The following is a 41,116-nucleotide window of genomic DNA, read 5'->3' on the forward strand; positions in this document are numbered from 1 at the left end:
TGTTCACGGCGGACCTCCCCGCGATGGAGCCCGGCCTGTACGACGTCCTGGTCCGCGCCCGTGCCGTGCCGGGGGCGGGCGATCTCGCGGTCACCGAGACCGTGGCGGTGGTGGAGCCGTGAGTACCGCGACCGTGGCGGTGGCCCCGGCCGTGCTGGTGGCCCTGGCCGCGACCATGGTGGAGCCGTGAGCACCGAGGCGTGGCCCCCGTGGCGGCTCGCGGACCAGCCGTCCTGGCTGGCCCGTTACGTCCTCAGGGACGAGGTGGCCGATCTGGTCCGCCTGCCCGGAGCCGCCGGTGCCGCCCGCGTCGAGCAGCTGCGGTCGGTGTACGAGGCGATCCGTGGGGCGGGCATCACCTACGCCTACCCGGCATCGGGCGAGGACCCGGACGGCCAGGTGGTCAGACAGCCCGCCGAAGTCCTGTGGCACCCCCGCACCGGCACCTGTCTCGACCTGGCGCTGGTCCTCGCCGCGGCCTGTCTGCACGCGGGGCTCCGGCCGCTCGTGCTGATCCTGGACTCGCCGCATCCGGGGCGGCCGGCCCACGCGGTGGTCGCCGTCGTCGTCGACGACCACGACACCGGCGGCGCGGAACCGGAGCTGCCGGACACCCCGGTCTGGGAACAGCGCCCCGGCGACTGGGCCGACCTGGTCCAGGACGCACCCGACGGCCCGCCGTCCACGCTGATGGTCGTCGACCCGGTAGGGATGACCAGCCCGCTGCCGACGGCGCCCGTGCTGGGCACCGAGGCGGAGTTCGAGGACGCCGTACGGGAGGGAGCCCGCTACGCGGCCGAGTGGAACTGGCGCCTGGCGGTGGACCTCGGCCTGGCCTGGCGCGCCCAGGACGTCTTCCCCGGCGCCCGGCGCCCGCCCGATCTGCCGTTGCGCGACCCCTACCAGCCGTGGCGCGGCGACAGCGGGGGACTGCTGGGGTCCCTGCGCGCGGAGTACGGGGTGGTCCCCTTCCAGGCCCGCGACGAGATGACCGTGCTGACCTCCTGGTGCCGTGAGGTGGCACAGGGCACCGCGACAGGTGTCGTGGTCGTCCACGGCGTCGGCGGCGCCGGCAAGACCCGGCTCGCCCTCGAACTCGCCGACCGGCTGCGCACCCGCGACGGCTGGTGCACCGGCTATCTGCGCGAGCGGTCCTCCGCGAGCTGGGACTGGCTGGGCGAGGTGGTCACGCCGACCCTGGTCGTGCTCGACTACGCCGAGGCACGCAGCGGCGAGGCGGAGCGGTTGCTGTCCGTTCTCAGGCGCCGGCTCGATCGAGGCGCCGCGCCCGCGGTCGTGGTGATGACGGCGAGGTCGGCCGCGGGCCAGTGGCTGCCGGAACTGCGCGGGGCGTGGCAGCGCGACGGCCACGCCGTGCGCGAGCTGTCTCCGCTGGAGCTGCCTCCGGAGATACCGTCGGGAACGGATCTGTTCGGCCGGGCGCTGCGGGTCTTCGGCCATGACGGCGCGGGAATCGGGGGTACCGAGGGCACCACGACGGGTACTGGGGGCACCGGAGTCCTCGGCGTCCAGGCTCTGACGGCGGCCCTGCCGCGGGAGTGGACCACGCTCGACCACATCCTGCTCGCCGCGCTCGCCGCGCGCGGCACCGGACGCCTGCCGGCCACCCAGGACGAACTGTACGACCAGGTCCTGCAGCACGAGCGCACCCACTGGGCCAAGGTCTACCGCAGGATCAGCGGCCAACCGGAGGCGGCTGTTCTCGACGGTGTCCACGAGGAACTGGACCGCGCCGTCGTCAGCCTGACGGTGCGCTCCGCCGTCCACCGGACCGCGATCCGTGACGCCTTGGACGCCGCCGACGTGGAGCGGACCCTCCGCCCCCACGTCGTCGGCACGCTGCGCACCTGCCTGCAGCCGGGCCCCGGCGAACCCCTCGCCCTGCGACCGGACCCGGTGGCAGACCATCTGATCCGCCGCCAGTTCAGCCACGGGGAGCAGACCCTTGCGGAACTGGTCGCAGGTCTCGACCCCGACGGCCGCGAGCGAGCGCTGCAGCAGGTGAACCGGGCGGGCGGCACCCGCCCGGGGATCGCGGCGACCGCGATCCGGCAGTGGATGGCGGCCGACGAGGACGCCTGGGACACGGTCGTGTCCGTCGCGATCGTCGACGAGGGCGCGGCGCTGCTGGCCCTGGAAGAGGCGGTCGAGGCCAGCACCGACCCGGAGTGGCTGACCCGGCTGTCCGACGCCGTCCCGCTCACCGCGGCGGGTCTGCCGGGCCTGGGCATACGCACCGACTCCCGCAGACTGGCCCTCGCCCGGCACGGGGACGTACCCGAGGCCGAGCTCGCGGATCTGCTCGAACGTCTCACCGAGCGCCGACGCGCCAACGCGGAATCCCATGCGGCACTGACGGCGATCGAGGAAGCCGTGACCATCCGCCGGGCCCGGGTGTCCGCCTCCCCGGACGGCCCGTCGGATCTCGCCGACGCGCTCCTCACCCTGGCACGCTGTCACAACGAGGTGGGAGCCGAAAGCGCGGCCATGGCCGCGATCACCGAGGCGGTCGACCACTACCGAGCCCTGTCCCGGACCGCCCCCGAGGGCTGCCGCGAGGACCTGGCCCAGGCGCTCGTCACGCTGGCCGGCATCCAGTACGCGCTCCACGAGCCGTCGTCGGCGCTGGCCTCCGCCGGCGAAGCGGTGGCCCTCTCCCGCCTGCTGACCGAGACCGATCGCGAGGCATACCTGCCGGATCTGGCCCACGCGTTGCATCACTTCGGCTTCCTGCAGAGCGAGGTGGGAGACGCACCGACGGCACTGGCCACGGTCGCGGAGAGCGTGGAGCTCCACCGGATTCTCGCCCGGGGGCGCGAGGCGAGGTTCGGCCGCGACTTGGGCAATGCGCTGAACACCCTCGCGACCATCCAGCAGGAACTGGGAGACCGCCGTGGCGCACTGGCCACCGCCACGGAATCCCGCGACCAGGTCCGCGTCCTGTACGGAATCAATCCCTCCGCCTTCCGGGCCGACATGGTCACCTCGCTGCACACGTTGGCCCTGGCGACCGGGGCGGTCGGGAATCGGGCCGAGGCGGTGGAGGCGATGCAGGAGGCGGTCGGGCACTACCGGACCCTCGCCGAAGGCAATCCCGCGTACCTGGCCCCGAACCTGGCCGAGGCCCTCGCCGACCTCGCGGAGTTGCAGAGCCAGGCCGGGGACAGGGCCGGTGCCCTGGTGTCCGCCACCGAGGCCGTGCAGCGCTGGCGGGACCTGGCCGAGGACCGCCCCGACATCTTCGTGTCCCGTCTCGGCGTCGCTCTGACGACGCTCGCCAGTCAGCAGCGGGAGGCCGGAGACCGTGCCGCGGCGCTCGACAGCGCCCGGGAAGCCGTGCGGATCCTCCGGGCCCTCGCGGCCGAGAACCTCCCGGCACCCCGTGTCCTGCTGGCCGACGCACTCGTCACCCTCTCCACCATTCAGGGCGACGAGGACGACAACACCGACGCGCTCGCCTCCATCGGCGAGGCGGTCGAGATCCGCCGGGACCTGCTCGCGGAGTCGCCGGACCACATCCGCCCGGCGCTGGCCGGCGCGTTGGCCAACCTCGCGATGGAACAACGCGACGCGGGACACACCTCTGCCGCTCTGGCGTCCATCACCGAGGCGGTCGACCATTTCCGGAGCCTCTCCGAACAGGATCCCGACGCGTTTCTCGGCGACTACGCCCATGTGCTCGGTGTCCTGTCGAGCACCCGGAGCAGGCTGGGCGACGAGGCGGCCGCACTCGCCTCGATCAAGGAGTCCGTCGACGTCATGCGGGGGATCGCCCGACGTGACGACGGCCTGCTGCTGCGGTTCGCCCACGCGCTCAACAACCTCTCCACCGACCAACGCGACGCGGGCGACACGGCCGCCGCTCTGGCATCCGTCACGGAGGCCGTCGAGTGCTACCGCGCGCTGGCACGGCGCCAGCCGGAGGCCACCGCACCGCCCCTGGCCCGCGCCCTGCGGAACCTCGCCCTCACCCAGAGCGCCTCGGGCGACCCGTCCGCCGCATTGCCTCCCGCGACCGAATCCGTCGCCCTCTACCGGCCCCTCGCCCTGCGGGATTCCGACCTGTACCTGCTGAGGTTCGCCGACGCCCTCCAGACCCTGTCCGAGGCCCAGGCCGACACCGGTGACCCGGCCGGTGCCGTCGCCGCCCTGGCGGAGGCGGTCGACCAGATGCGCACCCTGGTCCGGCAGAACCGCGAAGCGTTCCTGCCGAGGCTGGCCGACGCGCTGGACTCCCTCGGTGTGCGACACACCGAAGCGGACGACCCCACGGCGGCACTCGCCGCCAGCACCGAATCCGCGGACCTGTACCGGACCCTGGACCGGCACGAACCCGGCACCTACGCGGCAGAACTGGCCAGAGCCCTCCACAACCTCGCCGTGGACCAGAGCGAGGACGGCGCCGCAACGCAAGCCACAACGCAAGCCATCGCGACCGCCACCGAGGCGGTCACCCTGTACGAGGATCTGGCCGCGGCCGAGCCGGAACGCTTCCTGCCCCGGCTGGCCCGCACCCAGACCCTGCTGTCCCGCCTGCTGCACACGAGCGGCGACCGGCCCTCGGCCGTACGGGCCGTCACCACGGCCGTGGCGCTGTGGACCTCCGCGGCCCGGACGGACCCCGACAACGTGCCGGCCCTGGTGAACGCGCTCAACCTCCTGACCTCCTACGACGGCGGCGTGACGGCGGCGCGATCCGCATGGCGCGCCGCGATCGACGCATCGGCCGCCGCCCCCCTGGAGCAGGCCCGGATCCAGGCGGCGTTCGCCAAGACCCTCATCGAGGAGGGCCGAACCGACGAGGCCCGTGACCACCTGGTCGAGGCCGCCCGCAACACCGGCGACGACCGGTCCTGGCCCACGGGGGAGACCCGTCAGGCGATCCGCGGGTCCGTCCTCGACGGCCGTATCGCGGACAGCCGGCTCCCGGCCTGGGCGACGCTGCCCCTGCACGACGAAACCTTCGAAGCGCTCACCGCCTGGCTGGCCGCCGACGACTGGCCCGGCCAGGAGACGGCCCTGACCGATCACGCGCGCACCGTACTGCGCCCGGACTTCACCGAGCAGCTGCAGGCGGTACGGCTGCTCTACCCGAGAACGGAGTTCGACCACCTGCGAACCGTCCTCCAGGAAGCACACGAACTCGGCCTGGACACCTACATCTCCGGACACCGGACCGCCCACGCCGTACGCGAGGCCGTCGACGGCTGGACCGCCACGGAGACCTGGAGCCGGTCCAAGGAGCACCTGCTCCGGCACGAGGCCGTGTTGCGCACACCCGAGGCCGAGGCACTCCTCTCCGAACGCGACGACCCGGTCGGAGAAGCCCACTTGGCGATCCTGCACCTGCTCGGGATGCTCACGGTGGACCAGACCTACCGGGTCGTCACCGAGCAGGAGGCGGCACTCAACGCCGCCCACGTGGCCTTGGACGCGGCGGACCTCAGCACCCTCGTCGACATCGTGTACGCGGCCCAGAACATCTCCGGGCATCCGGACACCCGGCTGTTCTCCCTGGTGATCGTAGGAATCGTGGCCGGCGCCGACGCCGCCCGCCCCCTCGCCGAGCAGATCCGCGACACCGGCACTCCCATCCAACGCCGAGCCGCCGCCACCCGACTCCGAGACCTGCACCGCAAGCTCCCGCACCTCACGGTCTACGCGGAGTCGGCGGACATCGTCGAGGAGGGACTGGCGTCCTGAACCCACGCAAGCAACAGGCATCCATACCGCTTGCCTTCTCACGATCCCTGCGCGTCAATACGGCCATGACCTGACACAACGTCAGGAACGGGACCCTCCGTAAGAGGAGCGAGCCATGAGACGTACGAAGCGGAAGTTACGCGCCACGGTGATCGCCACCGCCTCCGCCGCGCTGTTGGCGGGCACGGTGGCACTGGCCCCGGGAGCGGGCGCCGTGACACCGGACTCGGCCACGGTCCGGTACGACTGCGGAATCCTGGGCGGGTCCGACGCCACGCTCACGGCCGCTCAGAGCGGCACCGACGCGTGGATCACGGTCGACTTCCTCGGGCTCACCGCCCCCGTCACGACCGCGCCGAACAGCGTGACCACCACCCTGGTCCTCTCCGACGTCAACACCGGGGATCCGGTCACCTTCGCCGGAACCATCAACCCGCTCATCGTCCCGGGCGACGACCTCGTCCTCGGCCCGCTCCAGGGCACGGTCGCAACCGGAGAGTTCCTGGACACCATCGCCGGCGCCTACAGCCTGCGATTCGTGATGTACGGCATCACGATCTCCTGCCGGTCGCTCACCGCGTTGTACTCGGGCCCCTTCGTGTTCTGACCAGCTCTTTCCGAGTGCTCAGGCGTCGTCCGGCGCGTGGGTTCAGAACTTGGGCTCTACCGGGAACGGCAGCTTGTCGGCCCAACTGGAGAGGGCCGCCGCGGCGATCTCACGGGACTCGCCGCCGACCGGGGTCTCCGTGAGAAGGGTCCGCTGCGCGTTGGGGAGGGAGAGTTCGCGGTAGTACTGGAGGTCCTCGAAGCCGTTGGCCGCCACGTCGTGGCTTGTGGCGGCGTAGACGAGACGCGAGACCCGCGCCCAGTAGCAGGCGACCAGGCACATGGGGCAAGGCTCGCTGCTGGAGTACATCACGGCGCCCTCCATGAGGTGACGGCCGAGCTTGCTGCCCGCGGCACGAAGTGCCATCACCTCGGCGTGCGCGGTCGGATCCCGGAGCTCGACGACCGAGCTGGTACCGGTCGCCACCACCTCCCCGTCGATGACGACCAGGGCGCCGAACGGGGTCTTGCCCTCGTCCTCCAGGGCATGGCGGGACAGCTCGATCGCCTGGGCGAGAAAGACGTGGTCCTCGGGGGTCTCGGGGGAGAAGGGCACCTGGTCTCCAAGTCTCTGGTGGGACGCTCACGGCCCCGCTCACATGAAGATGGCTCACATGCAGACGGCTCACATGTAGATGGAGGGGTCGGCATCGCCGAAAGGTCCGTCCAGGTCCATGTCGTAGCCGGTGAGGGGCGTGGTGGCGCCGACCGTATGGATGATGTCCAGCGCCAGCCCGGCCTGCCGGTGGTCGGTCCAGTCGCCGTTGTCCAGCACTTCGACCATATCCGGGATGGGCGCGGACGGCCGGTCGCCACCGAGGATGAGCCGGTGGATCCTGGGCGCCGCCCGTCCGTCCGCGCAGAGCAGCAGAGCGGCGGCCGACATCCGGAGCTGCCATTCCTCGAACGCCCGGACGGCGGGCGCGGAGTCGACGGGCAGACTGTGCAGGACCACGCGGTCGACCGTGAGGCGGTCGCCGCGCCGCAACTGGGCCTTCATGACGGCCAGGTCGATCTCGTTGCGGAGGCCGAGGAGACCGGGCCGCAGCCACATCGGATCGCACTGCACGACGACGGCGGCCGTCACCGCGTCCGACTCCAGCGCGGCCATACGCTCGCGCCAGACGCTCACGTCCAAGACCGGATCCGTCATGAACCCTCCCCACTGTGCGTCCCGACCAGCGTCAGCACTCTCAGCCCTACGACGACGGCCTCGGCCGGATCCGTCTCCGCGACCGCGGCCGCACCGGGCAGGACACGGGCGGCCAGACCGGCGGTGACCTTCAGACTGACCGAGGGAAGCGCGGCGAGGAAGCCACGCAGTTCCGTGTCGTCCCCGCCGGGCGCGAGCGGAGCCAGCCGGCACGCGACGGCCAGGATCATGGCGGCGGGCCGGAGTTGGGGCTCCACATGCGGGGCGGGCACACGGTACGCACGGCCGACCCGCCCATGATGCACCCGCTCACTCGCCGACCCGCCCGCGGCCGTACGGGAGAGCAGTCCGAGCAGGGCCGTACGCGCCTCCTCGGCGGTGCCGAAGTAGCGGTGGGTGGCGAACGTCCGCAGATACGCGCCCAGCAGCTGATGGTCCGGGGTGAACTCGGGGCGTACGAGCTCCGGAGGGTGACCGACCCGGCAGTCCCGCAGCGTGGCGAGCGCGGTCACCGAGGTCAGGGCCCAGAAGTGGTCGTACTCCTCGACGCTCCCGAAGGCCGCACGCGCCGCGGCCGCCGCCGACGTGGTCACGGCGTCGTCGCCCCCGAACAGCGACCGGCGCAGCCGGGTGAGTATGGACGCGCCGTCCCAGTAGTTCCCCATGAACTTCGTGCCGGTGAGTATCTCGTACACGCCGTACAGGGCACCGGCCTGATGCGCACCGTGGAACTCCGCGAAGTCCGCGCTCCACATCAGGGCTTGGAGCGGCTCCGGGAGCAGGGTGCCGATCTCGTCCGGGCCGCTCGCCGACTTCGGGTCCGGGTCCACACACCGCAGAATCCTCGACCGGGCGTCCGTGCTCAGCGCCACCAGCTCCCGAGCCGACCGGTTGGAGGCCACGCCCCGGACCGACATCAGCAGCGCGGTGTCGGCCAGCCAGGCCAGATACCGGCTGAGCGCGCCGAGCGGCGAGGCCGGTTCGGGCAGCCGCCGGCACAGCCGGACGACGGAATCGACCAGGGTATGAGCACATGCGGTCACCTGGATCGGATCGGCCCCGCTGACGAGGGCGGCGCGGGCGAGCCGGTGCAGGACGTCGATGTGCAGGACGATCGCGCTGTCGGCCGCCTCCACGGCTACCTCGGCCTCGACCAGCTGGTCCACGAGATGGCGGACAGCGGTCGGATCGTTGCTGGTCACTGCCTGACTGATGGCACTGAGGTAGGCGTTGACAACCGAACTGTTCTCGAAGTCGTGAGCCGACGCCCCGACACCCACGCCCACCTGCCCGAGCGCCTCGGCGAGCGTGCGGCACAGCAGCCGGTTACGACCGCCGACACTGGCAAGACCGAAGAGCTGAATGAACGAGAAGATCCCGAAGATATTCGCCAACAGGAACAGCAACGCACCGTAGGTCGCGCTGATCCGGCTGTCGCCGAGCAGCCCGCACCCGGTGAACAGCGCCCCGAACCATCCGATCAGCACCCACTCCCGGAAGGCGATGTGCCCGTCAATCGCCTGTAAGGAAGGCCACGAACTCGCCGCGGAGAAGGTGAGCGCGAAGATCACGGCTTCGCCGGTGAGCAGCGTGGCGAAGAAGGCGACACTGAACTGGGTGGCGGCGACGACGTCATCGGCGCTGCGCGGCCAACCGACGGCGAGGACGGCGAGTACGACAGCACACACGCACAGCACGACCTGCCGACGCCTCTGCATCACGGCCCGCCCGTTTCCCCTGCGCCTCAGCTGACGCGCTCAACTCTTGCAGGGAGTAGGAGAGTTGCCAACAGAGCCTGATGCCCGGTGGCGGGGACAACGGATACAGGTGACGGGTCAGGCATGTATCGGCGCAGGCGCATCGGGTTCACAGGCAGTCGCTTCGTGCATTGCTGCTGTCTCCGTGCCACTGGTCGTTGACCTGAGCCACCCACCTTGCTGAGGAACCGGATAGGCCGATGCGGAGCCGAGAACTTCTCTATGATTCTCGAAAACCCTCCAGGATTTCCTTCGCATGCGTCGTCCACGGATGGTTCGGTCCGAGTATCCTGGCCCGGGCTTCTACGACATCTTCCAGATGCTCAATTGCTTCGGTCTTTTCGCCGAGAGCATGCAGAATCACACCCAATGTTTGGCGAGCGTTGAGGGTGATGGGGTAATCAGTACCGAATCGGTGTGAGAATTTTGCGGAAGCGGAGCGAACGTACGGTAGCGCCTCTGCCGGCCGCCCGGCGCGATTGAGTGTAAAAGCACAGTTGAGTTCCGCTCCGAGCGTGATGGTGTGGTCTTCTCCGAGCTCGTGACGACATTCCATGACCAAGTCCGGTCCTGCGTCTACGTCTTGCGGCTGCGGGGATACTTCCAGGAGGGCCGATCGCGCCTCAAGCGTGAGGGGATGCATGGCGCCGAGTACTTGACGGTACCCCTCTGCCGCTCGCCGGAACAGCGAGACGCCATCCGGCCTTCGGCCAAGAACGACGAGTGGACTGGCTAGCCTTCCGCAAGCCGCCAGTGTGTCTGGTGCTGCTGGTCCCAGCGTTCGTTCGCAGTCCTCCAGGCCTTTCTGGAAAATGGCCTCGGATTCTTCGAACCGTCCAAGTCGATAGAGGGATCGCCCCACACGTTGACGCAACCTGATAAGCCAGATATTGCTTTCGGTCAAGCGGGATTCCAGTAGCTCAACAGCGTCTCTGCCCAGGCTGAGTGCTGAGGTATAGTCGCCAGATCTATGGATTGCGGTGACAAGTCGATGAGCGCATTCTGCTGCAGCTTCGACTGTTGGTTGGCTGGTTGCCCAACTCGTTGTTCTCTGCGAAAGTGCGATCACGTGCGGCGCGAGCAGGTTCACGAGGGGAGTCTGCGTCCCTCTGTCAGGCACCTCTGGCAATAGAGAGAGGCACAGGCGGGCCGCAGTGGAGGCGAGTTGCTCCTGCTGGTCGGCGGGTGTGGCTCGGGCCACGCTGTTGAGGAGTACGCCGTGGGTGCGTAGGCAGCGCACTTCCCCGGGCACCAGCTCGGAGAGAGAGTGATCGATGAGCCCGCGCAGAGCCGATTCGACGTGAGATGCCGGGAATGTCGAGCCGAGTTCGGCCCCGTGCAAGGCGGACAGCGGCAACGGATCGCTGGACCAGCAGGCGAGTAGGCGCAGAAGGTGGCCTGCTTCGGGCAGGCCTTGTGCGGCGAGGGCGTCGAGGGAGAGTTGCCAGGTGCGGCTGGGCAGGTGTCGAGAATCGCCGCCCATGGCTGTGGCGCCTTGTTCGATGAGGTCGATGGGGTCGAGCCCCGTGCTGCCGTCGAGTCGGCGGCCGTAGTCGGCAAGGCTCCATGGTTCGATCACCTGGTGGGCGAGGAATCCGCCGGCGAGGGTCAGCGCCAGCGGTAGTCGTCCGAGGCGGTCGGCGACCTCCGCGGCATCGTCGATCGATCCGGCGTGCGGTGCGAGGTCGCGCAGAACGAGGGCGGCATCCTCACGTGGAAGCACACCGAATTGCAGCAGTTCTGCACCGGGCCACCAGTGGGTCGCTGCTTGCCGGGTCGTGACGACCACCGTGCCGGTGGGGCTGGTACGCAGCCAGCCGCCGTCGCGGAGGATGGCGGGATTGTCGGCGTTGTCCAGGACCAGGAGCCAGGGGCGGTCGGAGCGGTCGAGGTAGTGCCATACGAGATCGGCGGCGGGACGCAGACCGCTGCGCGCTCCCACCAGTTCACCGTCCGTGGCTCCGCGATCGGCTGCAACAGCCAGCATGGCGGCACGCAAAGAGGCCGGGTCGGAAGCGTTGACCCATAACCCAAGCCGGCCCGCCTGGTCGGTGGCGTAGTGAAAGAGCGCGTAGGCGACGGCGGTTTTGCCACAGCCTCCCAGACCGTGAAGGACGTAGACACGGTTGCCGACGCCCGGTTCGACGGCGGCGCGCAGACGGTCCATCTCTCCGACTCGGTCGCGGAGCACCAGGGGGGTGTGGCCGACCGCCGGGCGGCGCACGGAGTCCGGTCCGGACCAGTCGGGGGCGTGGTGATGGTGCTCGGTGATGTACTGGTCGCCGGTGGCTTGGTAGACGCGGCCCTGGCCATCGGCCCGGGCATCGTTGTGGCCGTTCACCGATGGCCGAAGTTCTGGTCACGGCCGGCCTGGTAGACGCGAGCGTGACCGGAGGCGGTGGCGTGCTGCGTCACCGACGAGCCTGCGGGCGTGTACGGAGCCAGTTCGTTCAGCAGCGTCCGCAGCGCTTCTGTTTCCTCAGGGTGTGCGGCGAGCAGTCGTCGTATGCGGCCCTGCCACTCCGCACCGAGTTCGCGGCGGGATTCGAGGTCACCGCCGGCTTGTGCGGCCAGCAGGTCTCGTCGGGTCACGGCGAGTTCGGCGGAGATCGCCTCGGCCCGCTCAGGCTCGGTACGGCGCCACAAAGAGGCGATGCCGTCCCTGGCACGTTCCCACACTTCGGTCGTCAACAAGGTCACCAAGGTTGTCCCTGCTGTACCCGCCAGCACGGCCATCTCTGGATCCATGAACCTGTCCCTCCAGTCCGTCGCGACCTGTTGTCAGAGAGTAACCAACGGACTTGATGGCTGCACGGTCCATGCGTCCACTGAACGCCCTGCGAGCGGCCAACTCGACCGCGCTTCGCTATGGCCCGTACAAGTCGGAACTTCACCTCAACAGGTGGTCCGCCTTGCCGGCCTTGATGTCGAGGATCATGCTCCGGAGGGCCTCCCGGCTGTCGGTGATGAAACGGTCCTCCTGGCCACGCACGGCTATGTACGCGTTGCCGGAGTCGTCCACCCCCATCCGGAAGCACGAGTTGCCTTCTCCGCAGAACGGCTCTTCCCACTGGATCTCGGGCATGCCTTCTCCTAGAGCTCGCGAGCGATGGCGTGGATGAAGGCTCTTGAGTCGCCGGGGGACAGCGCCAGCTTCTCCATCCGGTCCAAGTGAGCACGGTACTTGGTCAATTCTGCCTCTCCGTAGAGGAAATCCGGGCCGTGGGAGTTGTCGATCTGCACGGTGTCCAGTTGTTCCGTCGGTCCTTCCGCGTACAGAACGGTCTGTCCCGCACCCGGAAAGGCTCCATGGGCGAAGGGGACGACCAGGACTGTTCGTCCGTGCGCCTCGGACTGGTCCAGCAGGTGTCGGAGCTGCGCACGGGCGACCTCGGGTCCACCGAACTGCATCCGGAGTGCGGCTTCGTGCACGATGCCGGTGAAGGACGGGGCTGCCTCGGAAGTGAGCACTTCTTGACGGTGGTTGCGGTGAGCGGTCCTCAACATCACCTCATGCTCGGGAAGATGAGGAAGGACGGCGCGGAAGACCGCGAGGGCATAGTCGGTCGTCTGGAACAGGCCAGGGATGTGCACCGTGCATGCGGTGCGCATGCGAACGGCCTGCCACTCCAACTCGGCAATGTCCAGAAGGCCTTGAGGGAGAGTGCCGCGGTACTGCTCCCACCAGCCCGAGGTGCGTGAGGCCATGTCGGCCAGCGCGCCCACGTACTTCTCGTCGTCGCAGTGACAGTGGTGAGCCAGGGTGCGCAGACGCTCCTCGCTGATGCTCCGGACCCCGGACTCCATGTTGGAGATCTTCCCGCGGTCCACGCCGAGGAGGTTCGCGGCCCGCTCTGCGGACATACCTGCGGCCAACCGCATCCTGCGCAACTCGTGACCGAGGCGCCTCTGGCGTTGAGTCGGTACTGCCCTCGGGGTCATGTCGATCCATACCTTCCGTGTCGGACTCAATCCGCAGTCTGCCGTGCCGGGTCACCGGCGAGCCACGATCGAGCTAATTTGCCGAAGGTGATGGCAAATTTACCAACTCATCTTCTAGCTTGGACATCGCGCTGCTCACACACAGCAAGCAGAAGCGCATTGCGCATGTCCCCCTGTTCTCTCCTGCCCTGGGAGTGGTGGCCTGCGCCAGGGCGACGGGCCACTGCTTCACGAGCAGCGCAATCAGTCAGCCGGACAAAGGAGTTGGGACATGGATTGCGGTGGATGTACACCGAGACGGCCCTGGGATCTGTCTTTCTCCGCCCAGCCGGCGGAAGTCGCGGCGCTGCGGCGCTTGCTACGGATTCACCTGGGCCTCTGGGGCCTGGCAGAACTGACGGACGCGGCCCAGCTCTGCCTGAGCGAACTCGTCTCCAACGTGATCACCCATGTGGGCTCCGGTACCCCGACGACGCTCGCTGTCTCCATGAGCGGTACGTACCTGCGTATCGAAGTCCATGATCCCGACACGCGAGCCTTACCGTGTCTGATCGACTCGACCGACGACGCCGAGTCGGGTCGCGGAATGGCCATCGTCTCCGCGATGTCCGAACGCTGGGGCGTCCAACTCCTGCCCGACCGCAAGATCACGTGGGTCGAACTCGCATCGGGCCTGACGGCGGCCAACGGCCACGGCAAGGACGTCCGTGTCTCCAGAGCCACGAGTTGCCTGCACCTCTACAATGCGGGATTGCTGACTCACCTGCCGGGATCGACCAGGCTGAGTGCCGTCGCCGCGGAGGAGGTGGCGATCGATGTCATCGCCGATCTTCTGCACTGGCTTCGAGCCCATGGTCATGACGCCGATGAGGCTCTGGACCGCGCCCAGATGCAGTTCGAGGCGGACACAGGACGACCTGCACGGTGACGGATGGCTCCCGGACTTGCGAAGCACGGCGAAGGCGCCGATCAGTGTCGGCGCCTTCGCCAAGGCAGGGCGGATGTCAGGGATTCAAGATGCCGGCGAAGAAGCCCACCTCGGGGTCGTCAGGGGTCCCGACGAGCAGCGCGCGGTCCAGGAGGACGTTGTTGTGCTCGCAACTCGTCTCCGGGAGCATCACACAGGCGTGGCAGGCCGCCAGGTTGATTCCGCCGGCACCGGACGCCTCGGTCTCCATGCAGAGCGGGTCCGAGGAACACCATTCGGCACGGCGGACGGCCGAACGGACCGTGCGAGCGAGAATCGACGGTTCACCTTGAGCGACCAGACCACCCAGGCTGCCCGCAGAGTCGCTCGTCGCCGTGTAGACGAGGGCTCCGGCCATGTCGTCGGCGGCGTACAGGCGCTCACGCAGGGCTGCTGCCGGATAGCCCGCCTCCAGACTCCACTCGTTGATGAGCACGTGGGTCAGCGTGTGCAGCAGCACCATGCGCGGGGTGGCAGGGGAAGAGACGACCCGGCTCGGGTCATCGGCCCGCTGGTCCAGCACCCGTTGGTGCGCGGTAAGCATCCGCTCGACCCGGGCTGCCACAGCCACGTTTTTCTCCCAGGCGCCGAGTCGGTCCTCGTCCAGGCGGAGGAAGACTCCCTCACCCCGCACCTCCATGGCCGGAAGCCAACGCAGGGGGCGTTCGGCCAGTGGCATCTCCTTGGGGTCGGTCGTCGACTCGGCGTCGACGAGCCGGGTGAACGCCTTCAGAGCGCGTACCTCGCGGAGCTTCTTGACCAACATCGGGCCGGTGACGCCGAGTGGGTCGAGCACGCTCTGGTCGCCCAACGGGGTCTCGCAGACGAACTCCTCGTCACGAGAGTGCTCGCTCTCGTCGTTGCCCGAGCGGAGACGCTCGTACTCCTTGTTGCGCAGGGCGCGATAGCGATGGTCGAAGGAGGGGGTCTCGTCGCCGGCGGGGTCTTCCTCTCGCTCGGCGTCGAGGAAAGCCATGACTTCGTCGATCGCAACCGGGCTCTCACCTTTGAAGACGAACTTGAGGCACATCTCGACCTCTGCACGGCTGTTCAGCTCGCGCAGTTGCTCCCAGTGTTCGGCGAGCGGATCCGCGCGGCCATTGCTCCACGGCGGGATGGAGAGCGCCGACTTCAACACCGGCTGCCACACCGCGGACGAACCGCGCTGCAACGTGCGCAGGGGGAGTCCGCACCCACCCGCGACGGCGGACGCACCGAGCCACGGACGGGACCCTCGGCACTTGAGGCCGAGGTCCTTGAGCGCACTCCTCCGGAAGGAGCCCTCCATCGAAACCTCAGGAGCCTGTCCACAGGTGCAGGAGATGAGGATGGAGCGTAGCGAGGAAGTACGCCCGGAGGTCCGCATCTTGAGCTTCCCTCCACACTGTGCCGCCGTCGAGGCACCACGGTCTTTGGAACGGTGCACCCACTGCCAGTACGGGAATTCGTCGAGGTGCCCTGCCTCGCAGGCGACGACGAAGCGGGAGGGGACCAGGTCGACATCGCACGTGCCGCAGACGCTTCGACCGGCGGGCGGGTTGAAGTCGCGGTGCCGTTGCAGGTCGTTGCACTCGGGGCAGGAGTGCATCAAGGGAAAACGCCGGACTCGAAGACCGTCCTTGCTGGTGTCGTCGGAGGCGGGCGGCAGCCGGAAGTAGTCGACGCCGAGCACCCGGGCCAACCGCCGTTCGTGGATCCGCGGGGACTCATCACGACTCCAACTCTGCTCGGCCTCGTCGAGTCCCGAGACGATGAAGGACTCATGGTCGACGGCGATGAGCGACCCGACGCCGTACGTGGTGATCGCCTGGGCACGTCGGACCGCGCCACGGCGTGGGAAGTTGTGGGCGGGTGCGGCGCCGTTCGCGCTGGTCCGGCGACGGCGGGCGGGGGGCGGGGTCATCGGTTTCCCTCCATGAACAGGGCGGTCTCGGCGTCGACGTCGCGTAGGCTCCACAACGTGGCGTACGCCCTGGTGCCCTCGGACTCGTCGTCATAGGCCTTGAGGAGCGAAGGTGCGCGTCTGCCCCTCTGAGGTTCGAACAACAGGCCGCTGTCGATGTCGGCCTGGTCGCACCACCACTCGACGAACTCGTCGAAGGCGTGAGACACGGCGGTGGCCTCCGCCGGAGTGACCGCTTCCACGCGTTTCAGGAGGATCGTCTTGATGGGACCCCGGAGCACGTCCTCATAAGACTCGACCTTGCCGGCGCCATCGTTGGGTCGGGCGGCGGGGATCATAATTCGGGCGAGCGAGACGATCACCGCATGCAGGCCCCGGTATCGGGCGCGGGCGGAGAACGGTGTGACGGAGGTGGACTCGACCTCGCGGTACAGGGCCGAGTGGAAATGTTGGAAGCTCTCGTAGTGGGAACGGTCGCGGGATCGGGAGGAGTTGAGCATGACCGCGACCAAGCCGGGGTGCGCTCGGCCGACCCGGCTGGTGGCCTGGATGTACTCGGCGGTCGTTTGCGGCTGGCCCATCACGGCCATGAGGCCGAGGCGGTCGACGTCCACGCCGACCGCGATCATGTTGGTGGCCAGGAGGACGTCCACGGTGTCCTCGTCGGGCAGCTGCTTCTCAATGCCCTTGAGCCGGGTGGGGATTTCGCTGGCGTCGATACGGCTCGTCAGCTCCGAGTAGTTGGCGACCGATCGAACTTCAACTCCCTCGCGCTCGGCGAGCACTTCCAGATAGGCCACCACGTCGTCATGGACCTGGAGCTCGGCAGCGGACAGGAGCCGGAGGCTGTTGAAGTAGCCGACGAGACTCCAGTACGCATCGCGCACCTCGTCCTCGGTCTTCGCCTGCTTGGCCCGGTGCAGCAGCGTGGCGTACGTACGGATCAGGAGAGTGGCCTGGCTGGTGCCGGGGGCCAGCAGGCCGACGTAGCGGCGGCTCGCCTTTTCTTCGCGTGGTGTCTCCACGGCGAACCATGAGTCACGGGCGTCGAGACCGGCCGGTGGGAACTGTCGGACTTTGCGGGCGAAGAGGTGGCGTCCCTGGTCGGCGGCGCGACGGATGGTCGCCGTGGAGGCGATCACCTTGGGCTGGTCGGCGAGTGCGTCCACAGCAGTCTCGTAGAGCCCGGTGAGGGTCCCCAACGGGCCCGAGATCAGGTGGAGTTCGTCCTGGACGATCAGTTCCGGGGGAGGGGTGCCGCCGTCCGGGTCGTCGTCGCGATTGAAGAGCGCGGCGGTCGCCGGACGCCACGGCATCGACGCGAACTTGTCGACGGTGGCGATCACCAACGTCGGTCGTGCGTCGTACACCGCCTCGTCGATCAGGTGCACGGGCAGGCCGCTGGCGAACTCGCAGTACGTGTCGGGACATCGGACATACATCCGCTTGGCGTCCTTGTCGGCTTCGTAGTTCCGTGCGTCGAGACGGGTTCCGCACCAGGGGCAGGCATGCAGTTGGACGGGGTTCTCAGTGGCGAGGCGCTTGTCGAGGTTCGCTCGGAGCTCGTCGAGCCTCAGGCTCGCCTCGGCCAGCGTGTTGGGGGTGGCCGAGCGTCCTACCCACATGCCGACGGAGAACTCCTCGTGGCCCAACTCGGGTGTGCGACGTCGCATGTGCTCCATGGCGCAGAGCAGGATCGCCGCGCGTTCGAACTGCTGGAGGGTGAGCAGCCGCAGCGTGTAGCGCATGAGGACTGTGACACCGCCGCCGTCCGCTCCCTTGCGGATCCGGCGCAGGAACGAGGTGAGGGCGATCAGTCCCAGGTAGGCCTCGGTCTTGCCACCACCGGTGGGGAACCACAGCAGATCGGAGACCTTCCGATCACGGTGCTCGGGGTCGTCGATGCCGGCCAGGCACAGGAGCACGAACGCGATCTGGAAGGGACGCCAGCGACCGGCCGCCGGGTCGGGAACACCGACGCGTCCGCTCTTAACCCAGGCGCTGTGGGCGCGCTGGTCGGCCATGGCGCGGTTGGCGAGTCGAAAGGCTCTCATCAGATCGGGTTTGGTGCGCAACAGCTTGATGCCCTCGCGGATACGGTCGAGTGCCTCGCGGCAGGCTTTGACCTGCTCACGCGCGGGTTCCTCGTGCGTCTGGCCAGCCAAGTCCTCCGCCTCCGCCGCTTTGCGGTCGATCCAGCTTTCGTACCCGTTGGTGAGACCCTCCAGTGCCGTCAGGATCTCGGCGTCGGACTTCTCCGCTAGCCTCAGCATGGACAGTGCCGAGCTGTCGATCTCGGGGTTGGAGTCGGTGAGCAGTACCTCCACCGTCGGCACGAACTGGCTCCGCACCTCGGCGACGGCGGCTTCACGGGTGGTGTCGGTCACGCCGATCGGCGATGGGTACCAGTCCCATTCGGCGGCGCAGCCGTGCCCGACGGCGAAGGTCGGGGCGTGGCGGTGCAGCAGCCGACTCGTGGCGACCTCCGCGTCATCCGCGTAGCCCGTGGCCGGGCGTTCGACGAAGGCGTCGGAGCCGTCCTCGGCCCGGACCGTCAGACCGCACTGGAACAGGGAGAACGCATCCTGTAGATCCCACTCGCCGATCTTCTGGGTGTTGATCAGCGTGATTGTAATCGTGACTGTGCCGGTGGTCTCGTCAAGTCGGCGGATGTTGACGTCCAGTGAGGCTCCGTCGCCGAGTGGGACCGGCTCTTTCGGAGCGGGCTCGGTCACCACGAATCGCTGTTCGGGCAAGGAGAGTTCCCTCCGGCGCCACCGTTCACGCTGGTCGTCGATGGTACGGGCCTCGGCGCGGCGGACCGTCGTGATCCGCTTGCCGTCGGCGTCGGTGGGCTCGTAGACGGCCGCGCGCGCCGAGACGACGATCGTCCTGCTTATGGCTGGCTTGACCGCGAATGTCAGGCCCATCGAGGAGGGGCGTCGGTCCCCCGAGGCACCGACCTCCGGTGGGGTGCCGGACTCCTCGCCGTCGCCGCGGCTGTAGACGGGGACGTCGTCCGGACCATTCTGCTTGGAGGCCTCTTCCGCCTGCCGTTCCTTCGTGGCACGCGGATACAGCACACCGGTCAGGTAGCGGTCGATCGGCGCCTCCTGAGTGAGTACCTCGTCCCGATCGTCCGGCACAGCGTCCTCGGTGGGGCCGAGGAGCTCACGCCGGAGTCCTACGAGGAGTTCATCGTCCCGGACCCGGTAGTGCTCGGAGTGTCGGCCTGCCACCTGCGTCATGCGTGCTGCTCCTCGTAGTTGTCGGCTCTTCGGTACCGGCCGATGCCGGTGATCCGCGGGACGATCCACACGCCTCGCTCCCCGAGACCGGCGTTGGCGCCGGCGGCGGTGCTGCCCGTCACGGTCTCCAGGGTGTCGATGCGCAGGCCGTGGATCTCGTCGGGCCACCAAGGGTTCCAGGTGCGGTTCACCTTCTGCACCTGGAACAACTCCTCGCGGAACCGCTGCGACGCCTCGCCGATCTCCCGCCCTTCGTGCATCAGGGCGTACGGCGGGCTCTCCTTCTCGCCCATCGGCAGGTTGTGGCGCCTGCGCAGCAGCACCTCCTGGCCGGGACGGACCTCTTCCAGGAAATACACCTGGGTGGCTACGACATCCGTCTCCTGGCCGGGCGGGTCGTCCCGGTTCACGTCACCCGGCTCGGCGACTATCCCGTACCTGTCGTACGACCGCCACGATCCGAGGTAGCGACGGCCGTTGCGTTGACTCCCCGCCCTCCTGAAGAGAGGCAGTTCGGGAGGGGCCACGTGGTACAGGTCCTGGCGGGCACGTGTCATCGCCACGTACAGGGCGCGGGCCTCGGCGGGCAGGTCCAACTCGTCCTGGTACCGCTTGTGGAGTTCGGCCAGGGGCGGTGGTGTCAGGACGATCACCCGATCGAACTCCAGGCCCTTGGCCCGGTGCACCGTCGAGACGACGACGCGGGCGGTCTCCGGGTCGGCCGCCTCGTCAGGGAACCCGCCATGGGCGACTGCCCAGCGCAACCGGTCCAGGTCGAGGACACCACGCCCCGCTCCGCGCGCAGCCCGACGCAATACGGTCCACAGAGCGGTGGCGTCAGGTTCGTACGGGAGAGGGATTTCCGCGAGGAGCGTTCGGAACCGGTCCTCGGTGAGGCCGGTCGCCTCCGTGCGGCGCAGCAACTCGGCCACCCAGTACGGCACCGGACGCTCTTCCAGCGGTCGCCGCAGCTGGTGGTCGACGCCGTGGGCGTGCAGCAGGTCGGAGACCACGAGGGCCTGCTGGTTGTCACGGGTGAGGACGGCGCATGTGTCGGAGAGATCCCGCAAGCTGCTCAGGGTGAGCTCGTCGTCCAGGTCGCCAATGCCGTTCATCGGATCCAGAAGGAGGTCGCGCAGTTCGTCGTAGCGCGTTCCCGCCTCGTCCGGATCGTTCAGCTGCTGGAGACGCGGGCCCAGCGACAGCGCGACCCGGGCCTCGGCAGTGGTTGCCCGGAAGTTCTGGGTGAGGTGCAGCTCCACCAGGTCGTCGGGGTAGGAGCAGCGCAGCCAGTCGAAGAACCGGCCGGTCTCGTCGGCGCGTTCGCCCAGGTCCTCGATCTGGAAGCCGTACACGGACTGGGCCGCGTCGCCGACGACGGTGAATCCGCAGCTCTCCTGATACCGGTCGAGAAGCGTCTCCACCAGCTCACGGCGCCCACCCAACAGGTCCTGAACCTCGTCGATCACGACATGGGCCGGCGGGACCGCGTCGCCGATCTCCAGCGCACCCTTCTCGATCGCGCGGGTCGCGGCGGCGATCCGCTCGTCGAAGCCGACCGCTCCCCACTCGTCGTCCGGATGCGCTTGGAGGAGCACCTCGTAGGCCCACGCGTCGAAGGTGCGGGCGCGTACCCGTTGGGCCCGTTCCCCGTGCTGGGAGATCCGTTCGCGCAGCTCCCGGGCGGCGGCCCGGGAGAAGGTGAGCACGAGGATCTCGGCGGCCTCCAGCGCCTGTTCGGGGTCCTCGTTGCCGCACAGCGCGTCGAGTCGTCGCACCAGGGTGTGGGTCTTTCCCGCACCGGCACCCGCGGTGACCAGGACCCGCGCGTCCCATGGCTGCTCGACCACGGCCAGCTGCTCGTCGGTGAGCGAGGGGCTGTCCTGGTAGACGTCGGTCACTTCCGGCTCCAGAGGTGCTCGAAATCAGTGAAGGCGAGGGCGGTGTCGAAGTTTGTGATGTTGTCGCTGATGTTGAGGATCAGACAGCTGGGCTTGCCACCGTTCAGGGGTCCGCGCAGTCCGCGCCCGATCATCTGCTGGTACACGTTGTGGCTGAAGACCGGCCGGGCCACGACCACGGCACGAGTGGCCGGAGCGTCGAACCCCTGGGTGAGCACACCGTAGTTGGTGAGGACCCGGATGCGTCCGTTTCGGAAGTTCTCGATGCGATTGCGACGGTCCTGCGTGCTGGTCGTCGAGTCCACGGCGGCGGACGGGACACCCCGGTCGTTGAGCATGGCCGCCAGGTACTTGGCATGGTCGACGGAGGTGGCGAAGAGCAACGTCGGCCAGTCGTCCGGTAGTTCGGCCACCGAGTCGACGATGCGCCGACTGCGTACGTGGTCGTCGGCGAGGCGCTGTTCGGCGGAGCGGGAGAGCACGGCCATGCGATCGGCGTGTGTCTTCTCGTCCCGGGTCAGTTCGATACGGCCGCCCTCAAGGGTGCGGTGCTCGACCTGGGCGAGCATGCCCCACTTCTGGAGGTCGCGATACGGGTCCCCCGACGGGAACACTCCTTCGTCGAGTCGCCGATTGCCGAAGCGGCTGACCAGGCGGCGGGTCTCCTCCTCGTTGGTGTTCCGGAACGGGGTGGCGGTCAGACCGAGCAGGTGCCGGCCTGTCTCGTACTGGGTGAGTCCCAACTGGCCCAGGATCTCGGTGTACCGCTTGGAGATGGCGGTGTGCGCCTCGTCCACGATGACCAGCGCGGCTTGGCGCAACCAGGCGTACTGGTCGGTGCCCAGGCAGCGCTCCAGCTTGGCATCGGTGGCGACCACCAAGTGCGGGTGATCGACGACATTCCCGACCTCGTTGGTGCTCCACAGCCGACTGATGGTCAGGGGGCGTTCGGCACCGACCTTGCCCCAGACGAACTTCCAGCTCTGGACGGCCTGTTCGCACAACTCCTCGGTCTGAGCGATCCACAGCAACGGACCCTTGAGGTCGCCGACCCGCTTCACCCAGCGGATCACAGCCTCTGCGGTGACCCGGGTCTTGCCGGCACCGGTTGGCAGCGACAGCATGCCGCGCTGGGGCGCCAGTCGGTCGAGCATGGTGGAGATGTTCCGGACCAGGTCCTCCTGGTACTCGTGGAGGCTCGGGAAGTCCCGAGGGCCCTCGACGGTCTCGAACGAGGGCGGGGAGGGAGTCCGCGAGCCGGCGAACGCGACTGGCAGCCTCAGTTCCGAGACGAACGCGATGGCAGCCGACGAACCCCCGTACGCGACCGGGGCGTTGGGAAAGCGCGCCTGGATGTCCCGGGCATGCTGCTGGAGCACACCGTCACCGTGCGCGTTGAACGCCATCTGAGCGACCCGGCGCCCGGACGGCTCCACGCCGTCGGTCGCCTGCAACTCGGCCTCCATCAATCCCTCGGGGAGGCCGGTCCGCAGCGCGTCCGCACCGATCAACAGCTCGATCTTGGTCACCACGTCCTCGGCCTCACGTACCGCCTTCTGCGCCGCCTTCAACTCGCCGTCCCGCGCCATACGGTCCTGGTGCTCCAGAATCTGACGGCAACCGGCAGCACCGAGGCCCAGCCCGAGTTCGCGGTCGATCAGGCGCAGCATCGGCTCGGGGTCGACAGGAACGCGGACCTTGACGATGCTGTCCTGGCGCACGGCGTCCAAGGGGGAAGTACGCGTGCCGTTGGGCGTGCGGGTGACCTCCTCCAGTTCGCTGCACCGTTGCACCATGCTGTTGCGGTTCCCGCTGTTCAGGCGCTGCCGCAGAGCGGGGAACAGCTCGACCAACGGGACAGGGTCGCCCTCCGTGACTTCACGGGTCTCCAGGCTGATCACGTCGGCGTAGCGGAGCATGCCCCACTTCTCGATCATCAGCTCAGCGTCGCCGGCGGTTGGCACGAGCAGTGCCGGGAGCTGCTCTGCGCGCAGCGCCTGGTACTGGGCGGTCCCGACGGCAACGGTGATCTCGCTGTCGGGCCGGGTTTCCCAGGTGTCGCCGGTCCGGCAACGGGTGAGCGAGTCCTCGGGGAAGTCCGCGCCGAACCGGGTCAGCATCACGTAGGTGGCGCCGACGAAGGAGTCGTCCTCGCTGCGGGTCACCTCGTCGAGGAGCGCGTCCCAACGGTCGGCGGGGACCTCGTCGACGGTGGTCGGGAGCCGCAGCTTACGGGCCTTCTCCGGAGAGATCTCGGCCACCGGCAATACATCGCGGTAGGCGGCGAGCTGGGGGCCGACGGCTTCCTTCAGCGGCTTGATCCCCTGGGAGGTGACGGCCGTCCCGTACTTCCACAGCATCCACCGGATCGGCGAGGCGACCGGCTGCCGGGTGTTTGTCTGCGTACCGATCTGGCGCGTCCAGTTGTCCACCACGGCGTCGTCGGGCAGCACCTTCAGGAAGGCGGCGCGGGATTCCTCGGAGAGAGCGCGGAAGACATGGAGCGGGCCGCCGATCGGGGCGCCATCGGTCTTCATCCGGTTCAGCGCGGGGCGCGGGGCGCTGCTGTCCAGGCGGCGCAGGTAGGAGGTGTGGAGGGCTTCGCGGTACTCGTCGTACCACGCCTCGCCCTCCTGGGGCCGGACCCCGCCGGACGGTCGTTCCCTCAGACCGACCTGGGAGAAGAAGGGCGTGTCGTCGGAGTGGAACGCCATGTCGACGGCGATGCTCGGGTCGCGTTTCCCATCGACCACGTCACCCGGCAGCATGCAATCCTCGACCGGCCGGAACCGACCGTCGGCGGTCCGCACCTTGAGCGTCGAGCGTGCTGAGGGCACCCGCTCCAGGACCTTGTGGGTCAGGTGACGGACCCCCGCCTGACGGAACAGCTCCCAGAACCGCTCCCAATCCGATTGGCTGTAGTGGTCGAAGCCCTGGTCGAGAACGCTGTCGAACCGGCCCTCGACGTCGGCCTCCCGAATGCCCAGGACGTCGAGCGCGTGTGTCAGCGAGGGGTCCTGGGTGAGTTCGTCGACCACGTACACCGTGGACTCGCGCAGTCCGTCCTGGTCGGTGCGGCGGTAGACCTTGCCCTGTACAGGGGCGACGAGTCCGTTCTCCTCGGTGAGGACGATGTGGGCTTTGCGAGCCTCCTCGACGAACGGGGAACCGACCTCGATCATGTCGGCGAGAATGCGGATCGCCGTCGCGGAGGCCTGCACGGTGCCGCTCTCGACGAGGGCCTCCAACCAGTCGCGGACGTCGGCCCGTTGGTGCTTGGCCGCGCCGAGGATGCGCTCGACCTTGCCGGAGCGCAGAACATCCACTTCGACGCTCGGATGCAGCCAGTTCGACGGACGGTCCGGGCATTCGTGCCACCACCGCAGCCAACGCAGGAGAGACTTCGATTCCTTCCTCGGGTCGTTGGGACGAGGGTGCACCCGCAGCTCGGTCGGCACACGCAGCACGCCGTTCTGGTCAGGAAGCGACGCGTGCATCGCGGCACGCTTCCAGATCTCTTCGGTCAGAAACGCGTCCGCCCAACTGATCGCCTCCTTCACACGGCCGGGCAGCAGGGGGAGGTAGGCGGCCGGGTCCTCGGCGGGGGCCAAGGCCGGGAGCGACTCGACGACCAGTTGTGCGGCCGCGCGGATCATCTCCTGGTTGAAGGGGGAGGAGTCGAGCAGATTCTGCCGGTCCTCGTTCGTCTTCCAGGCGCCGTTGAGGATGCCGCTCAGCGACATCTCGTACTTGGTCGGGAAGAAGGACCAGAACTTGCCGCGTCCTTGCGAACGCGAGCTTCTGACGTACAGGCCGCTCTCCTGATCCTTCTCCAGGGTCGGAACTCCCCAGGCGAGGTCGAGCGAGAGCCGGTCGTGCAGCTCTCCGGCATCGGCGCGGGCTGCCGGACCGGGCTCGTGGGTGGTGGTGAACACCCGCCACCGGTCGGTGGTGACGGCCTTACCGGTCCGCTCCTCGACCACGGTGTGCAGGTCGCCGGTCTGCTGGGTGGTCAGCGTCCGACGGGCCATGGGCCGCGGCCGGCGGTCCTCCAGTACGACCTTCGCGACATGCGGGGAGAAGAGCTGGAAGCCGACCGGGAACTCCTCGCGGGGCTCGCCGTGGTCCTTGGCGCGACCACCGTGCATGTCCCGGCCCAGCCGGTCATCGGCCTTCGGGAGCAAGGGCAGGCGGACGACGGTGGTGGCCCAGCTCAGCAGCTCGTTCAGGACGTGATCGGAGGCGCGCTCGGCCCGCACGTCCAGAGGCCGGGCCATCCGCAGCACGGGGGCGTCGAACTCCGGGCCGTAGCGTGCCATCACGCCGGGCACGGCCTTGATCTGCTCGTACGACCAGGCGCGGTCGAATCCGAAACTTCCGGTGCTACTGAAGAATTCCGGTGCGTCGGTCACCACGAGAACCGATTTGACGCCCACTCCGAAACGCCCGATCTGGCCCCCACGCTTCTTCGACATACTCATCCGAAGAATTGTCTCGGCGCCTTCCGGGGTCACCGGCTCGCCCTCGTTCGCGCAGTACAAGTGGGCGTCCGTGAGGACGACATGAACTCGCTCACCCTGCTCGCCGGCCATCTCGTCCGCCGCGTTCTGAACGAGCTCGAAAAGCTGGCGATCGCCGTATCCGCCCTGGGTGATACGGCGCTCGCCATTGGCATGTTCGGCCACGAGGCCGGGGTCCACGGCGTAAGTCTGCAGGACACGCGAGGACTGTTCGAGAACGGTTTGGATTACCGGTGAGGACGAAGACAGCACTGCTACTGCGCTCCTGGGGTGTCAAAGGTCCGGGCGAATAATCGAACGGCGGGCCGACCGCCGGCATCGTCGGCCGGCCCGTGTTCATCGTGGCGCTGGGCGTGATTTCCACAGTGCCTTCGTGATGCGGTGGGATCACGGGGAAGGCGTCGGTTGTTGCGAGACTGATACTTCGGGCCCGTGACGTGCTGAATCAGGCCGGGGGAGCGGTCTCGTCAGGCAGGCTCTGAACCAGCTTGGCCAGGGAGGGGAACCGGTTGTTGAATTCCTCCTCGGGCTCGTCGAAACGGTGAAGAATACCCCGGACTTCGGCCATGCTGCTTGCCAAATTCATGTCCAACCAAAATGAACTGGAGTCCCGCTGCGAGTCCAATGACTCGTCATCTTCCTGCTCATTCATCGAGTGATCCACCCCTAAGGTCGCATCCTGCAGTTGCACAGGGGTATATTCGAGCACACGTCCCCCGTGTGAAAGGAAATAAATAAAGTTGGAACTTCGAGTTGATGCTTCCTTCCGATGAATCAAGCTAAGGGGTGGAGTCCCGTATGGCCAGTCATTTTCGGAAGATGGTTCTGTGTAAGGTTTCGACGGTGTGTATGGCTGCATTTTGGGCGAACTTCTCCCCCTGTCGCCCGGCCTTCCCGATTTCGGGTTTCGCGAGCGAGACGGAATCCCCATCGTCAACAACGGTATCGAGCGTCATCCGAATGCGCAAGCGCAACTGCCGCTCGGTTGACGGGAGTTGATCGCTCCACTTAAGGAAGTGGCGCATAAGGGGTGAAGGTTGACTATTTGAGGCAACTTGGACACCAAGTCGAAGCCGACTGGATGATCGAGCTCGATCAACTGTTGGTTGACGCTGCCGCGCGTGTCAAATTAACCTCGGGTCCACGACATGCGATGAGCGTGGGACCGAGGAAAGAGCAGGCAACGCGTGGAGACAGGTGAGGAGTTCGGGCCCTGGTTGGCCCGACAGCTCAAGCTCGCAGGCAAGACGCAGGCCGAACTGGCCGACGAGCTGAAGCTGACCCGGGCCGCTGTGTCCGCCTGGATCACCGGCAGGTCGACTCCCCGCCCGACCGTCATGACAGACATCGCCAGGGCGCTCGGCACGGATGTGGGTACGGTGCACACCCGTACCACCGACACCCAGGCCGGCCTCCCGGTCTTCTGGTACCACCGCCCCGGCTACCGCGACGGTGGCCGTGACCTGGGCAATGCCGCCGCCTTCGCCTTCGACGCCGACGTGCAGGTCTTGGCCCGCGAGACCTGCCAGAACAGCCTCGACGAGCGCCGGAAGGAGACAGGCCGCCCCGTCAGGGTCCGCTACACCCTGCACGAGCTGACGGGGAAGTTCCTGGACGACTTCCGCGACGCGATCCTCTGGAACGACCTCTTCCCGCACTACTCCGCCGTCTCGGAGACCGCCGGGAATCAGAAGGTCGGCCGGGTCGTGGACGCCGGGGTGCGCGACATGTACGAGAAGGGGCGCATCGTCCTGCTGCGCGTCGACGACTACAACGCGTCCGGTCTCACCGGTGACGATTACGAGGACGGCAAGTTCGCCGCCGTGATCAGGCGTCAGTTGGAGAGCCTCAAATCCGGCCCCGGTGCCGGGGGTTCGTACGGCCTGGGGAAGGCGACGCTGTGGGCCACCAGTGCGCTCGGCCTCGTGCTCGTCAACTCCACCCTGTCGGAGGCCCACGAGGGGCGCACCGAGCGGCGGGTCATCGGCCGCCTGGAACTTCCCTGGCGGGAGGTCGACGGTGTGCCGTACGCGGGTCCGGCCTGGCTCGGACGTCCCGACCCCGATACCCCCGGTGCCGAGGTCGCCCGCTCGTGGTGGGCGGACGAGGAGACTGTGGCCCGTCTCCATCTCACCCGGGACAGCGACGAACCGGGCACATCCTTCCTCGTCGTCGGCGCCCAGGACGTGGCCAGCCTCGACGAACGCTCGTCGCAGGACGATGAAGAAGAGGGCATGGACGGGGAGGAAGAAGAAGGTGCCGAGGACACCCGCGACATTCGCAGGATGCACCGCCGTCTGGTCGAGGCGCTGGGGCGCGACTTCTGGGCCGCGATGACCGGTGGGGGCGGCAGGCTTCCGCTCCTGGAGGCCTCTGTCCGCACGATGCGCAACGGCGACGTCGTCCTGGAGGAGGAGCAGGTCGACCCTTCCGTCGAGCAGCCTTCCCGGACTCGTGCCCTGCGGGCGCACTACGAGGGCGCCACGGTCGATCGGCTCACCGAGGCCGGTCAAGTGGTGGCGCAGAGTATTCCGCTGAAACTGCCGCTGTCCGGAGGTGCGAAGGGCGGAACCCTCGGGACGCACCAGGCGGTCCTGCTGGTCACCGATGTCGTGAGTGACGGCGAGGAGAAGAAGAACGGCCCGAAGAACCAGATGCATTCGCTACGAGGCAACCGTATGACCGTCAAGAAGGCAGTGGTTCCGAACCTGCCTATCGGTACCAATTCATTCCAGGCCGTGCTCCTGGTGGGAGAGGCAGCCGGTGAATCGGCCCCCTTCGCGACCGAGGCCGAGGAGTTCCTGCGAGCGGCAGAACCACCCGAGCACGACCGGTGGGGGCAGACTGAAGAACTGGCCCTGCGCTGGTCGCCCTCGGCGTACCGGCGAATCAACTCGTTGACCACCGAGGCCAACAAGGCTGTCAAGGAACTCGTCGCACGACCGAAGCGCGGTGGCGGCGGTGCCGAAGGTGGCGAGGCCCTGCGCAAGGCGTTGACCGTGAAGAAGAAGCCGAAGGCCAAGGTGCCCACCGGGCCGGTGGTGCCGGAACTGGAGGCACTCGACGCGACGATCGGCGACGAAGGGGAGTGGCGGATCACCGCGGAGGTGAAGATCCCGCGCGGCGACGAGATCGTCCCGATGGTGCCGGTCGCCCAGATGGACGTGCGCTCCGGTGGTCGCCCGAAGCTCGACTGGGCGGAACTCGTGGCCGTCGAAGGCTGTGAGGTGGAGGACGGGACCCTGCGTTTTCCGCCCGGTACACGACGCGCGAAGTTCCGTGGCCGCACTGACGTCACCAGTCATCCGGTCAGGGCGATGTTCACGAGCCTCGTTCTCGAACTCCGTGCCGGCAAGGGGGGTGACGCGTGAAGTTCTACCCGTACGATCGGCTCAAGCGACCGGTCACGCTCAGGGTGACCTCGGTCTCCCTCAGGCTGCCCGACGGCACCCGGGATCAGCTGGAGACCACTGCGTTCTCCACCCAGCAGCAGGCCGTCGCGCTCGGCATCGCGGGCCACGCCGATTGGGTGAGCGCCACGATCGGGCTCTCCGCGACGCTGCCACCCGGTGCGAACGCGCCAGATGCCGCCTGGTCCGAGCTGCGCGTTCTTGCCGTGGTGACCGATGGCGAGACCAATGCCCGTACGTCCACGGATCTCACGCGGGACACGGAGGACGGCCGGGACTGGTCGGGCTCCGTCGAGGTGCTCCGTGACGACCACCTGGGGCGTGCCTCCCTCGCCGCGTACGCGGTGGGGACGGTGGGCGGGGTGCAGGGGCGGTCCATCGCCGAGACCGACAGGAGCTGGGTCGTCGACACGATCTCGGACGATCCGGTCCAGGAGCTCCGACTGGACGTGCGGAGAGCCTCGTTCAAGAAGAGTGCGCGGGAATGGCTGCAGGCGTATGCCGATGCCCCCTGGGCCGTGGACGCTTCCGCCCGGGTCCCGACGGTGTTCGTGAACACCGATGTCGAGGGCATCCTCGGATTGCTGGACAGCAACGGTTCCGCCGTGGAGAGCAAAGTGCGTGACCTCTTGGTCGCTCAGATGGCCACCGACGTCTGGACGGCGGTGTTCCACGGTGCCATCGGCGACCTGGAGGTGGAACCCGGCGGCGGCCCGGTCTTCCCGACCGGCTGGCGGGGCGAGGTGCTGCGGGAGATGCTCCCGGACGTGGTTCCCGGCGTACACGTCGAGGAGGCCCTACGACAGGTGCACCGCCGCCGCACCGGCGACTCGGGCTGGGTGGAACTCCAGACCCGCATCCACTACGCGGCGATCCGCCGCGCCGACGCCACCAAGGCCCTCGCTTATGTCATTCGCGGGCTGGAACAGATGAACCGGGAGAGCGAGACGTGATCACCAAACCGAGCCTTGTCCCGGAGCGCCTGGCGCTGCTCGAATCCTCGGCCGCCGACCCGTTTCTCACCGAGGGACTGCTCAAGGGTGAACAGGTGCATGCTGGCATCGACCTCGCCAAGGTCGTCGAGCCGCTTCCGGAGGACGACGCCAGATGGTGGGTCGAGCCGATCCGAAGCCTGGTGGAAGACGCCATGTTCGAGTTTCGGGAGGATCGCACCCGAGCCGACGCATGGCTTGCGCCACGTCTCCATGCCACGCTGCGCCTGACGCGGCGAGAGGCGGCTGACAAGCGTCTGTGGAGCCACCTCTCACTGGCGGTGGCTCCCGACTACGTGGTCTGGCGGCACCTTTCGGAACCGACGGCGAAGAAGCCGGAAAGGCGTGTCCCCGCGGAGCGCTTCCGGGGATCTGCCGATCGGCAGTGTTTCTCACGCCTGTGGTGGGCAGCTGAGCTGTTCAGGAACGGGGCGGACTACGAGCCGGTCGAGGCCGCCTGCAGAAATCAGGACCTGATTCACAGCGTTCTGAAGAAGGAGATAATCGACCACCGTCCCACTGCTCAGGCCGTGGTCCGCCTGCTGAAGAACGGACTGGTCACCACCGGGCGAGAGGTCGATGGCCTCAGTGTCGCGATCAACGCGGCCGGCGCGACCCTGATCTACGACATCCTCGCGCCGGACCAGCCCCGCGACCCCGCCCATCTGCGGGACTGGATCGCGGAAGCGGAATCGGCGCCACCGGTCGACCGGCACAAACTCCCGAACGGACCCGACGAGGACCCCGCCCCGGAGAAGTCCGTGGTCGCGCTCACCGACTACTTTGCTGAGCTGTTCGAGACAGCGCCGGTCAGGGGCAGGAAGAGCGGGGACTGACCAGGCGTAGGCGCCCTGGTTGGACTACTTCGCCGACGCCTTTGTGATCTTGGCCTTGCGCGGGCGTACGGAGGACGGCGGCGCCACTTGGTCCTTGGCCTGCGGGCACCTGTCGGTGCAGGCGTCGGCAGCCCCGCAGCCGTTGCTTCGCAGCTTGGCCCGCTGCTCCTCCGTGGCCGGCTGCCACGGCTTCCTCAGCGTCTCCGGGGCCGGCGTGGGAAGTCCGAGAGCGGCGCTCAGCAGGTGTGCACCGAACAGGGGCGGTACGGCGTTGCCCACCTGCTGGGCCTGCGCCGTACCGGACCACGGATAGTCCGGCGGGAAGGTCTGCAGCATCCCGGCCTCGTTCATGCTGAACCGATCGCCCTCGTAGATGATGTTCTCGTCGAGGTGCTGGAAGACCACGAAGCGGCTGATCTTGCCGGTGACGGTGAAGGCGGGCTGCTGATCGCCTCGCACGCCTCGTCGTTTGGATTGGCTGGAGCTGCCGTAGTTCGAGCGGACCAGGAACGGAGTGCGGCGCCCCGGATGTGAGCCCACCTTGTTCGCGAGGACCTCACCCATCGACCTCCAGGGCCGCAGGCCCTCGCCGCCTGCAGACTGGTGCCCATCGGTCTCCGGTTCGGTGGCGTCGTAGAGGGTCGCCTGATGGACTTGGTCTCCCGCCCGGTGGTGTTGGTTCTTCCCGTTCTTTCGGTGCCATCCTTTGGCTTCGTAGGAATGGTGGGTCGGTGAGGGGAGCGAGGGCTCACCGAGTCCTTCGCGCCGAGCGATCAGCACCGCGCGGGATCGCGTCTGCGGAACCCCGTAGGTCTCGGTGTCGAGGACATCGACGACGACCTTGTACTTGGTCCCGTCGGGCAGCCCTGTCTCCTCCAGCACCTTGGCATAGTGCTTCCAGAGTGCCTCGACCTCGCGGACCTGCTCCAGGACGATGACGTCGTACGGGCGGTGCTCCCGGTTCGGGCTCCGGGTCGCCTGAATCGCGTATCGGAGGGGTTCGAGGACCAATGCGGTGCGGGGATCGGTGAGCGTCTTCAGGTCCTCGTCGATCTCTTGGTCGGAGACGCCCGCCATCAGCTGTTCGATGTACCCCTTGACCCTGTCCAGAGCTTGGCGCCCGGCGCCGTGCCCGGCCACCGAGTACGTCTGGCACGGAGGGCCGCCGGCGAGCACGTTGATCTCCGGCGGCAGTGTCTCGAAGGCGTCCCTGCGTACTGCGCTCACGTCGGCGTGGAGGGTGTCCAGCCCGGCGGCGTACCGGGTCAGGCACGCGCTTCTGTCCCACTCGATACCGAGACTTGGGATGTCGAGTGAGTGACCGGCGACGTCCAGCCCTCCGGGCCCCGCGAAGAGGTCAAGAATTCGGGGCTGGTCAAGGACGTATTTGTGGGACGCCGTGCTGGTCATTAGCGGATTCTAGCCGGCCGGTGGGGCTGCTGGTTCCAGAATGAGGGCTGCGGCGACAGCCTGCCCCAGCGCCTTCCCTACGGGTGGTGGTGTCGCGTGGCCGATCTGGCGGTATCGGGCGGTCTTGCGCCCGGTGATCTCCCACGTCTGGGGGAAGCCTTGCAGCAGCGCAGCCTGCCCCGGCGTGATCTTCACCATGTGGTCCCTGCCGAGTGCGGGATCCCAGACGAAGTCCGCGTCGGGAACCTCGTCACCCACGGTGTGACCGTTGACACCCATGGTCGCCCAGGTGTTTTTGGCTCCTGTCGGCCCCAGGTCCGCGCCACCCCGGTTCTTCGAACCACCGACCAAAGTCGGAGCCGGCCGATCGGCTTGGGCGGCCCAACGGGCGGCGTCCCGCCAACCGCGTGCGGCCATGGACGGCCCCAGAATGGCACCGACCGTCGTCGGCTGCCGCATGGTCGGTGCCGGTGGCCGGAACGCCGCGGCCCACTTCTGCTCGATGGCCACCAAGACGCCCTGCTTGCGGTTCTGGGGCACGCCGAAGTCGACGGCGTTCACGACGAACCAGCTGAACTCGTAGCCCAGGTGGGCCAGTTCGGCTCGGGCGAAGTCACGGAAGTGCTGGTAGGCGTCCGAGTGCGCGAGCCCGGGAACATTCTCGATGAGTACCGCACGAGGCCTGATCGCATGGACGAGAAAGATCGTGGCCTCCAGCAACCGCTCCTCCGCACACGAATTCGCGCGTCCGACGGTCGCACTCGACTTCACCCGTGGCAGGCCCGCGGACAGAAGATCCACGTCGTGGCTCACGGGGTACTCGGCCGGGTCGAAGTCCATCAGGTCGGTCTGAAGCACGTTCCAGTGCGACCGGTTGGCCCGCAGAGTGCTGACGGCGAGCTCATCGTCGTCCAACAGCAGACGCGGCTCGAACCCCGCCTGCTCCAGCCCCAGGGCGAGCCCTCCCGCCCCGGAGCACACATCGACGAAGGTCAGCCCACTCATCGATTGCTCCCCCGTCCAGGTTGTTTCCTTCGGCGCTGCACCGTCGCCGCGATGCGCAGTGCCACGTCCTCCGCTGCTTCGTGCTCCCAGAAGCGCAGAACTTCCCAGCCGGCTGCCACAAGGTGTTGGGTGGTCTCGGCGTCGCGTGCCATGTTGCGGTCCAGCTTTTGTCGCCACCACTCTGCGTTCGCCTTCGGCTGCGTGGCGTGTTCGGGGCAACCGTGCCAGAAGCAGCCGTCGATCAGGACGGCCACCTTGACCGAGGTGAAGGCCACATCGATCCTGCGTCGAGCCATTCCCGGCACTGGGTACTCGACGCGGTAACGCAGTCCGGCCGCGTGGAGTAGCCGCCGGACCGTCAGTTCGGCGGCCGTGTCCTTGCTGGCCTGCCTGCTCATGCGGGCGGATACGGCGGGAGAGGAAGGGACGGCGCCTGGCACGGGTACATTCTGCCGGCCCTCGTCAGCTCAAGGTGTTGAGTGGGCGCCGTTGGGCCGCCCGCTTCTTTCTCAGTGTCGTGCCTCCACGGCCCGCCTCAAGGGCGCTCCCGCTCCGCTGCGCTCCGCGTCCGCGTCGGCTGCGCCGATGGCCCTCCGGGCCACCCTTGACCCGGGCCGCTCCAGCACGGGGTAGAAGCGAGCGGGCGGCCGGGGGAGAGTGGGCGGCTTGCCGGGGGTGTCTTGGGGTCGGCTGCGTTCCGGGGCGGGGTTGGGGCGCGTCGACTGGTGGGGTGCGGCGGGTGGATTGGCGGCTTGTGGCTTGTTCGCGGGGAGGCGGGGCGGGGCCGTACGGGCTGTGGCGGGCTCGGGTCGCGTTAGCGGTCCGCTGTGCTGGCCGAGCCGCTGTCGGTCCCCACCCTGGCGGTGCCCTCGACTAAGTGATCGACTTCAAGGGGCGGCGGTCGTAGGCGGTCTGCGTTCAGTGGGTGTGGTGGCGGTCGGTCTGCTCTGCGGGCGCGCGCCAACGCGATGTCCGTTTCCTGCCAGCAGGCACGCGCGTGCCGATCCAGCCTGGGCGCATGACCAAGTACACCGTGCTCCCGCTTGATGCAGCCGTCCTTAAGGAGCTGAGGGGTGTCGACGACGCGGGTCGTCTCTGTGCCCCGTATATCGCGACGCCCGACGACGAAGGTTCCCCGCTGCGCTGTTGTCTGCGCCCCATCGCGGTCGGTGAGCGGATTGCCCTTGTTTCGTATGCTCCGTTGCGGCGGTGGGCCGCCGCGGCGGGTGTGGATCCGGGTGCGTATGACGAACAGGGGCCCGTCTTTATTCATGCCGATGAGTGCGGTGGGTTCAGTCCCGGCGGGACCTACCCCGTCGCTCGGTCCGGTGCTCTGCGTACCGTGCGTCGTTATGACGCCCGGGGGCGTATTGCCGGTGGCCGTCTTCTGGAGATTCCGGAGGATGTCGTGGCTGGCTTCGATGCGGCCTTCGACGACGCGTTCAGCGATCCGGACGTGGTGCTCGTGCATGTCCGGGCACTGGAATACGGGTGCTTTCACTTCGAGGTGCGACGGCCATCCGCCGAGGGGTAGTCGCCTGACCGGACCTGGTGGCCGTCCCGGCCCGCCGGCGTCGTCGGGGTTCGGCTCCCGTTGTCAGTGGGGCGGGCTAGGGTCCCTGGGCATGGTCGGCATCAGCGGGTGCGGGCTTCGGTGATGTGTTGTCAAGTGGTGGGGTGAGTATGGGCGTTGGGGTTACGTACGCGGATTTCTCGGTTGAGCCGGCCCGGGTGGCCAATGCGCGGGTCCGGTACAGCGGGGCCTCGTTCGCCGGGTCGCATGTGGTGGTGCATGCCGACGGGACCGTGGCGGTGGAGTTTGAGGTGGAGGACCCTCGGGATGTTGTTCAGGCGACGCTCACCGTTACGGCCCTCGTGTCCAAGCTCGGTTCCTCGCCTGGGTACGCGCCCATGACCGTGCGGCTGCAGGGCAAGGTGCTCGCCGAGGATCTGACCGTGCCCGGGGGCGGGGATCTGCCGCACGACAACGTTTTCGCCGTGCCTGGGGAACTGCTTGAGGAAGGGACCAACACGCTGGAGATTCAGTCCTCCGCCGAGGCCTCCAGCATGCTCTGGCTGTACCGGATCACCCTCGACCCCGTCTGGGAGCGCGGGCGCTCGGAGCGGGCCCGGGTGGCGGAGGCCGCCCGGGACTCGGTGTTCGCCTACCGTACGGAACTGCGCCCGGCGCATGCCGCCGACGCCCCCTGGCAGCCGGCGCCGAGGCTTCTCTTTCACGTCGACCGGGGCGAGCAGTCCCTGCCCGCGCAGCTCTCCTGGCGGGGCGAGGACGGAGCCGAGGCTGCCGTCAGCTTCGCGAGCGAGATGTCCGGATTCTATGGTTTCTATCGCGCGCAGGACGGTACGGCGTACGAGTATCGGGGAGACCTCAGCGACCGGTGGCCCGTCGCGGACGAGATCGGGAATCTTTCGGCGGCCACTTTGCACCGGTTTGACGCGGAGGAGGGGTGGGGCGGTGGCTGGCATCGCTCTGCTGAGTTGCGGGTGTTGGTCGATGACGGGGGAGCGCCCGTGGAGCGGGTGAGCTGGCGCGATCAGCGGGGCAACTCCGGTACCGCCGTCTTGCACACCGCCCGCACGGATGTCGAGGTGACGGATGTCGACGCGAGCGACGAGTACGACGACGGCGACGAGAGGGCGGACAACCTCCTCGATGACGATCGGCACGGCAAATGGCTGTGCTTCGAGGGCAGCGCGCGGCTCGACTTCACCCTCGCCCGTCCGGCCGCCGTCGCCTCGTACTCACTGACGTCGGCGAACGACGCGCCCGACCGCGACCCCCGTGACTGGACGCTCCATGGTTCCCATGACGGCCGGACCTGGACGCCGTTGGACACGCGTACCGGCGAGACGTTCTCCGCGCGCTGGGAGACGCGGGAGTTCGCCCTGCGCGGGCACGCACGGCCGTACCGGCACTACCGTCTCGACATCACCCGCAACTCCGGCGCGACCGAGACCCAGCTCGCCCGCGTCCGCTTCGCCGGGGCGCCCGCCGGGAAGGCCTTCACCGGTTACTACCAGCGCCCGGGCGAAGGTCCTATCGGCTATCGGGGGATACCTGTCGTCGCCGCCGGCTCCGGGCTTGCCGCCGTTCCCGGGCTCGCCTCCGAGCTGGAAGCTGCCGTGTCCAGTCTGACCGAGACCTCCCGGGTACTGGCTGCCCTGGCCGCGCAACTCCGCAATCACTGACCGCTCAGTGCCGTGCCTCGGCCTCGGCCGCGTCGATGCTTCAGGCTTCGCTTCAGGCCTCGGAACCGCCGTGGCACTCCGCGTAGACCGTCCCCACCCCGCACCAGCACTCCCCCCGCTGCTGCGGCGGCCAGGCCAGTGCCCGGCCCCGTGCTGCGAGCGTCGTCGCGTACTGGGGGAGCAGGGTCGTGTCCGCCGGGGACGTGCCCTCCGATGCCGCGAAGGCCTCGTACGAGGGGACCGTGCCCGTGACGATGCCCAGGTTCGGGGTGCCGGAGGTCGAGAGCTCGCGGAGGGAGGACTCTATGGTCGAGAGGTGGGCGGGGTGGGACGGGTACTCGGTGGCCAGGTCGGGGTACGCCGAGAGCAGTTCCGCCAGTTCGGCCGCCGGCCAGTGCAGGACCGCGACCGGGAAGGGGCGGGAGAGGGCCTCGCGGTAGGCGCCGAGTTCCGCGCGGAGGCGGGAGATCTCGGCCTCCAGTTCCTGCGGGTTGTCCGAGCCCAGGGACCAGACCCGCTTGGGGTCGTGGAGCTCGTCCAGCGAGACCGAGGAGGAGTGGAGGGTGTCGGCGCGGGCGTCCCAGTCGTCGTGGGGGAGGCCCAGCATGCGGCGGACCCGGTGCCGGCCGTACAGCAAGGGATGCGTGGCGTACGGGGGTTCCTGGACGTCCGTCAGGAGGAGCGTCGCCGCCTCCGTGAACGTGTCGTGCGCCGCCTCGAGTTCGTCGTGGGATTCCAGGGACTCGGCGATGATCACCCAGGGGGCCGGGTCGCGGGGGGCGGTGGTGCGGAGACCGTCGATGATCGCGCGTGCCTCTGCCTCGTGGTCGTACTCCCACAGGTTCGACGCCTTCAGGGCGCGGACCAGAGGTGCGTTCTCCAGCTTGTCCGGTGCGGCGAGCAGGCGGTCGTAGAGCGCGGTCGCGGCGGGGCGGGCGTCGGCCAGTTCCAGGTGGGCCGCGGCCCGCAGCAGCAGTGCTTCCGCGTCTTCGGGGTAGAGGCCGGCGGTCCGCTCCAGGCGTGCCGCTTCGGCGGTGTGGTCGACGTTCTCGGCAGGCGTGTCGGGGCGCATGGACGACACCGTACTGCCCTGCGGTGAGAAAGAAGAGACAGGGATGGGGGCAGTCGGTTGCGAGGGAGGCGTTCCGTGGAGTTCGAGTTCGGTGGGCGTGTGCTGGAGTGGCGGGGGCCTTCTCCGTACTACTTCGTGCCCGTGCCGGAGGAGGAGTCCGAGGAGATCCGGGCTGTCGCCGCGATGGCCTCGTACGGGTGGGGGGTCGTGCCCGTCGAGGCGACGGTGGGCGGGGTGGTCTTCGAGACGTCCCTGTTTCCCAAGGACGGGGGCTATCTGCTGCCGCTCAAGAGCGCGGTGCGGGGGCCGCAGGGGCTGGGTGCGGGGGACGAGGTGCGGGTGGAGATGAGGGTTCGGCTGTAGGGGAGGGGCAGAGGGGAGTGGCAGAGGGGGGGAAGGGGTACGGCCTGCGCCCTGCCCCCTTCCCCCACCCGTGGTTTCTAGATCGTCACGCCGTCGATCTGGAGGGTCTGGACGGACTTCGCGGGGAAGGAGACCGCCACCGTCTTCCCGGACAGGTACGTGTCCGAGTACGACTTGTACGCGTCCCCGCCCGTCGTCACCGTGGACCAGCGCGGGACCAGGCCGTTCGTGCCGCCGGTCACCGTGGTGAAGCCGGAGAGGTTGAAGGTGAGGGTCTGGGCGGAGGTGGCGGTGTTCAGGGCGACGATCACCAGGCGCTTCGCCGAGGAGTCGTAGGCGGCGACGGCGTAGCTGACGCCGGTGTCGAGGATCGTCATCCCCGGGCGGATGTGCCGGCTGAACTGGGCCATCGTGTAGTACTTCGTCTGCACCGCGCCCGCTGTCAGGGTGCTCGCGTCGTACGCGATCATCGCCCAGTTCGTGGACGGGTCCATGACCTGCCAGTAGACCCAGGCGGTGGGGTGCAGCCAGCGGAAGTCGTAGAGGAGGTTGAAGGCCAGGGTGTAGCCGGTGCCGTCGTTGTCGCCGGTCTCGGAGTTCCACAGGGCCTTGCCGGCCGTCGTCACGACGTCCGTGTAGAGCAGGTCGCGGCGGCCGCCGGAGCCCTGGTAGCCGTGGACGTTCACGCGGTCCACGTAGCCCTTCGTGGTGGAGGAGAAGGAGCTCCAGGTGGTGCGGGCCAGGTCGTAGCTGGTCTCGTCCGATGCCGAGATCTTGGTGCTGGTCAGGCCTCGGCTGTTCAACTCGCTGCGGAGGTAGGGGAGTACGGCTGACTGGACCGTGGCGTCCATGTGGCAGCCCTCCTGGGTGCCGGTCGCGGTCCACCAGGAGGACGAGGGCTCGTTGAAGGCCTCCACCGTCGCGAAGTTCACGCCCCAGTTGTTCTTGGCGTACAGCGCGACCGACGCCAGGTGGGAGGCGTGCTGGCGGTAGTTCCAGGACTGGAGGTTGTTGCCGCCGTCGGAGGCGCCGGACGGGTTGTGGTTCAGACACATCCACCACATGGGGGAGTTGGCGAAGAGCTCGGCCGTCGCGCCCCGGTTGACGGCCTTCACGAGCATCGCCCGCTGTGTCGCGTCCGCGGTCCAGTCCCAGGCCGAGGACGTCGGGTCCTCGTTGTTCCAGTCCTGCCAGTAGCCCTCGATCTGCTTGTACGCGGGGATGTTGGCGGAGGCCACCATGCTCTCGCCGCTCACGCTGTTCCAGCTGGAGGCGCCCAGGTTGTAGCGGGCGATGTTCAGGCCGAGGCCCGGAAGCGAAGTGCTGTTGTACGTCGTCGACTTGGTGGTGAAGAAGATGTCGGCGAAGTCGTCCCGGGTGCCGAAGACGTTGCCCCACCAGGCCAGCGAGGTGCCCCAGCCCTCCCAGGTGCCGTACGACGTGGACGGGCTGACGGCGATCGTCGCGTCGGCGCGGGCCGTACCCGTGGCCAGGGCGCTGCCCAGGAGGCCGCCTCCCGCGGCGGCCAGAAGTGTTCTGCGTCGGATCATGGCTGTCTCTCAACCTCTCCGTGCGGCTCAAACACCGGTTCCCGGACCGGCGTCGACTCGTCCCCCCGCATGCCAACAGGAAGCATCAGGTGTGGCGTGTGAGGTTGTCGAGAGTTGTGACACTACTTTCTAAAACCCGTGGAGGAAGTGATCGTGGGGAGGGCCTGTGACAGGAAGCCCTACGGCTCTGGTGACTTGGCCGCGGTCGCCTTATCGTGCGGGCCCAACCGGGCGTCGGCGGGAGGTGTGCGGTGCGGCGGGTCGTGGGGCACGGGGACCGGCGGTGGCGGGCGCGGCGACGGCGGGTGCTGTGGACCGGGGGCGAACTCCTCGTCACCGGGGGCGTGGTGCTGATGCTCCTCGTCGTGCACCAGCTGTGGTGGACCAACCGGGAGGCGAAGCAGGGGGCCGAGCGGAAGGTGGAGGCGCTGGAGCGGGAGTGGGGGGACTCCGGGGGTGGCGGGTCGACCGGCTCCGGTGGGTCCGGCGGCTCAGGCGGTGCGGCGAAAGGCGGTTCCGGTACGACCGGTTCCGCGCCGTCGAGCGGGAGCGGTTCCGGCACCGGCCGGCAGCAGACGTCGTACACCACGCGGGTCGTCGCCTCGCAGGCGTACGCCATCCTCGTCATCCCGCGCCTCGGCCTGCGCGTCCCGATCGCCGAGGGCGTCAGCAAGCCGAACGTGCTCAACCACGGGTACGTCGGCCACTACCCCGGTACCCAACAGCCGGGCCAGCTCGGGAACTTCGCGCTCGCAGGGCACCGCAACACCCACGGCGAGCCGTTCCGCTACCTGCCCCGCCTCCGGCTCAAGGACACGATCGAGGTCGAGACGAAGTCGGCGACGTACACCTACGTCGTGGACCAGATCCTGCCGCAGACCTCGGCGCGGGACTCGGGCGTCGTACGGCCCATCCCGCGCTCGATCGTGAAGCCGTCGTACGGGTACAAGGAGCCGGGGTACTACATCACCCTCACCACCTGCACACCCGAGTTCACCTCGCGGTACCGGATGGCGGTGTGGGGGAAGCTGGTGTCGACGCGGCCGCGGGCGTAGTGCCTCAAAGACAAAGTTCTCGCCGTCGACGTCGCTGAACCCCGAACGGGACGTTCGGCTTGGGTACTTGTTTGCGTGGGATGCGCGCCTGACGCGGCCCTAGTGCACCCGTTCTCGTAGGCCCAGCACCCCCGCCACCGTCAGACACGCCGACCCCATAGTCTCCTCCAATTGCCTCGAACGGACATCGGTGAACACCTTGTGCTGGAACTTGGTAACGAAGACTAAATGCAGATACGGCACGAAAGTGCAGGGACGACCAGTTCTGATCTCCTGCATCTCGCTCCCAACCTAGGTGCGTAGTGTGATGGCCATGCAGCTCAGGTACAGCTTTCGCCTGTACCCGGACACCGACCAGAAGGCGGCGTTGGCGAAGGCGTTCGGGTGCGCCCGTGTGGTGTTCGTGCGACGTGAAGTCGCACTACCTGAGTAGAAGAACCGCCCGTCAGAGAGGAGAACACCGGGCGCTTCTCCGACCAGTGTCCAAGGGTC

The 41,116-nt window shown here is 68.2% G+C and carries 29 protein-coding genes and 1 pseudogene (1 of these 30 running past the window's edge); 13 read left to right on the top strand and 17 right to left on the bottom strand.

Features of this window, described 5'->3' with window-relative positions; all coding sequences use genetic code 11:
* The 3 genes from AB0D85_RS42045 to AB0D85_RS42055 all read left to right on the top strand — a co-directional run.
* Positions 1-122, top strand: the end of a protein-coding gene (locus tag AB0D85_RS42045) for a hypothetical protein (protein ID WP_362333016.1). It extends 1,342 nt beyond the left edge of the window; only the last 122 of its 1,464 coding nucleotides appear in the window; its start codon lies beyond the left edge, outside the window; its stop codon occupies positions 120-122.
* Positions 123-186: 64 nt separating this feature from the next.
* Positions 187-5,724, top strand: a complete 5,538-nt coding sequence (locus AB0D85_RS42050; RefSeq protein ID WP_362333019.1) for a hypothetical protein — start codon at positions 187-189, stop codon at positions 5,722-5,724.
* A 115-nt stretch (positions 5,725-5,839) separates the two neighbouring features.
* The gene (locus AB0D85_RS42055) at positions 5,840-6,331 is read left to right on the top strand and encodes a hypothetical protein (RefSeq protein WP_362333021.1); all 492 of its coding nucleotides are present in this window, start codon (positions 5,840-5,842) and stop codon (positions 6,329-6,331) included.
* A gap of 42 nt (positions 6,332-6,373) precedes the next feature.
* On the opposite strand, the gene AB0D85_RS42060 is transcribed toward AB0D85_RS42055, so the two are convergent.
* The 7 genes from AB0D85_RS42060 to AB0D85_RS42090 all read right to left on the bottom strand — a co-directional run bounded on the left by AB0D85_RS42060 (position 6,374) and on the right by AB0D85_RS42090 (position 13,182).
* Positions 6,374-6,886, bottom strand: coding sequence for a nucleoside deaminase (locus tag AB0D85_RS42060; protein WP_362333024.1), 513 nt, complete (start codon positions 6,884-6,886; stop codon positions 6,374-6,376).
* 69 nt (positions 6,887-6,955) lie between these two features.
* Positions 6,956-7,483: a hypothetical protein gene (locus tag AB0D85_RS42065; RefSeq protein WP_362333027.1), complete on the bottom strand. Its 528-nt coding sequence runs from the start codon at positions 7,481-7,483 to the stop codon at positions 6,956-6,958.
* Entirely contained in the window at positions 7,480-9,204 is a 1,725-nt protein-coding gene (locus AB0D85_RS42070) for a hypothetical protein (protein ID WP_362333030.1), read from the bottom strand. The genes AB0D85_RS42065 and AB0D85_RS42070 overlap by 4 nt, the downstream gene beginning before the upstream one ends.
* A 256-nt stretch (positions 9,205-9,460) precedes the next feature.
* On the bottom strand, positions 9,461-11,581 hold the full coding sequence (locus AB0D85_RS42075; protein WP_362333033.1) for a tetratricopeptide repeat protein: 2,121 nt from the start codon (positions 11,579-11,581) through the stop codon (positions 9,461-9,463).
* Positions 11,578-11,976 (bottom strand): hypothetical protein, encoded by a 399-nt coding sequence (locus AB0D85_RS42080; RefSeq protein ID WP_362333036.1) that lies wholly within the window; start codon positions 11,974-11,976, stop codon positions 11,578-11,580. Before AB0D85_RS42080 ends, AB0D85_RS42075 begins: the two co-directional genes overlap by 4 nt.
* A gap of 154 nt (positions 11,977-12,130) precedes the next feature.
* Positions 12,131-12,325, bottom strand: a complete 195-nt coding sequence (locus AB0D85_RS42085) for a hypothetical protein (RefSeq protein WP_362333039.1) — start codon at positions 12,323-12,325, stop codon at positions 12,131-12,133.
* An 8-nt stretch (positions 12,326-12,333) separates the two neighbouring features.
* Entirely contained in the window at positions 12,334-13,182 is an 849-nt protein-coding gene (locus AB0D85_RS42090) for a helix-turn-helix transcriptional regulator (protein WP_362333042.1), read from the bottom strand.
* A gap of 271 nt (positions 13,183-13,453) precedes the next feature.
* On the opposite strand from AB0D85_RS42090, the gene AB0D85_RS42095 reads away from it, so the two are divergent.
* Positions 13,454-14,110: an ATP-binding protein gene (locus AB0D85_RS42095; RefSeq protein ID WP_362333045.1), complete on the top strand. Its 657-nt coding sequence runs from the start codon at positions 13,454-13,456 to the stop codon at positions 14,108-14,110.
* A 76-nt stretch (positions 14,111-14,186) separates the two neighbouring features.
* On the opposite strand, the gene AB0D85_RS42100 is transcribed toward AB0D85_RS42095, so the two are convergent.
* From AB0D85_RS42100 to AB0D85_RS42115, 4 genes are read right to left on the bottom strand one after another with little or no spacing between them, the layout of a single operon-like run.
* Positions 14,187-16,052 carry a DUF1998 domain-containing protein gene (locus AB0D85_RS42100; RefSeq protein WP_362333047.1) on the bottom strand — a complete coding sequence of 622 codons (1,866 nt, stop codon included), beginning with the start codon at positions 16,050-16,052 and terminating at the stop codon, positions 14,187-14,189.
* Positions 16,049-19,300, bottom strand: a complete 3,252-nt coding sequence (locus AB0D85_RS42105; protein ID WP_362333049.1) for a helicase-related protein — start codon at positions 19,298-19,300, stop codon at positions 16,049-16,051. Before AB0D85_RS42105 ends, AB0D85_RS42100 begins: the two co-directional genes overlap by 4 nt.
* A complete protein-coding gene (locus AB0D85_RS42110) occupies positions 19,297-21,201 on the bottom strand; it encodes a UvrD-helicase domain-containing protein (RefSeq protein WP_362333052.1) in 1,905 nt (634 codons plus the stop codon). The genes AB0D85_RS42105 and AB0D85_RS42110 overlap by 4 nt, the downstream gene beginning before the upstream one ends.
* On the bottom strand, positions 21,198-25,676 hold the full coding sequence (locus tag AB0D85_RS42115; protein ID WP_362333111.1) for a DEAD/DEAH box helicase family protein: 4,479 nt from the start codon (positions 25,674-25,676) through the stop codon (positions 21,198-21,200). Before AB0D85_RS42115 ends, AB0D85_RS42110 begins: the two co-directional genes overlap by 4 nt.
* An 87-nt stretch (positions 25,677-25,763) precedes the next feature.
* On the opposite strand from AB0D85_RS42115, the gene AB0D85_RS42120 reads away from it, so the two are divergent.
* Positions 25,764-25,958 carry a hypothetical protein gene (locus AB0D85_RS42120; protein WP_362333055.1) on the top strand — a complete coding sequence of 65 codons (195 nt, stop codon included), beginning with the start codon at positions 25,764-25,766 and terminating at the stop codon, positions 25,956-25,958.
* A gap of 208 nt (positions 25,959-26,166) precedes the next feature.
* Here AB0D85_RS42120 and AB0D85_RS42125 read toward each other — a convergent pair whose 3' ends face one another.
* A complete protein-coding gene (locus AB0D85_RS42125) occupies positions 26,167-26,430 on the bottom strand; it encodes a hypothetical protein (protein ID WP_362333058.1) in 264 nt (87 codons plus the stop codon).
* Positions 26,431-26,908: 478 nt separating this feature from the next.
* On the opposite strand from AB0D85_RS42125, the gene AB0D85_RS42130 reads away from it, so the two are divergent.
* The 3 genes from AB0D85_RS42130 to AB0D85_RS42140 are packed head-to-tail and all read left to right on the top strand — an operon-like array spanning position 26,909 to position 30,959.
* Complete coding sequence (locus tag AB0D85_RS42130) at positions 26,909-29,092, top strand: helix-turn-helix transcriptional regulator (protein ID WP_362333061.1); 2,184 nt, start codon at positions 26,909-26,911, stop codon at positions 29,090-29,092.
* Positions 29,089-30,084 carry a hypothetical protein gene (locus AB0D85_RS42135; protein ID WP_362333064.1) on the top strand — a complete coding sequence of 332 codons (996 nt, stop codon included), beginning with the start codon at positions 29,089-29,091 and terminating at the stop codon, positions 30,082-30,084. Before AB0D85_RS42130 ends, AB0D85_RS42135 begins: the two co-directional genes overlap by 4 nt.
* Positions 30,081-30,959 (top strand): DUF6339 family protein, encoded by an 879-nt coding sequence (locus AB0D85_RS42140; RefSeq protein ID WP_362333066.1) that lies wholly within the window; start codon positions 30,081-30,083, stop codon positions 30,957-30,959. Before AB0D85_RS42135 ends, AB0D85_RS42140 begins: the two co-directional genes overlap by 4 nt.
* 24 nt (positions 30,960-30,983) lie before the next feature.
* Here AB0D85_RS42140 and AB0D85_RS42145 read toward each other — a convergent pair whose 3' ends face one another.
* From AB0D85_RS42145 to AB0D85_RS42155, 3 genes are read right to left on the bottom strand one after another with little or no spacing between them, the layout of a single operon-like run.
* On the bottom strand, positions 30,984-32,369 hold the full coding sequence (locus AB0D85_RS42145) for a DNA cytosine methyltransferase (protein ID WP_362333069.1): 1,386 nt from the start codon (positions 32,367-32,369) through the stop codon (positions 30,984-30,986).
* A gap of 9 nt (positions 32,370-32,378) precedes the next feature.
* Positions 32,379-33,374, bottom strand: a complete 996-nt coding sequence (locus AB0D85_RS42150; RefSeq protein ID WP_362333072.1) for a DNA cytosine methyltransferase — start codon at positions 33,372-33,374, stop codon at positions 32,379-32,381.
* A complete protein-coding gene (locus AB0D85_RS42155) occupies positions 33,371-33,772 on the bottom strand; it encodes a very short patch repair endonuclease (RefSeq protein WP_362333075.1) in 402 nt (133 codons plus the stop codon). The genes AB0D85_RS42150 and AB0D85_RS42155 overlap by 4 nt, the downstream gene beginning before the upstream one ends.
* A gap of 620 nt (positions 33,773-34,392) precedes the next feature.
* Between AB0D85_RS42155 and AB0D85_RS42160 the strand changes: the two genes are divergently transcribed.
* Both AB0D85_RS42160 and AB0D85_RS42165 read left to right on the top strand, forming a co-directional pair.
* Positions 34,393-34,908, top strand: coding sequence for a DUF1203 domain-containing protein (locus AB0D85_RS42160; RefSeq protein ID WP_362333078.1), 516 nt, complete (start codon positions 34,393-34,395; stop codon positions 34,906-34,908).
* A 377-nt stretch (positions 34,909-35,285) separates the two neighbouring features.
* A complete protein-coding gene (locus tag AB0D85_RS42165) occupies positions 35,286-36,584 on the top strand; it encodes an alpha-1,2-mannosidase (RefSeq protein ID WP_362333081.1) in 1,299 nt (432 codons plus the stop codon).
* A 52-nt stretch (positions 36,585-36,636) separates the two neighbouring features.
* On the opposite strand, the gene AB0D85_RS42170 is transcribed toward AB0D85_RS42165, so the two are convergent.
* Positions 36,637-37,656 carry a hypothetical protein gene (locus tag AB0D85_RS42170; protein ID WP_362333084.1) on the bottom strand — a complete coding sequence of 340 codons (1,020 nt, stop codon included), beginning with the start codon at positions 37,654-37,656 and terminating at the stop codon, positions 36,637-36,639.
* A gap of 75 nt (positions 37,657-37,731) precedes the next feature.
* Between AB0D85_RS42170 and AB0D85_RS42175 the strand changes: the two genes are divergently transcribed.
* Positions 37,732-38,019, top strand: coding sequence for a DUF1905 domain-containing protein (locus AB0D85_RS42175; protein ID WP_362333087.1), 288 nt, complete (start codon positions 37,732-37,734; stop codon positions 38,017-38,019).
* 77 nt (positions 38,020-38,096) lie between these two features.
* On the opposite strand, the gene AB0D85_RS42180 is transcribed toward AB0D85_RS42175, so the two are convergent.
* Positions 38,097-39,569: a beta-1,6-galactanase gene (locus AB0D85_RS42180; protein WP_362333090.1), complete on the bottom strand. Its 1,473-nt coding sequence runs from the start codon at positions 39,567-39,569 to the stop codon at positions 38,097-38,099.
* Between the two features lie 251 nt (positions 39,570-39,820).
* Between AB0D85_RS42180 and AB0D85_RS42185 the strand changes: the two genes are divergently transcribed.
* Entirely contained in the window at positions 39,821-40,624 is an 804-nt protein-coding gene (locus AB0D85_RS42185; RefSeq protein WP_362333093.1) for a class E sortase, read from the top strand.
* A 313-nt stretch (positions 40,625-40,937) separates the two neighbouring features.
* Positions 40,938-41,027, top strand: a pseudogene (locus AB0D85_RS42190) (helix-turn-helix domain-containing protein); the annotation flags it as partial.
* Positions 41,028-41,116: the final 89 nt, after the last annotated feature.

This window comes from Streptomyces sp. NPDC048277 (assembly GCF_040652235.1).
GTDB lineage: Bacteria > Actinomycetota > Actinomycetes > Streptomycetales > Streptomycetaceae > Streptomyces.

Coding starts and splice junctions, on each gene's coding strand:
- AB0D85_RS42055 (WP_362333021.1), top strand. CDS start 5,840: ATGAGACGTACGAAGCGGAAGTTACGCGCCACGGTGATCGCCACCGCC.
- AB0D85_RS42065 (WP_362333027.1), bottom strand. CDS start 7,483: ATGACGGATCCGGTCTTGGACGTGAGCGTCTGGCGCGAGCGTATGGCC.
- AB0D85_RS42080 (WP_362333036.1), bottom strand. CDS start 11,976: ATGGCCGTGCTGGCGGGTACAGCAGGGACAACCTTGGTGACCTTGTTG.
- AB0D85_RS42085 (WP_362333039.1), bottom strand. CDS start 12,325: ATGCCCGAGATCCAGTGGGAAGAGCCGTTCTGCGGAGAAGGCAACTCG.
- AB0D85_RS42090 (WP_362333042.1), bottom strand. CDS start 13,182: ATGACCCCGAGGGCAGTACCGACTCAACGCCAGAGGCGCCTCGGTCAC.
- AB0D85_RS42095 (WP_362333045.1), top strand. CDS start 13,454: ATGGATTGCGGTGGATGTACACCGAGACGGCCCTGGGATCTGTCTTTC.
- AB0D85_RS42100 (WP_362333047.1), bottom strand. CDS start 16,052: ATGACCCCGCCCCCCGCCCGCCGTCGCCGGACCAGCGCGAACGGCGCC.
- AB0D85_RS42105 (WP_362333049.1), bottom strand. CDS start 19,300: ATGACGCAGGTGGCAGGCCGACACTCCGAGCACTACCGGGTCCGGGAC.
- AB0D85_RS42115 (WP_362333111.1), bottom strand. CDS start 25,676: ATGTCGAAGAAGCGTGGGGGCCAGATCGGGCGTTTCGGAGTGGGCGTC.
- AB0D85_RS42120 (WP_362333055.1), top strand. CDS start 25,764: ATGAACTCGCTCACCCTGCTCGCCGGCCATCTCGTCCGCCGCGTTCTG.
- AB0D85_RS42145 (WP_362333069.1), bottom strand. CDS start 32,369: ATGACCAGCACGGCGTCCCACAAATACGTCCTTGACCAGCCCCGAATT.
- AB0D85_RS42150 (WP_362333072.1), bottom strand. CDS start 33,374: ATGAGTGGGCTGACCTTCGTCGATGTGTGCTCCGGGGCGGGAGGGCTC.
- AB0D85_RS42155 (WP_362333075.1), bottom strand. CDS start 33,772: ATGAGCAGGCAGGCCAGCAAGGACACGGCCGCCGAACTGACGGTCCGG.
- AB0D85_RS42160 (WP_362333078.1), top strand. CDS start 34,393: ATGACCAAGTACACCGTGCTCCCGCTTGATGCAGCCGTCCTTAAGGAG.
- AB0D85_RS42165 (WP_362333081.1), top strand. CDS start 35,286: ATGACCGTGCGGCTGCAGGGCAAGGTGCTCGCCGAGGATCTGACCGTG.
- AB0D85_RS42170 (WP_362333084.1), bottom strand. CDS start 37,656: ATGCGCCCCGACACGCCTGCCGAGAACGTCGACCACACCGCCGAAGCG.
- AB0D85_RS42180 (WP_362333090.1), bottom strand. CDS start 39,569: ATGATCCGACGCAGAACACTTCTGGCCGCCGCGGGAGGCGGCCTCCTG.